This window comes from Acinetobacter sp. SH20PTE14, assembly GCF_021391555.1.
In the GTDB taxonomy this organism is placed as follows: Bacteria; Pseudomonadota; Gammaproteobacteria; order Pseudomonadales; family Moraxellaceae; genus Acinetobacter; species Acinetobacter amyesii.
The window spans coordinates 3,223,500-3,281,170 of the sequence record NZ_CP090067.1; the positions used below are offsets into that span (position 1 = coordinate 3,223,500).

A 57,671-nucleotide genomic window follows, 5' to 3' on the forward strand; every position below is an offset into this window, starting at 1 on the left:
CCTGTAAAAATAGAATTTATTGAGCCAAGTGTAGAACTCTCAATTGAACACTGACATTTCCTCTAAATTCATTTTTATCGAGTTCGTAGACCAAGCGGATTTTATCTTGCATAGGATTAAATTCATATTTTTCTGCCGCATTAAATGCAATTGCGTCCACCATTAAGCCATTATCTAAAGCAAGTTTTAATTTCAGATGCACATCTTTCAACCAACGATAATCTAAAACTTTAAATAGGCCTTCATAGACCGGTGCAGGGAATTTTTGTCCCCATGGACTTAAATTTTGCAAAAGATCGACGGTTTCGACATTAATGGCCGAATCGGGCAATTCGCCATCTGTCCAAATAGTGGCCTGAAATAAATTTTCATCTTGCGCAGCGATGAGTGCTTCAAAAGCGGTTTTAAATTCAGAAAAATGCTGCTTTTGAATGGTTAGTCCTGCCGCAGCAGCATGCCCGCCAAAATGACTCACCAAATGCGGATGTAATTCACCAATACGCTCAATACTGTCTCGAATATGAATACCTTCAATAGAACGCGCAGAGCCTTTAATATGTACGCCATCCTCATCTGCGGCAAAGACGATTGCAGGTCTATGAAATTGTTCTTTCAAACGCCCTGCAACAATCCCAATCACCCCTTGATGCCAATGCTGTTCGAACATGATCAAGGCTGCAGGTAAGTTATCCTGATCAAGCTGAATATGTTCTAACTCAGCCAGAGCTTCCTGTTTAATCTGCCCTTCGACTTGGCGTCTTTCAATATTGAGTTGATTCAACTGCTGCGCAATCGGATAAGCCGTACTTAAATCCGCCGCAATCAAACACTCAATCCCAATATCCATGGTCTCCATCCGCCCAGCTGCATTGAGTCGTGGGCCGACCACAAAGCCCAAGTCCTGTGCTTTTAACTGTGCGGGATCACGGCCGGCGATATCCAATAATGCACTGATCCCTGGACGACATAGCCCTTGCTGAATCCGCTTCAAACCAGCATCGATCAAAATCCGATTATTCAAATCTAGACTTGCAACATCGGCATAAGTGCCTAAGGCCACCAAGTCCAAATATTGGCTGAGGTTGGCTGTGGATTTAGCATTTTTTTTACGCATACTGGCCAAATTTGCCAACACATAAAATGCAACACCTACGCCAGCCAAGGCTTTACTTGGAAATTCACATCCGAACTGATTCGGATTTACCACCGCTTCTGCTAGTGGTGTTTCCTTTGTGGTTAGGTGATGGTCGGTAATGATCACCTGCATACCATGTGCCTGTGCCTGCGCTACACCAGCATGGCTCGAAATACCATTATCGACCGTAATCAGCACATCTGGTGTAAAGCTCACGAAGGCCAAATCGGCAATGGCGGGTGTCAGGCCATAACCATATTTGAAACGATCTGGAACCAGATATTCAACATCCGCGCCCATATCACGCAGTGCCAAGACCATCAATGCAGTACTGGTCGCACCGTCGGCATCATAATCACCAACAATGACGATTTTCTTTTGAGTATCAATTGCTTGATCGATTATTTCAATCGCTTGCTCTAAACCCTTTAAGTTTGGCGCATGTAAGTGCTTAAGCTTCAATTCCAGCTCTTGTGCGGAAGAAACCCCGCGACGTGCCAATAAATCAGCAATAAACGGGGCAACGCCCTGAATATCTTCAGGGCGCGTCAAATAGGGTCTTTGTTGAATTAAAAGTTTAGACATTTATGGCATCAGTCGCTGTAAAACCCATTGACCATCCTGTAGTTTATAACTCAAGCGGTCATGTAAACGATTCGGACGGCCTTGCCAAAATTCATAATAATCCGGAACTAAACGATAGCCACCCCAAAACTCAGGTTTCGCCAATACGTCTTTGCTTTCCACTTGATCATGCAAATTTTGGAATCGCTGTTGTAATTCTTCACGGCTGGCAATAACACCACTTTGTGGGGTGCTAATGTGCGCTGCAATTTGGCTATCACGCGGTCGCTTATGGTAATAATCTGTCGATTCTTCTAGAGATATCTTTTCCACACGACCACTGACCCGAATTTGACGTTCCTGCTCTTGCCAATAAAACAATAATTCTGCATAAGGATTATCGAGCAGATCATTGCCTTTTTGACTGTCATAGTTGGTGTAGAAGTCATAACCTGCATGGGTCGCACCGCGCAACAAGACCGTCCGCACGTGCGGACGACCTTGGGCATTTGCCGTCGCCAAAGACATGGCATAGGGTTCATGCAATTGTGCTTCTAAGGCATGGTTAAACCATAATAAAAACTGCTCATGCGGATCACGGTTCACCTGATCTTCATGCAACTCACCTTTTTGATAAGTTAAACGCAGTTCACTTAAGTCCTTAATCACATCATTCATGCAATTTCCCCTCTTGATTTAAGCTGCATTGGCACGAACAGCATCGGCCAAATGATTTGCCAATGCGGTGACTTCTTCAAGGTCATTACCTTCAACCATGACACGAATGACCGGCTCTGTGCCTGATTTACGAATCAAGATGCGACCACGCCCTTTAAGCTGAGCTTCAGCTTTTTCAAACTCGCTCACCAGTGCAGGTACGGCGTAGGGATCAAACATCGCAGCCAAGCGAACATTCACCAAGACATTTGGTAATAACTCAAACCCTTCCACCAATTCATGCAAAGCTTTACCTTGCTCAACCATCACCGTTAACACCTGAAGTGAAGCAATGATCGCATCACCTGTGGTGCTCTTGTCCAAAGTCAAGATATGACCTGATGGTTCACCGCCCGTTACCCAGCCCTTTTCTTCTAGGCCTTGTAGAACATAGCGGTCACCAACTTTGGCACGAAGCAACGGCACTTTGGCTTGATCTAAAGCAATTTCAAGCGCCATATTGCTCATCACGGTACCCACGATACCCGCAGGTTTTTGACTCGCTTGAGTGGCTAAAATATACAGAATATGGTCACCAGTAATTTGCTGACCGTTTTTATCGACCATAATCACGCGGTCGGCATCACCATCAAAAGCGATCCCTAAATCTGCCTGATGTTCAACCACTGCTTTTTGTAAAAACTCAGGATGTGTCGAACCACAGTCTTTATTGATGTTTAAACCATCCGGTTCGTTAAACAGCGCAATCACTTTTGCACCGAGTTCACGATACACCGAAGGGCCGACGCTATAGGCTGCACCATTGGCACAGTCCACCACAATTTTTAAGCCTGTCAGGTCAAAATGGTACGGGAAGGTTGATTTACAAAACTCGATATAACGACCATTGGCATCTTTTACACGCACACTTTTACCTAAGTTTGCAGGGTCTTCGATCACCAAGTCATTTTCAAGTTCTTTGTTAATGGCTTCTTGAATTTCATCCGGCAATTTTTTACCTTCGCTCGAGAAAAACTTAATGCCATTATCAAAATAAGGGTTATGCGACGCCGAGATCACGATGCCTAAGCTGGCATGTAATGCACGAGTTAAATGGGCAATTGCGGGTGTAGGTAATGGACCCAACAAATGAACATAAACACCTGCTGCGTTTAAACCGGCTTGTAATGCTGACTCTAAAATATAGCCCGATAATCGGGTATCTTTACCTAGTACAACGATGGGCTTTGCTTTTTTACTGTATTGTTTTAATACTTTACCTGCGGCAAATCCTAGTTTTAATGCAAATTCAGGGGTAATAGGCAATTCACCGAATTTGCCACGAATGCCATCTGTACCAAAATAACTCATGTTGTACTCACTTCTTAATGGTGATCTTAATCATCACTTTTTACTGCAAATACTTTACACCAAAAACAAAAAGGCCGTCATATTAATGACGGCCTTTTCGGCTAAAAGCTACTAAATATCAACCAACACGGTAGTTTGGTGCTTCTTTAGTAATAGTCACGTCATGTACGTGAGATTCAGACATACCTGCCGCAGTAATTTTGACAAACTGTGCATTTTTACGTAAGTCATCGATCACCGCAGAACCGGTATACCCCATAGATGAACGTAAACCACCCATCATTTGATGAACGATGTTACCCATTGGACCTTTGTACGGTACGCGACCTTCAATACCTTCTGGTACAAGTTTTTCAGCGCCTGCTTTTGAGTCTTGGAAATAACGGTCAGCAGAACCTGTAGCACCTGCCATCGCACCCAATGAACCCATACCACGATACGCTTTGTAGTAACGACCTTGGAAGAATTCAACTTCGCCCGGTGCTTCTTCTGTACCCGCCATCAATGAACCTACCATGATGGTACTCGCACCGGCACCAATCGCTTTTGCCATATCACCAGAGAAACGGATACCACCGTCTGCAATCAATGGAATTTGATCTTTTAGTGCATTGGCAACGCTGTCAATCGCAGAGATTTGCGGCATACCAATACCAGCCACAATACGTGTAGTACAGATTGAACCTGGGCCAATACCCACTTTCACTGCATCTGCGCCAGCATCTAATAATGCAAGTGCTGCATCACCAGTCGCGATGTTACCGCCAATCACTTGAACTTGTGGATAGTTGGCTTTTACCCAACGTACACGTTCAATTACACCTGCAGAGTGACCATGTGCTGTATCAACAACAATCGCATCAACACCCGCTTCCACCAATGCTTCTACACGGCTTGGTGTTTCTGCACCTGTACCAACTGCAGCACCAACGCGTAAACGACCTAAGTCATCTTTGCAACTGTTTGGATAGTTTTCAGCTTTACGGAAATCAGTAACCGTGATTAAACCTTTCAGTTCGTTGTTGTCATTTACAACAAGGACTTTTTCAATACGGTGCTTTTGAAGTAATGCTTGGATGTTTTCTTTTGATTCGTTTTCACGAACAGTCACCAAACGATCATGGCCTGTCATGATGTTACTAACAGGTTGCTCAAGATTGGTTTCAAAACGAGTGTCACGACCAGTAACAATACCCACCACTTGACCGTCTTTCACCACTGGTACACCGCTGATGTTATTTGCTTGAGTTAAAGCAATCAGCTCACGTACAGTCGTTTCTGGTGTAACGGTAATTGGGTCTTTCACCATACCTGCTTCAAATTTTTTCACGCGGCGAACTTCTGCAGCTTGTGCAGCAATATCCATGTTTTTATGCAGGATACCGATACCACCGTTTTGCGCCATTGCAATCGCCATACGTGATTCAGTCACAGTATCCATCGCAGCAGAAACAAGTGGAATATTCAAATTGATGCCACGTGTGAAACGTGTCTTAAGAGAGACATCTTTTGGGAGAACAGTAGAATAGGCAGGGAGTAATAAGACATCATCAAAGGTTAGGGCTTCTTGAACGATGGTCAACATAACAGTCTCGCTGGTAATTTCCGTGAGCCATTATATACAAATTTCCGTTCAATTTTCATTTTAATTGCGGCAATTCTTTACGGAGTTTTCAATATTTACCATCGAATATACTGTTTTCAGCAAGAATACTCTGGGGGTTGGTCAGCATCCAGTGCAATACAGGCAGAATCCGAAGACTCTACCTCTTAGATTTCAATAAATTTATTCTGGAAATAAAGCCTTAACTGACTTGATCGAAATCTTCGTCATTTTCAGCATCATGCAGTGGAATACTGATCAATGGAATCATTTGATGCGCGATGCGTGCTTTATTACATTGCTCATCGGCGATTTGAACTTCTTTACAAGATGAACTACGTGCCTCATACATGTTACAACTCACCTGTTTGCCTACTTCTCCACCCAAAGCAATACAACGTGGATTTGCCTGATTCGTACCCACCATACATGAATACACCGATGTCACAGGTTCTGTATAATGTTCAGGCATATTTAGCCCTTCTGCCCAATAAAAAGAAACGCGATAGTGAGCACAACATGCTCCACAGGTTAAACATGCATCCTGAGTCGGTATTTGAGACAACATTTTTATCTATTCTCGTCATCTAAAAGCTTATTTTATGGACGAAAAATATTAAAAAATGTTATCTGCAAACTCAATTATTTTTTGAAATTTTCAAGTCATTATACTGGGCAAGTAAAAACTGTCTCATCCATTAAATCGACACCACATTGTAAGGTTTCGATCCAATCTAAGAATTGGTTGATCTGTTCTTTACCAATAAATGGCGTGCCGTGCTGCGGTACGATCATTTCCACATCCATCGTCCGTACCATGTTGACCCACAGACGGATCACTTTGTTTGAACACATATAGCGCTGATGGAAGCCTTTCATTTTAGGAATATGAGCGGCAAAATTTTCTAAAGGTTTAGAGGCATCATCCACCATAGATGCGCCCATATCCCCTGAGAATAAAATTTTGGCAATCGGGTCATAAAATTGGAAGTTACCAACCGAATGTAGGAAGTGTGCAGGAACAGCCACCAAATGACTGTTGCCTAATGGAATCACCTGACCATGATCTGGAAGTTCAATCAGACGATCCAACCAGTTACCTTTCATGCGGTCACTCATAAATGCAGAGTTTAAATGTGGTAAGAAACGCGCCCACAACTTAGATGCCACCACTTTGGCGTCGGTATAAACCAACCAACGTGGCATCGAGGTAATAATGTCTGGGTCCTGATGTGAGGCCATCACATAGTCAAGATTGGTCAAACGGGTATATTTATTCAGTTCCATAGTCAGTGGGACATAGGTCAAGTCACCACCCGGATCGAGCACTGCTGCGCGCTCATTATCCAAAATCAGGAACTGGTTCGCCTGTACGCCCTCGCCTTTTACCAAACTGGTAAAGCTAATACATTTATGCTTTCCATCATCATAAAGTACCTGTGATGTTGTGCGTTCGAAAGCCATTCCCATTCCCCAAATTTTTTATCAAAAAATATATATTCTATAGGTGAATAACATATATTTATTTAGGGAAACTTACAATAAATATTCAGTCAATATTATCTGAAATATCAGTGAATTGGGTCTCATTTATTGGCGAATAATCCTGAGTTTTTAACTCAGGATTTCATGTATTTTTTAATATGGTGGGATTGGTATTTAAAATAAATAGTGTTGTGCCAATGCAACCAAACCAATCACCAAGAATACCAAGGCGCCAATTTTATGAATCAGTGAAATCGGTAGTTTTTCAGCTAGCTTGTTCCCAATAAATACCGCAGGCGCATTAACCAACATGATGCCTAGTGTCGTCCCCAAAGTCACCCAGCCAATACTGTCAAAGCGTGCAGCCAGTGCGACTGTGGCAATTTGGGTTTTATCTCCAATTTCAGCCAAGAAGAACAAAACGAAAGTGGCGCCGAAAACCCCATATTTTTGCCACTTATTGATACTTTCAGATTCATCATCCAATTGATCGGGGATCAACATCCACACCGCCATAGCAATAAAGCCCAGAGAAACGATCCACAATAAAACGGTTGGACTTAAAACAGTGGTAATCCATTGACCCAACACAGCAGAAACCCCGTGGTTCACCACAGTCGCGAGGAAAATTGCAATTAAGATCGGAACGGGTTTACGAAAACGTGCAGCAAGCAGTAAGGCAAGTAGTTGTGTTTTATCGCCCATTTCTGACAGGGCAACAACAGCAAGGGAAATGAAGAAAGCGGTTAACATGGTGCATTTCTCTGGCTAGCAATAACATATACCGATGACTTATCCCTCCTGCTAGCCAATGTGCAGAGTGATAAATCAAAGGTCTTGCCAACAAAAGAAAGCTACGAAGAGCTCATTTGGTTCTTTGCTATGATGACCATGCTCGTTTTAGAGCAAATATGTTGACCATCACCTTTTTACTTTGCGTAAAAAGCGGCTACTCCCCAATGAAGTAATGCTATTCTAGCGAGGAATGCATGTTTTCGCAATTTTAATTTTCGATGACTCAATTTGATATGCAAAACAATAATCAAAAATTTCAAGAATTTATTCAACACTATATGCATGTGCAGGATGTATTAATCATTGCAGGCGGCCCGTCTCAGCTCAGTTTTGACTTAACCACCATTCAGCCCTCAAAAAAACTGCTAATCATTTGCTGTAATCAAAGTTTTCTTCAACTTCCTCAGGCTCAAATTGCCCATCATTCAGATTATGCGTGGTGGTTACACTATCAACCCATGCTCAAAGCCTGCTTTCAAGGTGACATCATTAGCGGATGTGGTTTAGGTCACAACCGTCCATATCCTGAACATGAAGTGATTAACTTTAAAACCGTGCGTATCGATACGCAAGCGGAGTTATTTCATTCACCGTACTTTGTTTATGGTAATAATTGCGGCCTTCAAGCCTATTCACTCGCACATCTCTTTCAACCGCAGCGTATTTGGCTGATGGGCTATGACTTTCAGCACCAACACGGTCAAACACATGCATATCAGCATCAACATGTGCAAGAACTTGAGCATTATGAAAAGTTTTGGGGCTTATTTTTAAAAGACTTCCAACGCTTTGAACATTTACGACATAAGCTTTGGTCGACGGCGCACCCGCATCGTACGCTTCCACTTACCTATAACCTCAACGCAAACTCGGCATTAAAGCTCTACCCTTCACCCATTGAACTTCCTGATTGGCTTTGTCAGTCCACCACCACCACGCCATAAAAAAACCCTGCCAAAGCAGGGTTCATTTTGAAACTTAAACAGGTCAGATTAGATCAATAAAGTTCGGATATCTTTGAGCAGCTTCGTCAGTTTATTGGCAAAACGTGCAGCGTCCGCTCCATTAATCACACGGTGATCGTATGACAATGACAGCGGCAGCATCAAACGTGGATCAAAGCTTTCACCATTCCATACTGGCTGCATGGTTGCAGGTGAAATACCCAAAATCGCCACCTGTGGCCAGTTGACCAACGGTGTAAATGCCGTGCCACCAATTGAACCCAAACTGGTAATGGTAAAATTCGCACCTTGTAGATCTTTTGGCGATAGTTTTTTGTCACGTGCTTTTTGACTCAGTTCACCCAGCTCAATTGCAATCTGCTTAATCGATTTTTGATCTGGATTACGCAGTACAGGCACGGTCAAACCATCAGGCGTGGCAACGGCAATCCCCATATGGATTTCATTACGTAACAATACTGACTTGCCATCATCAGACAAATGACCTGCAAATTCACGCTCTTCTTTCAACAAATAAGCCACTGCTTTGATGATGAAAGCCATAATGGTTAAGCCAATACCTTCTTTCTTAAAGTTAGCTTTTAAATCATTACGCCAAGCTTCAAGATCGGTAATATCCGCAGCATCGAACTGCGTCACTTGCGGGATAAAGTTGTTTAAAGACAATTGCGGGATCGACACTTGTTGTAAACGCGTCAAAACTTTCTCTTCGACACCACCAAAAGCATCAAAACTTGGCAACTTCGGCAAACCTGAAACCTGTGCCACAGCTTGCGCTGCAGGTGCAGCTTGCGGAGTGGTCAAACGGGTTTTCACATAAGCGAATAAATCTTCTTTCATTAAACGCTCATGCGGACCAGATGCTTTGACTTCTGCTAAAACCACACCCAATTCACGTGCAAGCTTACGAACGGCCGGACCTGCATACACTTTGGCATTGGCAGCATTTTGCTCTTTGGTGAGCTTATCTGCGCCTTGTAGTTGCGGTGCTGCTGCTTCAACTTTGCTTTCAGCTTTAGGTGCAACTGTCGCAGGCTGTGCTAAAGCTGGTGCAAGTTTCGCTGCTGGCGCGGGTGCTGCAACAGCTTGACCTTCAGCTTCAATCGTCACTAAAGCGACGCCTTCAGAGACACTTTGCCCTAACTGGACATGAATCGCGGTGATTTTACCAGCTGTAGAGCTTGGCACTTCTACCGTTGCTTTGTCTGATTCCACCACGATGATGCTTTGGTCTTTTTCAACCACATCACCCACAGCGACTAAAATTTCAGCCACTGCTGCTTTATCAACACCTAAGTCAGGCACTGCAATTTCAACAGGTCCAGACGCCGCAGCCGTAGACGGCGCTGGTGCTGCTTCTGCAACAACAGGTGCAGCAACAGGCTGTGCAGTTTCTTGCACAGGAGCCGATTCAACCGCAGCAGATGAAGCCGCCGTTTTCACCGTTAAAATCACTACACCTTCTTTCACTACATCGCCAGCGCTGATCGTGATCGATTCGACACGGCCTGATACAGTACTTGGGACTTCGACTGTCGCTTTATCTGATTCCACCACGATAATACTTTGATCAACATCAATCTCATCACCAACAGAGACCAAAATCTCACTTACCGTAGCTTTTTCTACGCCAATATCAGGGACTTGCACATCGACACTTTGCGACTGAGGAGCATTGGCTGCAACAGGTGCTGCTGCAGCTTGTTCTGCTTCCACAACCGGAGTTGGTTCTGCTGCTTGGTCTTCAGTTGCATTTTGTACTGGCTCAACGGTAGCAGTACTTTGACCTTCTGCTTCCAACTCGATCAGCACAGCACCTTCAGCAACACTGTCACCTAGATTGACTGCAATGCTTTTCACCACGCCTGCCGAAGTGCTTGGCACTTCAACAGAGGCTTTGTCAGACTCTAACAACACAATGCTGTCATCGACGCTAATGCTGTCGCCGACTTTCACTAAAATCTCAGCGACCGTTGCTTTATCTACACCAATATCAGGAGTCGTAATTTGCATGATTAGTTCTCCTCTTTGTAGTCAGCCACAGCATGCAGTTCCGGCGTTTCCTGCGGAGCCCATGCCACTGGACGGTCAGTATCTAGTTCAAAGCTTGAGATAGCATCTTTGACTAAACGCGCATCAACTTCGCCTTCATCCGCGAGTTTTTTCAATGTTGCTACCACAATATGTGCGGCATCGACACCAAAGTAGCTACGTAAGTTGCCACGTGTATCTGAACGACCATAACCATCTGTACCTAATGCAACGAACGGACGATTGTCTGGAAGATAAGCACGGATTTGTTCGCTATAAGCACGCATGTGATCGGTTGCCGATACCACAATACCGTCTTTTTCACGAAGTAATTGAGAGATCCAAGCTTCTTTCGTATCTTCAGCCAATGGATGTAGGCGGTTGTATTCTTCACAGGCCATACCATCACGAGCTAATTCGTTAAAGCTAGTGACGCTCCACACATTTGAATGAATTTGATATTCATCACGAAGGATTTTCGCTGCTTTAATCACTTCACGCAGAATCACACCTGAACCCATCAATTGAACCGTTGCTTTCTCATCTTCTTCGAAGAGATACATACCACGTTTAATGCCTTCTTCAGCACCTTCAGGAATAGCAGGGTGTTCGTAGTTTTCATTCATTACTGTTAAGTAGTAGAACACACGCTCTTGGTTCACGTACATGCGTTTTAAACCATCATGTACGATTACTGCCAACTCATAACCAAAACATGGGTCATAAGAAATACAGTTTGGAATCGTATTTGCCAAGATATGTGAATGACCATCTTGGTGCTGTAAACCTTCACCGTTCAGTGTTGTACGACCCGCAGTTGCACCGAGCAAGAAACCTTGCGCCTGTGCATCACCTGCAGCCCATGCAATATCGCCAATACGCTGGAAACCGAACATCGAGTAGTACATATACATCGGAATCATTGGCAAGTTATTGGTTGAATAACTGGTTCCTAACGCAGCCCAAGCACTCATCGCACCCGCTTCGTTAATCCCTTCTTGTAACATGTGACCATCTTTGGCTTCACGGTAATGCATCAACTGTTCTTGGTCTTCAGGGGTATATTTTTGACCATGCGCAGCATAGATCCCCAACTGACGGAACATACCTTCCAAACCGAAAGTACGCGCTTCATCTGGCACGATTGGTACGACACGATCTTTAATGGCTTTTTCTTTCAATAATGATGAAATCAAACGCACCATCAACATGGTCGTCGATTGCTCTTTACCACCACTGCCTTTGAGTACCGCATCAAACACAGACAATTCAGGAATCGCCAGCTGTTCACTTTCTTTACGACGTGCAGGTAAATAACCACCCAATGCCTCACGACGCGCCTTCATGTATTTCAATTCAGGCGAGTTTTCACTCGGACGATAGAATGGCACTTCTTCAAGCTGTTCATCGGTAAATGGCAGGTTGAAACGGTTACGCACGTATTTCAACGACTCAAGCTGCATTTTCTTGATTTGATGCGTCTTGTTGACTGCTTCAATCTCTTCCGACAAACCATAACCTTTGACTGTTTTTGCCAAGATAACTGTTGGCTGACCTGTTTCCTTCATCGCTTCGGCATAAGCCGCATACACTTTGAATGGGTCATGGCCACCACGGTTCAGGTTATCAATATCTTCATCGCTTAAGTTGCGCACCAACTCTTCAGCTTCAGGATACTTACCAAAGAAATGTGCACGCGTATACGCACCGCCTTTCACTTGATAGCGTTGGAAGTCACCATCAACCGCTTCTTCCATCACCGCTTTTAAGGCACCTGAATCATCTTTTGCCAGTAACGGATCCCAATGACGACCCCATACCACCTTAATCACGCGCCAGCCTGCACCACGGAACAATGATTCAAGTTCTTGAATAATTTTACCATTACCACGAACTGGGCCATCTAGACGCTGTAAGTTACAGTTCACGACCCAAATCAGGTTGTCGAGCTTTTCACGACCTGCAAGTGAAATGGCACCTGTACTTTCAGGCTCATCCATTTCACCATCACCGAGGTAAGCCCAAACTTTACGGTTTTCTTCTTTGATCAGGCCACGATTCATCAAGTACTTTTGGATGTGTGCTTGATAGATCGACATGATTGGACCTAGACCCATCGATACAGTTGGGAACTGCCAATAATCTGGCATCAAATATGGATGTGGGTATGACGGCAAACCTTTACCGCCAACTTCACGACGGAAATTATTTAAGTGCTCTTCAGTCAAACGACCTTCTAAGAACGAACGTGCATAGATACCCGGCGCACAGTGACCTTGATAATAGATCATGTCACCGCCAAAGCTGTCGCTATTGGCACGGAAGAAGTGGTTAAAACCCACGTCATATAAAGTTGCAGATGATGCAAAACTTGCCAAGTGACCACCTAAATCGTCACCGGTTTTATTGGCACGCAGTACCATTGCTAAGGCATTCCAGCGGATCAACGCACGAATACGGCGCTCCATATCCGAATCACCCGGCATAGGCGGTTGTTCTTCAACTGAAATGGTATTTAAGTAAGGAGTATTTAGTCGCTGAATGGGAACGTGCTTAGCAATCGCTTGTTGATAGAGTTTTTCAAGCAAAAATGCAGCGCGGTCAGTTCCCATGTGCTGTAAAACTGAATCAAATGCGTCCTGCCATTCTTGGGTTTCTTGCGCATCTGTATCGCCATAAAACGCCATACTTCACCTATCCTATGTGCTAAATATATGGCTCTATTAGTACCATATTTTGGCTAGGCTGAGTTATCGCCACAGATGAATACGAAATAGCTCTGTTATTTATTTACTAAATACTTATTGATTAACAATTACACAAATTTACATTTTTGGGTCAATTTTCGCCATTTTTCATACAGACAATATTTTTTAGAATGATAATTTTATAGTTATTAGCGATAAATAAAAAAGCCATTGTCTGTAGAGGTTCAGACAATGGCTTCGTATATAGATGTTATATGTGCTTATGGTAACATCGCTAAATACGTTGATGGGTTTTTACGTTGACCATCTTTCACTACTTCGTAATGTAAATGTGGGCCAGTACAACGACCAGTACAACCAACGTTAGCAATATGCTCACCCGCAGCAACACGGTCGCCTACACGTGCAATTAAGCGTGATGCATGTGCATAACGTGTCAGGTAACCATTACCATGGTTAATTTCAACATATTGACCATAACCTGTGCCCCAACCTGACTTTGTTACAATGCCTGGACCCGTTGCATAAATAGGTGTGCCACTAGCCGCAGAAAGATCTAAACCTGAATGATTCTCCGCACGGCCACCCATGGTACGGCCACCATAGTTTGAACTTACACGCTTCATGTCTGGAAGTGGGTGGGCAATTAACCATGAATATGGATTATTTGAACTTGCTGAATAGTTTTTAGAGGAATTGCTTGAACCGTATTTTTTTGCGATTGTCGCATTATTGAGTTCAATTGATTTTTCACGAATTTGAACATTCAACTTTGTTTCTGCTGGAATATCAATATCATTGCTTTCAGAGTAAGCACCTTGAGACAAAGTGCGAGTTAACTGTTCAATACGATCTGATGATGAATCTGCTTGATTTAATTCAACTAAATCTGCATAAGCGACTGAAGCGGCCGAAGCAGCCAATGAAAACGCCAATAAAATACGTCGTAAATGCATAAAAAACCTCTATAAACTGTTCTCTTTTGTTCCTTGTGTGATTTCGTCCTTGATATCAGCCAAAAGGAGCGCATAAGATTAAGACATAAACATGTAGGAAATATGTATGTCAGAACCTGTCAACGTCTTTCAACCAACAAGAAAACACATAAAAACAGGAAACTTTTCGTTTCTCTCAACGCAAGTTGCTGCATGGCAGAAGCTTACGAAAATTGTCCAACCGCTATTACCCCAACCGGATCAATGGCAAGTCGTTTGTTATATAAACGGTGTACTTATATTAACTGGTGAAAATCAGGCACTGATAAGTCAGTTGGCCTATTTACAAAAGCAATATATTGCACAGTTATCACAAATATACGAATTCAAGGATTTACACAAGATTCAAGTTCGTCTGAGAACTCCGTCTCCAACGCCCCATTCCCCTGAAAAAATTTCAAGAACCCTCAGTACAGAAACTCAGGATTTACTCCGTAATGCTGCTGACTTTGTGAGCGACCCTAAGCTTAGCCAAGCAATGCTGCGTTTGGCAAGCAATAAAAAGTAACCACCGAGTTGTAACAGATAAATTTGAATATTCAGAATGTGACAGACTTAACACTTACAAATGATACAATATAACATCACTATTATAAGACAATGACTTATGTCACATTCACATAACTAATTGGGCAATCTTTAATGTCATCAAATGTTACAATTTCATAGCTGTCTGGATCACTTTTGACATTGCGTAATAACTGATTATTTAATGCATGACCTGACTTATAGGCATCATATTTCGCAATAATTTGATGACCGAGCAAGTATAAATCACCCACAGCATCTAATATTTTGTGACGAACAAACTCATCCGAGAAGCGTAAGCCCTCTTCATTGACCACACCATTGTCATCTACACCAATGGCATTTTCGAGACTCGCCCCTAAAGCCAAATTATTAGCTTTGAGGTAGTCCAAATCTTTCATAAAGCCAAAAGTCCGCGCTTCACTAACTTCATAGACAAATGTTTCGGTTGAAAAGTCGATTGTTGCCGACTGAAATTCTTTCTTAAATGCAGGATGGTCAAAATCAATCGTAAAATTTAATTGGAAACCGTCATGGGGTTGGAAGGCAGCACGTTTATCATCGATCAGTGCTTCGACAGGTTTGCGTATTTTTATGAATTTTTTAGGTGCATTTTGTTCTTGTAGTTCACCTTGCATAAGCAAATAAATGAACGGGCCGGCACTCCCATCCATAATGGGCACTTCAGACGCCGACACTTCCACGATCAGGTTATCAATCCCTAAACCAGCAATCGCACTCATAATGTGCTCAATTGTACCCACCTTGGCATTTTCTTGCACCAAGTTAGAACACATGAATGCTTCTTGAATCAGCATAGCATCGGCTGGAATATCAATCGGTGGATTTAAGTCGATACGACGAAACACAATCCCCCCATCGGCATGATGTGGCACAAAGTTAATCATCACTTTTTGCCCACTATGCAGTCCGATGCCACTCGCTTTCACGATGCGTTTCAGGGTACGTTGTTTCAACATGTGTCTTCTATCATCAGTTCACAAAACCGCTATACGTTAGCATATTTAGCCATTGATAAAAAACAAAAAGGTAGCTGATCAGCTACCTTTTGTAATCAACAGACACTTAAGTCATTGAATTTATGTTATTTACGTTGCTGATTTTTCAAATAGTCTTGAATACTCATTGGCGTAGGGCGTGAATTGGATGCTGACGCCGCTGCCGCAGCTGGAGCTGCTGCTTCATTGTGCTGACGTTGAATCGCTGGCACATCATCTTCATCTACAGGTACTTGTGCAGAAGCGACTGTACGCGTTGCTTGTGCGATAGGGCGTTTCACTGGCTCAGCAGAATCGGCAGAATTACGAGTTAAACCCGTTGCGATCACCGTTACGCTAATTTCATCACGTGCATCTGGATCAAATACCGTACCGTAGAACACTTGACCTTCATCAAGATCCACAATTTGGTTCACCACATCAGTGATTTCTTCAATTTCACCGAAGGTTACGTCATCGCCACCTGTAACGTTAATCAAAATGCCTTTTGCATTCATGATGGTCACGTTATCTAATAATGGGCTACGGATCGCTTGTTCAGCAGCTTGACGCGCACGGTTTTCACCACGACCAGAACCTGCACCCATCATTGCATAACCACGTGTACTCATGGCAGTTTTCAAATCGGCGAAGTCAAGGTTGATATGACCCGGACGCACGACAAGATCAAAGATACTACGTACCGCATTTAACAATACATCGTCTGCCTTTTTATAAGCATCTTTCATTGAAATATCGCGGAATACTTTAAGTAGACGTTGGTTCGGAATAATAATCAGAGAATCAACATGTTGCTCAAGTGCTTCAATACCTTTCTCAGCAGATTGCTGACGACGTTTACCTTCAAAGTTAAACGGAGTCGTCACCACACCTACAGTTAAGATACCCATTTCTTTGGCAATTTCAGCAACAACTGGCGCAGCACCGGTACCTGTACCACCACCCATACCTGCAGTCACGAACACCATGTCCGTACCTTCAAGGTGTTGGCGAATCAACTCACGGCTTTCTTCAGCAGCAGTTTGACCCACTTGTGGATTTGCACCTGCACCCAAACCACGCGTACTTTGCTCGCCGAGTTGGATTTTAAATTGTGCATTCATGCGGTCGAGTGCTTGTTTGTCTGTATTGGCACAAACAAATTTTACACCTTCGATATCTGATTCCAACATATGTTGCACAGCGTTGCCGCCAGCACCACCTACACCGAATACTGTGAAACGGGCTTGACCGTTGCTGTCGCTTTGATCATCTTCTAAAAATTCAAATGAGGCCATGCCTAAAAAATTCCTAATCCATAATTGGCAGACACTTCAGCCCGTATACTGCCTTGATCTTAATAAAAATTGTTTTTTAGAATGCTGTCCAAGTTCCAGCTTGTCAAGTACAAGCAATAATCCGTACAACTTCCCAACAATATTCCCAAATATTTCAACTTAAAAGATCGACTTCAAGGTGTCATTGAAGCCCGACCATGCACGTTTTACCCGATTCAATACTGAAAGTTTTTCCGTATCTTCTGGCTCAACGATCGTATCTTGTGTTTCACTTTGACTGAAAATTAACAGACCTGCGGCAGTCGCGTATTGTGAACGACGTAAAGCGGCTTGCTGTTGATCATCAGCATACACTTGCATTGGTGGATTACCTAAATGTGCAGAAACACCTAACATCCGACGCGCAAATGTCACCATCCCTTCAATTTGGCAGGCATCACCTGTGAGTACAACACCATGGTATAACCCATGAATCGCACCATGATCGACCAACTCATTACGCACTTGATTAAAGATTTCTTCATAGCGCGCAATAATGATTTCGGTCAGTTCAATACGGCTAATGGTTTGTGGACCATCAATACCTTGGAACTGAATCATACTTTCAGGTTTAACCACTTTCAGATCAACACAACCATACAACAGCTTAATGCGTTCAGCTTCTTCTGTTGTGGTTTGCAATACAGCAGCAATATCACGTGTTACATGCTCACCGCCACGTTGCAAGGTGTGTGTCATCGCCAAGCGACCATCTAAATACACCGCAATGTTGGTCGTACCAGCACCAATATCAACCAAGCACACACCATATTCTTTTTCATCTTTAAGCAAACTGGCTTCAGCAGTTGCTAATGATGAAATGACCATGCGTTCAACACCAATATTGGCACCTTTTAATGCACGATCCAAATTCTGCATGGTGCTGATGGGCAACATCATCAAATGATAATGTCCTATCATACTCCGTGCTGACATGCGAATCGGGTTTAACACCCATTCAGGTTCATCATCTAGTTCAAAACCTAAAGGTACAGCACTCACCAAATAATGGTCAGACGTTAAATGACTGGCTTTGGCCAGTTCTAAAGCACGCACCACTTCATTGGTGGTAATCGCATGGTCATTATTTTCAATTGGAGTGCGACCAGAGGCATAAAAACTTTTTAGTTCAGCACTTGGAATGGAAATCCACGCAGAATGTACGCGACATTCCGCCATATCTTCCGCTTCCTGCACTGCATTTTTAATTGCGGTAACAACTTTATCGAGACTGACAATTTTCCCTTTATTCATGCCGCGGTTACGAGCGGTCGCCATCCCTACCACTTGGATATTGTCTGGCGCGTGTACCTTACCAATCAAAACTGAAACTTTGTGTGTCCCAATGTCAATCGCAACAACCGAGGGAACAGCTTCATTCATTATTTACTACTACCATTCACATGTTTGTTTAATTTATGGCTCAAAGCCTCTACTTATAAAGCCGATCATTATGGCTTTACAGGCGCTGCATTCGCAATGCCTATGTCATCACTGGTTACAACAAACTGACCATTTACCGACTTTGCTGGCACAGAGTTTTTCCATTGAATCGCTAAACCATTTCGGTAGCGCAAATCGATGGCAGAAATTCGTGGCCAAACAGGTTTTAAGTCACTGTGTGCGAGATAACTTAAACGCTGCAACTTACTCATGGTCTGATCTTGATCGACAATCACGCGTAAGCCTGAATCAAACTGCATAAACCAAGTCATTCGTTCGGTTAAATATAATTCTTTTAAACGAATGCCAACAGGTATAAATAGTTGATTAATTTCATTATAGCGACGCATCATCATTTTGGACTGACTCGTCGGCCCATGCAATAACGGCAAATTCTGATGATTGGTCGGGGTTAATTCGGCAAATACATCACCACTATCGCTTAACAGTCGCCCAGTTCCCCAACGTGCAATCGCTTGACGCGGCATCACCCGTACACGAATTGCATTTGGCCAAGCACGCGATACCACCACGCGATCGACCCAAGAGATTTCTAAAGTACGGTCACGAATGACACGTAAATCAGAGGTAAAATAGTTTTCAGTCATCATCGGTGAAACGTATGATATGACTTGTTGTTTTTCTTGGGCGCTCCGCACACCCACCACATCAAGTTCAGCCACACGTGCATCCGTCATGACTTTATATAGCCCCCAAATTCCGGCAATCAAAACCACACATGCAATAAACAACAACAGCCATCCACCCACATTGGTAAGTTTTTCCTTACGTGTCGGTGGTTTGTCATGTATCGATGTCGTTGCTGCACGTTTACGGCGCATAGACGCAGGAAGTTGAGCCATAATTTAGTGTGCCGCACCTGTCAGGGTTTGTTCCAAAATCGCGACACAAAGATCATCAAAACTATAGCCTACAGCATTGGCAGCTTTTGGCACTAGAGAATGACTAGTCATACCCGGAACAGTATTTACCTCAAGTAACCAGAAGTTTCCTTCTGCATCCTGCATCGCGTCAATACGCCCCCAACCACTCGCACCTACCGCTTGGAAAGCGCGTAAAGATAAAGCTTGTAGACGCTTTTCTTCATCTTCAGTTAAGCCGCATGGAATACCATATTGCACATCGTTACGGTTATATTTCGCTTCGTAATCGTAAAAAGCCACATCTGCAGGCGGTTCTAAACGAATCACCGGTAAAGCCTGACCATTTAAAATCACAATGGTAAATTCACGTCCGGTAATCCATTTTTCAGCCATCACGACCGCATCATGCTGGGTCGCTTTTGCAATTGCGGTTGCAAAGTCTTCAATTTTTTCAACTTTGCTCATACCAATGCTCGAACCTTCATGCACGGGCTTGATGATAAATGGCAAACCAATTGAATCTACAATTTCTTGTAAATCTGAATCTTTACTGACAATACGATATGGTGCTGTCGGTAGTTCTGAACCTTGCCAAACTTGTTTAGTTTTGACTTTATCCATACCAATCGCCGAGCCTTGAACGCCCGTTCCAGTGTACGGAATGTTTAACCATTCCAAAGTACCTTGAATTTGACCATCTTCACCACCACGGCCATGAAGTACGATAAATGCACGGTCATAAGCCACCAACTCAGTCACACTGCGTTGCTGCGGATCGAATGCTTCGGCATTTACACCCGAACGCACCAATGCTTCAAGTACAGCTTTACCACTATCGAGAGAAACCTCACGTTCGGCAGATTTCCCACCTAATAACACGGCAACTTTGCCGAATTTTGAAGCATTTGACACGTTTATATCCTTAAACTTTTATCTACGGTCTAAACAAACTTTGGATCACCAAGCGGTGATCATTTTACATAGAGATTGTTTTGAGCAAGTTCGATTGAGATTGCTCCAACATTACCTGCGCCCTGTGTTAATAACAAGTCATTTGCTTGTAACACTTTTTTCATCACTGCTTGTAAGTTGCCTTCTACTGGATCGATGAGAATCGGTTCAACTTCACCACGTAGACGAATGCTTCGAGCCAATGCACGACTATCTGCACCCACAATTGGTTTTTCACCCGCAGGATAAACTTCTAATAACAACAGTTGATCAACTTGTGACAAGACATCGACGAAGTCATCAAAACAGTCACGCGTACGGCTAAAACGGTGCGGTTGGAACATCATCACTAAACGACGATCTGGATGACTTGCACGTGCCGCTTTAATGGTCGCTTCCACTTCTTTTGGATGGTGACCATAGTCATCGACCAATTTCACCAAGCCATCTTCAACTTCAAATTCGCCTTGTACTTGGAAACGACGACCTACACCACTGAAGCTTTCTAAGGCACGCGCAATCGCAGCATCAGAAACGCCTTCATCCGTTGCAATACCAATCGCTGCCAAGGCGTTTAAGATGTTATGAAGACCTGGCAAGTTAATGGTTAAACGTAACGGCTCACGGTCTTTACGCAAAACGGTAAAGTGTGATTGCATGCCTTCTTGAGCCACATCAACAGCACGAATGTCATTGTCTTCATTGAAACCATAAGTCACGACAGGACGACCAATACGCGGCATAATTTCACGGATGTTGGCATCATCACCACACATCACAGCTAAACCGTAAAATGGAAGGCGCTGTAAGAATTGTACGAAGGTATCTTTCAATACATCGAAACTACCGCCATAGGTATCCATATGGTCAGCATCGATATTGGTGACAATCGTTGCCATCGGCTGTAAATGCAGGAAAGATGCATCCGATTCATCCGCTTCAGCCACGATATAACGGCTTGCACCCAATGCAGCATTCACACCAGTACGATTTAACAAACCACCAATGACATAAGTTGGGTCCAGATTTTCTTCTGCCAACATGCAGGTCACAAGACTGGTAGTCGTGGTTTTACCATGCGTCCCCGCAACGGCAATACCATGACGGTAACGCATTAATTCACCCAACATTTCTGCACGACGCACGACAGGTGTACGGGTTTCAATCGCCGCTTTCACTTCTGGGTTTTCAGAATCAATAGCTGTTGATACCACGATTACATTGGCGCCTTGAATATTTTCAGCAGCATGACCAATGAAAACTTGAATGCCATTTTCTTCAAGCTGAGCCGTGGTTTTCGACGCTTTAATATCTGAACCTGAAACTTTATAGCCTTGGTTTTTCAATACTTCGGCAATACCGCACATGCCCGCACCACCAATCCCAATAAAATGGATATGTTTAATACGGCGCATTTCTGGCACTTTAATGAGCTTTTTCGCTTGATCGGCAGGCGTTGATGGAGACATAGATTACTCGAATTTTACAAATCTTGAATTAAACCAACCACGTGCTGTGTCGCATCGGGTTGTGCCTGTTGTCGAGCCTTAACCGCCATTTCCATAAGTAGTTGACGGTTCATCAGCGGCTTCAACAACGCTGTTAAACTTTCTGCGGTCATGTCCGCTTGTGGGCAAATTTTTGCAGCATTGATATTGGCCAAGAACCCTGCATTTGCAGTTTGATGGTCATCCACTGCACTTGGCAGAGGAACAAAGACGGCTGCTACACCCGCTGTCGCAATTTCAGTGACGGTTAGTGCACCAGCACGGCAGATAATCAAATCCGCTGCAGAATAGGCTGCTGCCATATCTTCAATAAACGGCTGAACTTCAACTTGTATATGTTCAGGTGCGTTTGCATAACGAGCCAATGTGCTTTCAGCATTATTTTGACCACACTGATGATATACACTCAGGGGCTGTTCTAATTGTTGCAAAGCAGCCGGCACACATTCATTTAAGGCACGTGCCCCCAGTGAGCCCCCTACAATTAAAACCCGTAATGGCAACCCAGCTTTTTCACGCTCTTGGTAACGCCATGACGGATTTAAAATTTCTGTAATTTCTTTACGTACAGGATTACCTGTGGTCACGATTTTATCTTGTACAGGAAAGGTATTTGGAAATGCCTGACAGACAATTTTAGCCACACGTGACAACTGCGTATTGGTAAAACCTGCTACAGCATTTTGTTCATGGATAATGACTGGTATGCCCAATGCACGAGCTGCCAAGCCACCTGGCCCAGCCACGTAACCCCCAAAGCCTGCAACAGCATCGACTTTGAGTTGTTTCATATAACGCATGGCACTCAAAGTAGCTTTGAGAATTTTAAACGGTGCCATCAGCTTACGCACGACTCCATTGCCGCGTACGCCCTGGATATCGATTTGATAAATTGGAATATTATGATTTTTAAGCAGGCGATTTTCCATGCCTGTTGGCGTTGCAAGCCAAGAAACTTCACAGCCTTGTTGTTGCAACTCTTTGGCAACAGCGAGCGCTGGAAAGACGTGACCACCGGTTCCGGCAGCCATCATCATGACATGTTTCGGCTTTACTTGCGTTACTTCGGTCACTGTCTAATTCTTCATTTCTAAAAAGAGGCTAATGATATTCGATTTTAAGCAAACAATTGTAATCACAAACGCATGACCGTGAAAGGTAATTTACTTTTTTTCAACAGGCGTATGATTGTTTTTTTCTACTATTTTAAAAGTTTAAACTAGTTTTATTATTAATCTATGAGAATTGAAAAAAAATCAGACAATTTTTCACTTTAATTGCATTCACTTACAGTTTTTTGCTTTTTAAGCTTCCCTCCCCTGAGGGCAGGACAAAAAAAGAGCCCGTGGAGGACTCTTTTAAATCTAGTGCAAAATTAAGCTTTTAAACCTGCCTCAAGGACATCAAATAAATCATCGGCAATCGAGGTGCCAAATTGTGCATCAATTTCACGTACGCAAGTTGGACTGGTGACATTGATTTCAGTCACGTAATTACCAATCACATCCAAACCAACAAAGACTAAACCTTTTTCACGAAGGAATGGCCCGACTTTGGCTGCAATGGCTTTATCATTTTCGGTCAATGGACGCGCCTCGCCCAAACCACCTGCCGCCAAATTGCCACGCACTTCACCATTTTGCGGAATACGCGCCAAACAATACGGCACGGGTTCGCCATTGATCATCAAAATGCGCTTATCGCCATCCACAATTTCTGGGATATAACGCTGCGCCATAATCGGCTGTGTGCCGTTATTGGTCAGGATTTCAATGGTTGAACCAATATTAACGCCATCTTGGTATAAACGGAAAATGCCCATACCGCCCATGCCGTCTAATGGCTTCACAATCACATCACCATGTTCTTGTAAAAATTCACGAATCAGACTTTGCTGTGAAGTCACCAAGGTCGGTACTTGAAGTTCAGGGAATTGCGTCGCAAACAATTTTTCATTGCAGTCACGTAGGCTTTGTGGCTTGTTAATAATCCATGCGCCTTCGCGTTCAGCCTGTTCCAAAATATAGGTGGTGTAGACAAAGTTCATATCAAACGGCGGATCTTTACGCATCAAAACCACGTCATAAGCAGCAATTGATTCTTTTTGTTTTTCGCCGAGTTCAAAATAGTGGTTGTAGTCTTCAAAAACTTTTAGCGGTGAAATCAAACCAAAGGCTTTGCCGTGATCAATATATAAATCTTGCTGTAATGCATAGCCTAGCTCATGTCCACGACGTGCTGCTGCCCATAACATCGCCATTGAGGTATCTTTTTTTAGGTTTACATTTTCGATGGGATCCATCACAACAAGTACACGCATTATTCAGTGCTCTGTTCATTATCAATTTATGAACGAGTATAGCCGAGATTTTTCTTTTGTTTATTCTGATTTTGCATGTGTATGTATGGATTCGTGTGATGCATGCAATATTTCAAAACATTTCTATCATCCACCTTATCTCAATAATGGAAATAAGCTTTAATAACATTACGTGATAGGTCTGTGTAAATAAATACCAAAGCATTGCTACCTGTCTAATTACTTCCAAATAAACTTAGCCCTATTTTTGGTTAAAAAATACGTGATTTTTTATTTTTTAGCTATTTTGTTAATTATTGTAAATAAAAAATAGAATTCATTGATGATCAACATTGAGCAGATGGCTATCATTCTTGATGCTTTACCAGACCCTGCATTTGTCATATCGCGTAGTGGAAAATACGTTGTGGTTTTTGGTGGGCGCGATAATCGCTATTACCACGATGGTTCCGGTCTTGTGGGTACCTATATTTCAGATGTGATCAAGACAGATAAAGCCAACTTTTTTATGCAACTGATCGATCAAGCTCTAGCGTCAGGAAATCTACTCATCGAAGAGTATGAACTGAGCAATAGGGATGTAAAAGGTCTGCCCGACTATGGTCCTGAAGAGCCCATTTGGTTTGAGGTGCGCATCCAATCCCTCAGTTTTTCGGTAGATGAAGAAGACGTTGTACTTTGGGTCGCAAGTAATATTTCAGCGCGTCACAACTTGGAAATCAAGCTGAAGGAACTCAGCCATACAGATCAGTTAACCGGTCTTTTCAACCGAAGAAAATTAGAGCATGACTTAGCATTACATTATGAGTCATACCTACGGCATTCCATACAGACCTCGATCTTGATGTTAGATCTTGATAACCTCAAAAAAATCAACGACAGCAAAGGTCATCATGTTGGTGATGAAGCAATCCGAGCAGTCGCAGATATTCTTCGTTTAACGCTGCGCAAGACCGATTGCGCCTGCCGCTTAGGTGGAGATGAGTTTGTGGTCGCCTTGCCCAACACGGGCTGCGATCAGGCCATTCAGTTTGCCAAACGGATTCATGAACATTCCAGAAAAGAATTAAGTCGGTTTTCAATAGATAACGCGCATGTCACCGTGAGCATAGGAGTGACGACCATCATGCCTGAAGATTGTACCTACGAAGATACAATTAAACGTGCTGATCTAGCGCTGTATAAAGCCAAACATGGCGGGAAAAATAGAATTGTCGCGGCCTAAGCGTGCGGCAGAAATAAACCAAATTTCACAGTCTATTTTGCAATTCGATATTCAAGCCGTTGTGATTGCTCAACATGAACTCTCGTCTCTTTTTCAGCATCATTTTAATTTAGATAGGTGTCCGATATGCAGCAAGCCATTGTTGATTTTGCCTTGGATGATGAAAATCATTGGTATGCCATTTTAGCTTGTGGCCATACACAGCATGTCCGACATGATCCTCCATGGCAAAACCGCCCTTGGGTTTTGACGGAGCAAGGACGGAATGAAAAGTTAGGGGTGATGTTGGAATGTAAGAAGTGTGATGAAGAGAGTTTCGTATAAGCTCTATTATGTTAAATAGGATTAAATTTAGATGAAATTTCACTAAACTCTAAAGCTGTAGTTTGAGTATTGGGAATATGGCCAAACACGTATTCATCTTTGCTTTGAAAGAAAATATCGAAACTCTGACTCATCAAGGAATCTTGTAGGCTTTGCTTTTGATAGATTGGGGCTAAATGGTTGATATAGTAATTGATCCATTCAGCTTGGCTGTTAAAAAAGTCGTAGTCTCTTAAGTTTACATATAAGTTTTTTAAATCGTCTGTAATCGTTTCAACAATATTTATGCCTCTATAAAAATAGGATTTAAGAATGAAAGAATTTTTCCTAAGTACACGTATTTTCAAAAAACTTGGGTCATCCGAAAATGAAATTAATGCTCAATTAAAAGATTTAGAGATTTTCATTAAAGATATTGCTGAAATTGATCCTATTTTTTCTAATTGGTATGTGAATAAGGCTAGTGAATCTAGTTTTAAAGCACCTTTGGATTATCCATTTCCTTCAGATATTGCCAAAAACTATCTATTTAATCTGAAAAAAAATGATGATCTAGAAAGCTACTTATTATGGAATGGTTTAGAAGAAAAAAAATCATATGCTAGCTTTAATTTTGATAGTTTTGGTTTAATGGTGACGTTTAAAAAAGTTTTAGAAACAGAACAAATTATTGAACTTTTTAAAGCATTTTTAAAGGTATTAAAATTTGAATACATTTATCTAAATAGCTACTTCTTTGGAGATATCAATGTTTTTCCACATCGGTTAGAAACTACTTCTATTTGCTATGTACCCATTAAAGTAGATGAAAAATTAATGCCTCACCTTTACAAAATTGTCGATGTTAATAACGATCTAAATGAAGGCACTATTCTAGTTTTCGATGAGGATTGGTCAGATGAATCTAATGAAATGAAGAAAAAAGTACAAGAAAACTCTTTAGCCTTAGTTGAATTAAACGTTGTTCCTGAAGCTGAGTTGCCTGAAAATTTTTTTGAATCATAAAGATTATCTAAAATTAACATAATACACGTTATAAGAAATTAAAAAATGGAGCCTAAAGCTCCATTTTTTAATAACTTTTTTAAATTACTAAGCGCAAATTTAGTGCTTTTACAACTTTAATCACCGTATCAAAACTAGGGTTCACATCACCAGAAAGTGCTTTGTAAAGACTTTCTCGGCCTAGACCTGTATCTCGTGATAATTGAGCCATTCCTTTAGCTTTAGCAATGTTACCTAAAGCTTTAGCAATGAATGCGGCATCACCATTAGATTCTTCGATACATGCTTGTAAGTAAGCCTGCATATCTTCTTCTGTTTTAAGATGCTCAGCACTGTCCCATTTGCGAAGTTTAATAGCCATTTATAGCTCCTCCTCTAAATCTTGTGCCAATTGCAGGGCAAGTTTTATATCTTTACTTTGCGTAGACTTATCTCCGCCTGCTAAAAGAATAACAACCCTTTTCCCTTGTTTGCAGTAGTAAATCCTATAGCCTGGTCCAAAGAAGAAACGTAATTCAGAGACACCTTCACCAACTGGTTCAGTATCTCCAAAGTTTCCATCTTCAACCCGATCAATTCGGACTTGTATGCGTCTTTTTGCCTGTTGGTCTTTTAACTTGGTGAACCAGTCATCAAAGACTTCAGTGGTATATATTGAGTACATAAACAAAATGTATCCCATAGGATACATTCATGCAAGAAATAAACTTGGTTTTGGGGAGCCTGAAACGCTGAATTTCGCATAACCGCCATTATGTTAAATAGGAACCTTAGAACAATAGAAAATTATAATTTCATTGCCATAAGGAAGAATATACTTACAATCCTACGTTCGTTTGTAAAGCAATTTGCTGTGAAGCTAATTCAAGTGCTTTAGATTTCCCTAATGGTTTAATATCAGTGCCTTCAGCATATATAAAATCTACCTTATCAATACCAATTAATCCTAATACTGCTATTAAATATGCTGTAACAGCATCTGTTGGAAGATCTTGATGAAAACCACCACGTGAACTAAAGATAATTGATTTAACACCTTTAATTAATCCTACGGGTGCGGTTTCTGTATATTGAAAAGTTACTCGTGCTCGTGCAATTAAGTCGAACCAGTTTTTTAATTGGGTTGGTACATTTAAGTTATACATTGGTGCTGCAATCAATAATAGATCACAATCTTTCAGCTCTTGAATAAATTGATCAGAGAGAGCTACTGCTGCTTTTACCTCAGGTTTTTCATTCGCCTCTCCACGTAAGGCATTAAATATCTCTAAGTTTAATACTGGTAAGTTCATAGCTCCTAGATCATGTTCAATTATTTGGTCAACATAACCACTTTGCTTACGTCTATATAAATATTTATTAATGAGCTGATTACTTAGAGATTTTTCCTGCATAAAACTAGATTTGATAACTAAAATTCTGTTCATAGTAAGGTTCCTAATATGAATTTTAATTAGATTATCATTGATAAATTGGATACAAAAGTGATAATAAATCAACTCATTGATTCCCAATTGGAACTAATATGCGTGTTAATGATCTGAAAAGTTTGATGGCATTTATTAGTGTTGTTGAACAAGGAAGTTTTACTAAAGCATCAGAAAAATTACATCTGACTCGTTCCGCTGTCAGTAAGATGATTTCAAAGCTTGAGGTACAGCTCGGAGTAGTACTTTTTAACAGAGATACACGTCATTTAGCTCTCACAGAAGAAGGTAGTATTTTCTATGAACATAGCCAGCGGGCTGTACAAGAATTATTAATAGCTGAGACATTATTTGAAAGTAATAATCAAAATATTCAGGGAATGATACGTATCTCTATGCCTGTATTATTTGGACAAAAGTTCATAGTTCCGATATTAAGAGACTTAGCAGATGAACATCAAAATTTGAATATGGTTCTTTCTTTTAATGATCGTTATATTGATTTAATTGAAGATAATTATGACCTAGTGATAAGAATTGGTAATTTAGAAGATAATAGTCAATTAATGGTTAAAAAGATTTCTGAGCATACAATGTGGCTCTGTGCCACACCTGAATATTTAAAAAGATACCAGGTTCCTGAGAGCATCAAAGATTTAGATAACCATCAGACTATTGGATATTTGAAAAATGGGCAGCTTGAAAAGTGGATATTTCAAAGTTCTCATCATAAAACTATGAAATATTTGCCAAAAAATAAAGTTCAAATGGATGACATAAAAAGCATATTAGATTATGTACTAATGCATGGAGGAATTGGTTGGTTACCTTCCTGGTTGATTCAAGAATATATACAAAGTGGTCAATTAATACACCTACTTACTAACTATTCAAGTACTAACTATCCTATTCAAATTGTATGGAAAAGATCAAATTTCTTACCAATACGTGTTCGTACTACCATTGATAAAATAGCTTCATCAATACAAAAAGATAGCGTCATTAAATAAGATTTATAAGAGAGGAATTCTAAATTGATAGTAATACAAAATCTTTCTAGTTTAATTTTTAAACACGGATTTATTAAGCTTTCCTAAAATTAACATAATACGCGCTATACGAAATGCTTTTTTATTCCTTAAAAATCATAGTGTTATATGATAGAGAAAAACCCAATCATCTCGGGTTGGCTTTTTTAATGATTTTTCACGTTTCATGAATACCAACCAATCAATTTTTCCACATTTTTGATTAGCTAAATTCAACAATCCTAATCTCAAAACTACACAAAAAAAGGAAGCTTCCGCTTCCTTTTTTATAACCTTAAAATCTAAAAAATCTTAGATCCCATACTTCACACGGTACGCTTCCATTTTCGCTAAAGCTTCAGTTTCGCCTTTTGCATCTAAGAAAGTCATTAAATCTTTCATAGTGATTAAAGCATGTACAGGAATTTCTAACTCTTTTTGTACTTCTTGAATCGCAGACAAATCGCCCTGACCTTTTTCTTGACGGTCTAGCGCCACCAATACGCCCGCAATTTGTGCACCGGCATTTTTCAGAATAGTCACTACTTCACGAATCGCTGTACCCGCAGTGATCACATCATCAATAATCCAGACTTTTTTACCTTCAACAGACGCACCAACCAATACACCGCCTTCGCCATGGTCTTTCGCTTCTTTACGGTTAAAGCCCCAAGGTACGCTCACACCATGGTTCTGTGACAGTGCGACAGCCGTTGCTGCTACAAATGGAATACCTTTATAAGCTGGACCAAAGACCACTTCCACATTATCGCATTCTGTTAATTTAGCTGCATAGCCAGAAGCCAATAATGATAAGGCCTCGCCATCGTTTAGTAGACCTGCATTAAAAAAATAAGGACTCACACGACCCGATTTTAAAGTAAACTCACCAAATTTAAGCACACCACGTGATAATGCGAGTTCGATAAAAGCTTGTGGATTAAATGCCGCTTGCGCTGTCATGAGGTGCTCCATTTTTTTAAGTTTGAGGTTAAACCTGAGCATGATACCAAAGAGTAGCTATCCAAGTGATCAAAAAATTTTACGTGTCGTTTCAATTAATGTGAATGGTCTGCGTTCCGCTGAAAAAAAAGGTATTTTTGACTGGATGGCAACTTCAGATGCCGATGTCATCTGCATGCAAGAAAGCCGCATTACCCATGAACAATGGACCGATAAATTTAAACCCGAAGGTTGGTTTACACACCTTTTCCCGGCAGAACGCCCAGGCTATGCCGGTACTGCGATTTATAGCCGCCTACCTTTTGTTTCAGTGACAGATGGTTTAGGTTTTGAATTGGCAGACACTCAAGGCCGCTTTATTTCTGCTGAGTTCGATTTAGGACTTGGACAAACTGCACATATTTGCTCGCTCTACCTGCCTTCTGGTTCATCGGGCGAAGAAGCTCAGGCGCGCAAAGACCTATTTTTAGGCGAATATCAACAAATTTTGAAGCAATGGCGTGCTGAAAATAAGTCAGTGATTGTTTGCGGTGACTACAACATCGTGCATAAACGTATTGATATTAAAAATTGGTCTGGGAACCAAAAGGCTTCAGGCTGCTTACCACATGAACGTGCATGGCTCGATCATATTTATGATGAGCTTGGCTATGTCGACACCTTCCGTGAGGTACGTAAAGAAGCCGAGCTTTACTCTTGGTGGTCCAACCGAGGACAAGCGCGTGCCAAAAATGTGGGTTGGCGTATCGACTACCATGCATGTTCACCAGACTGGAAAGAACGTACAGTCAATGCTTGGATATTTAAAGATGAATGGTTTAGCGACCACGCCCCTGTGATTATTGATTATAAAATTTAAGCTGCCAACAATTAATTGAGTGAACGATTGTTTACTCAATTAGAGCTTATTTCTCACATTACATGACGAATTTGTGGATTTATCTCATAACTTGAACATAGCATTATGGTCGCACGGCAAAGGGACATGTCAGGATGACATAAAAGGATTGGACGCCGAAGGAAGTATAAAAACAAACTAAATGATTTAGCTTGTTTTCAAGGATGTGACAATGGACGTTGGATTGAGACCCGCATGATCAGGATGATTAAATGCGGGTTTTCTCTTATCTAGTCCCCACATCTATAGACTCAAACATCCCCCAAATAAAACAGCTAAAAATTCGATCTGCACAGCAAATTCTTATTCTCGCTTTCTTTCTACTTTTGACTATGCAACCTTAAGCTGAATTTTCTAGTTATCGCAGCGCTTTCTTTTCTGAGCATCATTTTGTTCTGTAGGCTATTCTAAAAGACCAAAATGTCGTTTTGATGACAATACCCAATATTTATTACATGCGACTTTTACAGCAAAATATTTATTTCTCAATCCACATCACGATCAAGCTTTGAGCATTAATGAATTAGCCTGTAGGATAATGCTGAAGTGTATTTTTATCTTATTGTTTGAATAATTGAGGACACCTGTTCATGCTTAAAATTTATGGCATCAAAAACTGTAATACCATGAAAAAAGCTTTCGACTTGCTCAACGAATTAGGCCTAAGCTACGAATTTCATGACTATAAAAAACAAGCGATTGATGCTAAAACCGTAAAAAAATGGCTTAATGCCAAAGGCGCTGATGTGATTCTCAACAAAAAAGGCACCACATGGAAAAAACTCAGTGAAGAAGAGCAACAGACAGCGTTAGCCAGTGAAGAAAATTTGATTCAGTGTTTAACAGCGCATAGCAGCATGATTAAACGTCCTGTACTCGATACAGGTAGCGATTTATTGGTTGGCTTTGATGAAAGCGCTTACCGTGCATTGAAATAAATTTTTTTATCACACTCATGCACGGCTCTAGTTCAATTGTGGCTGAAAATAGGCTATAAAAAAGCCTGACATTGTCAGGCTTTTTTTGTTTGAATCATGTCAAATTAGTTGGCACGAATCCATGTTTGATTACGACCTAAAGCAGCAACGCCAATAAAGCCGCGAAGCTCTAGTTTTTTGCCACCATCAGCCAATTGACCTTTTAACTTGTAAGTTTTACCTGATTGAGGATCCAAAATTGAACCATCTTCATAGCTTGTACCACCTACATTTTTAAGACCTGTCACAATACGTAAGCCTTTTAATGATTTATTGTGATATGGGCCTTCACATTTTTTACAAGCGTTCTCTTCACCTGGTGTCAAAACTGACTGAATGCTCGCAGAAAGCGTACCATTTTTTTGTTCAGTGAATTTTACAATCGCTTTTGGCTGCTTGGTTTTATCATCAATGGTTTTCCAAGTTGTACCATTTAGCGGATCTGCAGCATTTGCAAATGCGGCTAAACTCATCAATCCTAATGCTAGTGCAATTTTTTTCATTTTTGTTTATTTCCCTGGTCTGATATAGACGACATTAGTATCCAAAAGTCACAACAATTTATCAATTTTTGTATGTGACCGTTTAGTGTAACCTTGTAATTTGTGTTGGTAAATATGCTCACACGATTCCAAAAATAGAAAAACATGGAAAGACAATGAAGATATCGCCACTGACGAAACAACTGATTACAGAAAGCATTTTAAAAACCACAATTCGTGGGCCGAGCCAATTCAATTTACCGCCCAATACTTTAAGGTTTGCTTTGGAACAAATGTGTCGTGCATTTCCCCAAAACCCCGATGTACAAATTCGTCCTATTCGCTTAGCTGGCTTAAAAGCCGAAGAAATCAAGCCGCAACAGGCATCGACCCAACTCATTTTTCATATTCATGGGGGCGCATTTTTCTTGGGTTCGATGAACACGCATCGGGCGTTTCTGACCCAAGTTGCCGCACGCACGCAAATGCAAGTGTTACATTTGGATTATCCTTTATCCCCAGAAGCGCAGTTTCCTGAAGCACTCGATGCCCTTTTTGATGTGTATGCGGTGTTATTAGATCAAGGGGTTCAAGCCAAAGATATTATTTTGTCAGGCGACTCTTGTGGTGCAAACTTGGCGCTCGCCTTAGCCCTTAAAATTCAACAGGACCAACTTCCACAAGTCAGTGGTTTGGTGTTAATGTCACCGTTTTTAGACTTGACGCTGAGTAGTGAGTCTTTGCGTTATAACCGTAAGCACGATGCGCTGTTAAGCATAGAAGCTCTCGAAACAGGCATTGATTATTATGTACCACGCTCGGTCGATCGAGCTGATCCATTGGTCTCGCCTTTTTTTGCAGAGCTCAAAGGACTACCTCCGATTCATATTCAAGTGGGTTCTAAAGAAATTTTATTGGATGATGCGCAGCGTTTTAAAGTCAAAGCAGAAGAAGCCGGCCTAGATGTCGAATTCAAGTTGTACACTGGCATGTGGCATAACTTCCAAATGTTTAGCCCATGGTTTGAAGAAGGACAGCGTGCGCTGAGTGATTTAGCCGATTTTGCACACCGACTAGATCAGGACTAATCCCTGAAAACTAATTCCCTAAGAACCGATCAAAGTCACCACAAAAAAAGGTCAGCAGATGCTGACCTAAGAGGGAAATGTCAATCCATTAAATGGCTTGAATTTGAGCCTGAGCTGTCGCCATTGCCTGTGCTTTCATATCAGGTCCCATATTAACTCCTTCGGCACGAATCACATCAATATCGCTGACACCTGTAAAATTAAACACGGCTTTTAATAAACCTTCTTGATAATCTACAGGGCTGTTATCGCCATACACACCACCACGACTGCTGGCAATATAGACTTTTTTGTCACCTGCCAAACCCACTGGACCTTGTTCTGTATATTTAAAGGTACGACCTGCAACACTGATACGGTCAATCCATGCTTTCAAAGTTGATGGCAAACCGAAGTTATACATAGCAGCACCAACCACAACCACATCGGCATCTAAATACTGTTGTAACAGTTGCTCGCCTAAAGCCGATTGTTCTGCATTTTGACCCATCAAAATTTCACTGCTGAGATGTGGAATCTGCTGTACAGATAAATCGAGATGTTGAACCTGTGCCGCATCCCCATGTTTTTGCTGTAGCTGTTGTACAATTTCAGCGCTGAGTTGACGCGAAACTGAAGCGTCGCCCATGATGCTTGAATCAATATGCAAAATTTTCATGACTAAAACCTAAAGCTGTTGTTATTAACTTGAGCCTAGTGTAATCACTTTTCATAAATAGAATAATCCTGATCCTTATGACACTATGTTTTATTTTTAGAACAATCTTTTTAAACTCGTAAAAAATTTAAAATTACTGAGCGGTTCTTGACCGTTATCAAGTGTAAATTTTCATGCTAATGTAAGCCTATAAAATGATATCTATATAAACTTTAAGAAAAAAACTGATAACTCGAACAGGGCAATGACACAGGATGACGGTGAAATCAAGCATACGTGACATGATCCTTCGCAATAGAATCGCCCAGTATTTACTGGAAGATGAAGTGGTCATGAATTGGAGCATCCTGAAAAAGTGTATGCTCATGCTGATGCTTGGCTCAGCCATTCATCTGCTTTGGATCATTTGGAAATTTTATGTTTATGTCACGCCAGAACTTTGGCAGTGGGTTAACCTTGATCTAATCCATTCTCAATTATGGACTAATATCGTCTTTTTTAGCTTAATGGTGCTATTGATTTGGCCTTGCTATGCTGGAAAAGAAAACCCAAAAATTCAGCTTGTTTTACCTTATCTTTCAGTCGGTTTATTCGTCATTTCTTTATGTCGTGATGGTTATTTAATTGGTGTCATGAGCCCAGCCACCATGATCTCCTACGTGAGCCTAGTGACCGTTGGATTGGTGCTATTTACACGAAAAATCGTCTATAGCATGCTGATTCCAGCCACGATTTTTTTATCTATTTGCATGTATTTAAGTATTCGCGGCATTATTCCCTATGCCCCGATTTTTCAACCTCATGCCTATGGCTATCAAAATAGTTTTTGGCTCTTCTCAATGATCTTTTTCATTGTTCCTATTTTATTAACCTGTCTGGCTTTATTTGAAATCTTACTGAGCCAATGGCGTCACCGTGAGCATTTGATTCAAAAACTCAGTCAAGTCGACCCACTGACCAATTTATTTAATCGACGCAGTATCAATCAGTGTTTGGAACAGCTCGATAGTGCTAAAACAGATACATATGCACTGGTCTTATTGGACTTAGACCATTTTAAACGTATCAATGATGAATATGGACACGATAAAGGCGATGAAACCTTGATTCTCGTCAGCCAAGTATTAAACCAACATTTACGCGGTAGTGATGTAGTTGGGCGTTTTGGCGGGGAAGAGTTTATTTTGGTGTTAAAAAATTCTAACTTAGAACAAGCGATTTTCATTGCAGAGCGCTGTCGAAAAGCCATTGAACAGCTTGAAATTTGGGGGCATGACGGTCAGTCAATTCATGTGACAGCTAGTTTTGGCATTGCAATTTCTACGCCTGAATTGGTACCGCAACAATTGCTGACCCATGCTGATCAGGCGCTATATGCAGCTAAAGCTGGTGGTCGTAACATGGTCATGGCCTACACCGAACAACAAAGCTTTAGCCATTTGGTTTAAAACTTTTATATAGCTCAGATGCGGCATTAAGCTTTTAACGTGGATACTGTTCCATACGACGGACTGGCTGTTCCAGTTGAGCAGCCGTGATCCATGCCACCACAGAAGGATGCTGCAAAATCTTTTGCATATAACGCTGTGTGTTGTCACTCACAGGTAGCTGGAAGGTCTGTAAACGTGTCACCACGGGTGCAAAAAATGCATCGGCAATACTAAATTCACCGCATAGAAAGCCATCCACCGCAGGACGACTCGACCAAATCTGCTCGATTCGAGTCACTTCAGCACGCAATTCGGCATGTTCAGACCATAATCTCTGACCATGACGACCATAATCCGCCTGCAGATTCATACTACATAAGCTACGCAATTGCATAAAACTACTGTGCATTTCCGCGCAAATACTACGTGCCCATGCGCGTTGCGCGGGATCTTTAGGCCACAGTGGAAGATCTTGAAACTGCTCTGCCAAATATTCACAAATTGCCAATGAGTCCCAAATCATCACACCGTCATGTTGCAGTAGGGGCACTTTACCATTGGCATGTAGGGCTAACATTTGCTGCTTGAATGCTCCGCCATCTGCTTCTTCAGAAAAAGGAATCAAGATCTCTTGAAAGGGTAAATTAAACGCGTGTAACACCAACCACGGTCGCATAGACCACGTCGAATAGTTTTTATTGGCAATATATAATTGCATCATTTTTATTCTCCACGCGATTTAAATTTTTCCAATTGCGCTAGCAATTCTTTCTCGCTAAAAGCGCCCGTCAAGCGTAGTCCACGTATCTCTTGATGCGCTGTATCTAAAAATAAATAGGTCGGTGGCCCTAAAATATCCCATTGATTGAGCAGAACTTGATGGGTTGCATCATACTGACTCAAATCCAACTTAATTAAGTAATACGGTGCCAAAGCCTGTTGCACTGCTGCCGATTTTAAAACTTTATGTTCAATCGGCTGGCAGGCCACACACCAATCGGCATAGACATCAATAATTGCGGATTGACCTTGGGGAATTTCACTTAATAAACGTTGAAACTCTTCCGCTGTATGTGCCACATGCCAAGCACTTTGTTTTTGATTTTCTTCGACTAAAAAACGTTGGCTGTGTTGATATTGACTGTACACAATATAAGGTACAGCTGCACAGAACACCAAGATATACAACCATTTGAGCTGAGTACTGCGCCATAAAATGCGCCAAAGCACATAAGCGCTAAACACCAGCCCCAGAGCAAGCGATAACCACTGTAACCAAGCTTCACTGATCAATGGTCGAATAAAATACAAAGCCAATGCCAACATGATGAAAGCAAAAAGCACCTTGATTTGATTCATCCACAATCCCGCTTTAGGCAATACCCGTGAGCCAAGGACACTGGCCAACAATAGTGGGGTCCCCATGCCAAAGCCGAGGGTGAATAACAATAACGCACCTTGCCACTGACTTTGGGTTTGGGAAATGAATAATAATGCGCCTGCCAACGGTGCTGTCATACAAGGACCGACTAGCAATGCTGAAATCATCCCCATGACTCCAGCGCCAACGAGACTACCGCCCTTTTGCATCGACTGCGCTTGGTCTAAGCGATTGACCCAACTGCGTGGCAATTTCAGTTCAAATAAACCAAATAAATTCAGGGCAAAAACTACAAAGAGCACGCTAAAGGCAATTAAAGTCGAGGGTTGTTGCAACCAACGCTGGAAATTCAAACCTGCAGACGATGCCACCAAGCCGAGAATGGCATACACCATCGCCATACTGGTGACAAAAGTCAGTGCAATCATCCATGCTTTTAAACCTCGGCTGTCGCGGACAATCAGTGAGGTTAAAATCGGCAGCATTGGCAATGAACATGGGGTAAAAGCCAGCAAAAAACCCAGTCCAAAAAACAGTAAAAGTCCATAAAATATAGAGCTTTGTGCTAATTTTTCAGACCACATTTGGTCACTTGCGGTATAGCGTTCAGAAGCCAATGCAGCATTCTCTGCCCGCTGCTGATCTAAACGATTCGCCATAGGCTGTTCGGCAGTATTTTCTGCTGCAAAGTCGAGTAAACGTTTGCTTGGAGTGGCTAGATTTTGCTGTGTGACTAAACCAGAAGCATCCGTTTTAAAGCTGATACTCTGTGGTGGATAACACACTCGATCCTTGGCACAGCCTTGCCAACTGACTTTATAGGTCTGCAGTTTTTGAGTCGGAATTTTAAAACTCAACTGTTGGTAATACACCTGCGTATGACCATAGTTATCATCTTTCAAATCCTCAGCAGCAGGCAAATCCAAAGCTAAAACTTGATTGCCCTGCTTCACCTCTATTTTGTGCTGATACAGATAATAATGCGCTGGAATATCCCAACTCAGCTCCGCCTGATCTGCACGCTCAGAGACGACCGAGAAAGGAAAAGCATCTTCAGCTGAAAGTAATGCATCCTGAGCAGAGACGCCCATACTGAACGACAGCACAGCCGCTGCCGCAACATAAGTCCATTGTTTCATTCAGCTGAATTCATCCTCAGTCTGTATTTATACGTTTTAAAATTTAGGGTTCTTTTAGAATAGGTAAGATACGCCTAAACCTGACTGATAATTTTTATGACCGCCAGTGAGTTCTAGACCAACGCTCGCATCCAACTGCATACGATCCGAAACGGCATATGTCAGGCCTGAAGCCAAAGACACTTCCTGATCGGTACTCTCTGCTTTGCGATAAACCAGCTCAGAAAAACCCGATAAATTACCCGCTATTTGATATTCCAATCCAGGAATAGCACTCACAGCCCAATCACCATCTTGAACTTCATAACGCATGGTCATTGAAGTCGCAATTGTATCGCTATAATCATAAGCCACAGCGGAAGTCAGACTATAAATGTCATCTTCAGCACTAAAGCCTTCATTGCCTGTTGCAATAATGGCTTCTGCAAGAATGGCCATCGACAATTTCTCATCATTCAAATCAATGGCTTTTTTCAGGCCAATGCTGACATCACCCAAACCATCTTCTTCAACTGAGCGACCCGCAACTTTGGTTTTAGACCATGCAGGACCTTGCCAACCCAATTGCAATTCCAAATCTTTTGCCAAACCAGTACGGAATAACATGTCTGCATTTAAAGTGGTATTTTTTACTTTTTCACCATTTTCATCACGACTTTCACTATAGCTCGCTGCTGGCAAACTTTGTTCCCATGCCAAACGACCTACAGGGGTAATGCCTGTGCCCATACCCGCGCCCGGACGGTCAAATGAAAAATCCGCCGCAAATGCAGACAGGCTCAAACTGGATAATGTTGCAATGCTTAAAACTTTAAATACAGTCATGTTTTTACTCACAATTATGCTAATTCTTTGGTCATTTTTGCGCCATGGCTACGCAAAAGCTCCAAGGTTTGTTTTTCTTCTTCCAATGCTTCTGACCAATTTACCGCGTCAAAATCACAGTCAAAAAATAATTCACTAATCGACGATAAAATGGTTAAACCATCGCTATCAATCATATTTGGATTCACTTTTTCATCCAATAAGCGCTGTACCGCAGGGACACATGCTGCACTCGCGGCGTCCCATAATGGACCATAAATTTCTTCAGCATCCCATAAATGCACATTGGCTTTGGCTTGAATCAGCGCTTCCAAGATTTGCATATGTACGTCTAAATGTTGTGTTTTCTGTTCAGCTGTTAAGGGTTGACCTGCTTCATATGCTTCGCAAACCATTTCCCACCATTTAAACAAACCATCAGACCATACAGAAACCGCAGGTCCTTTTTCAAAATCGATAAAATTTGGATTTAGACCATCTGCCAACAGGCGTTGCACCTGTGCAAGATCTTGTTCTTCTAACGCTTGCACAAAAAGCTGTTGTTGCGCTGTTAACATCTGGAAAGCTCACTTCAATTTATTTTGATCTATTATGCCGAATAAAGCTGCGTTTGTTTGAATTTCATGTAAAACAAAATACAAAACACACAAAAAAAGCCCCGCAGGGCTTTTTTAAATTTTGAGACTTATTCGTCGTCTACGCTGTCATCTGCTTCAGCAAAAGCAGGTTGTGTACTGCGTGGGTTCTCTTTCTTTTCGAACACATGTTCAAGACTACGTTTAAGTCGATCAATTGCACCGTGAATAGCTGTATCTACATTATGACCACGATGGTTGACCACGACAGGCTTCAAACCAGCAGGACGCGCTTCAATCATACATTTAATGTCGTCGCTACCACCCTTGTCCCCATTTTCATCACTTAAATGCACCGAAAAGTGAGTAATGCGTTCACTATGGCGCTGAAATTCTTCATTAAGTTCTGCACGAACGTATGTAATTAATCGATCACTGTTTATAATGTTTTTATCTGTACGGATTTCTATGTTCATAATATCATCCTCATATCTATCTGTAATATCTATAAATATTTGTGCAAAACTTATTATCTTGGCACGTTACATTTGCTGTAAATGTTACAGCAATGACCATCTTCAACTTTGTATGGAACGTCATCCTCCACATTGAATGATGAACACTTTAGAGTCTGCAGATCCGTGTCCTTATACTTCGAATATCGGTCTTAAGTTAGAATTTTGCAAGTGCTATTTTGATATTTTTTTAATATCCATATAAAAAGTAAGACTTTATTGTAGATTTGCATTGTTTTAATTGATTTGGGTCATATTTTTGTGCATTTCCTCAACGCCCACCTTCTATTTGTACAATTCCACTCCAACTCAAAATCTCGCTTTTACCGTCATTGATCATTCACGGCATATTTCCCCTTCAAATTACAAAACAATTTCCCGTTGAGTAAAATTTGGCTTTATTTTTGCTTAATAATCTGTATGCTTTCAGTGCTTCTCGGGGGGAGATATTTTTTAATGAAACTTACACAAATCGTTGCATCATGTGCATTAGCATCTGCTGCTGCTTTCACTCAAGCTTCACCTATCGTATGGCAAGATTTCAGCTTAACTGGCTTATATGGTGAAAACTATGAAGTTGGTACTGAAGACCGTACAACGATCACAGCCGAATATGCAGCTAAACTGAAATATTCAGATGTATTCTTCTTCGTTGACCAACAATTGGATGGTAACGATGATCAATCAACTTATGCAGAATTAGCGCCACGTTTAAGCTTAGGTGAAGTTTCTGGTAAAGACCTTTCTATGGGTCCAATCAAAGACGTTCTTATTGCAACGACTTGGGAACATAATGCCGGTTACGATCACCACAACTCTGAATTTAACAACTTCTTGTACGGTGTAGGTTTCTCTCTCGATATTCCATATACACAATATGCGAATGTGAACTTCTATAAAGCGGCAAACGACAAAACTAAAGATGATTATCAAATGACAATCACTTATGCCGTGCCGTTCAAATTAGGTTCAGAAGAGTTTTTAGCAGATGCCTTCCTAGACTGGTCTACTGCTGAAGCAGACCATGCAAGTGAATTAAACTGGACATCTCAGTACAAATGGAATGTGGGTAAACACATTTCACCAAAAACTAAATTATATGTTGGTATCGAACATTCAGTTTGGAACAACAAATTTGGTATTAAAGGCGTAGACCAAAACGATGTCAGCGCGTTGGTGAAATACCACTTCTAAGTTCGACTCAGAACGCTATGAAGAAAAAGCAAGGTTCATCACCTTGCTTTTTTTATGCCTAAGTTTTTAAATTGACTTTATTTTTATCAGAAATTTGCGCATGTCTTTTCTCATTCGACCTGCAATTCCACAAGACTTAGCGGCCATTCTCGCAATCTATAATCATGAAGTTCTCAACGGCTTTGCGACATGGAATGATCAAGCCTACAGCCTCGACTCTTTTCAACAGAAATTGCTGGAATTCCAAAAGCAAAATTTTCCATTTGTGGTGATTGAAGATCAGGATCAACAGCAAATCGCCGGTTATGCTGACTATGGTTCTTTCCGTCATTTTGCTGGCTATCGACATACTGTTGAGCATTCTGTCTATATTGACCCAAACTATGCTCGACTGGGTCTCGGTCAGCAATTATTAGAGCACCTAATTCAGCATGCCAAAAGCCAAAATATGCATGTCATGATTGCAGGCATTGATCACGGCAATAGCGCCTCGATTGCCCTGCACAAAAAATTAGGCTTTAAGCAAACAGGTTATGTGCCTGAAGTGGGACAAAAGTTTGGTGAATGGCGTGATCTGGTCCTGATGCAACTTCAGTTATAACCCGTGTTGAGTTGTGTTTATGGTAATTTATCCAAACGAATACCATCTTGAATTACACTCAGCACCGATAAGTTATGACGCACCGCATCACGATAAAGGTCTTGTAACTGTAAAAAAAGCAGTTTTAATTCGGCCAATTTGAGCTCTTGCTCAGGTGCGTTTTCAGCAATCGTGACCAAATAACGTTTTTTGATTTCATCCACGCTTAACTGTTGTAATGCCTGATGGATTTCTGCAACGCGAACTACAGTATTGTAATGCACTGCAAGGCTCAGTCCCGGTCGTCGCTCTGACAATGGATGTTCTGCCTGAATGGCATAATTCAGTGCCGCAGCTGAATCCCTGTTCACGCTTAATAATGGATTCAACTCTTGCCATGCCTCCCCTAAAAAAAAGGAGTGTTGTACAAAGGGTGAATCCAAGACATCTTGAGGGGTTTCTGCTTCTAAAATCAGTGTTTCCAAATCATTCGGTGGGATCAAATATAATATCGCGTCCATATTTTTATCTTCTTGTTATGTATTTAGTTAAGATTAACTTTTATTGAGCAATAATTATACAATTTTTTGTATATCAGCTGACTTATTCAATTCATGCATAGCCCAATCTATTCTTACTGAAATCATAAGTAACTCACTATTACTATGCTTACCGCCAATTCAATTAGACCACTTGCTTTCAAAAAACAAATGCATGTCTAAAGTTTAAAAGCGAATTATTTCAAAGTATGAATTTTATGCGCTAAAATTTAAAATTATCAAAAATAATCAGGGGGATAAATGGCAAAATTCTTAAATACCAGTGGCACTAACTTCTTTCTTGAAGAGTTAATCAAAAATGCCAAAGAACGTTTGATTTTAATCAGCCCCTATTTACGTTTAAATGACCGTATTAAGGAGCTTCTTGAAGATAAAGACCGTATGAAAATTGATATTCGTATTGTCTACGGTAAGAGTGACTTACATCCAGATGAAATAAAATGGATGCAAAAACTGGATTATGTCCGCGTGAGCTTTTGTAAAAATTTGCATGCAAAGTGCTATTTAAATGAAGGTGAATGCATTATTTCAAGTTTAAATCTTTATGAATTTAGCCAAGTAAATAACAATGAAATGGGGATTTTAGTTCGTAAATACGAAGATGATGAAGTCTTTAAAGATGCCTATGAAGAAGCCCAACGTATTATTCGCATCAGCGATGAAGTACGCATTACTTTAGATGAGGTGAAAGCAGAAAAACCTAATATTGAAAAAATTGAAGAAGAATCACTTTTACAATCTAAATTAACCAGTTCAAAACTCGCCGCAAAGCACAAATTAAAAACCCCTGAATTATTAGAACTATTGGTGAGTAAAGGGTTACTTGAAGAAAAAGCAGAAGGTAAGCATACGCTTACAGATTCAGGTAAATTCATTGGAGGAGAATTCAAGCCCAATCAATATGGTGGCTATTTTCTTTGGCCTGAAAACATTGAACTTTAATCCACATAAAAATTTCCTCCCTTTAAGCATTACAGCCGTGAGTAAAATACCTCCCCCCTCTCTTGCCCCAAAATATGGAGCAAAAGAGGGTATTAAACAACCTAAATCGCCACCAGTTCCCGAATGCCTTTTTCGGGCATTTCACTACCGACACCTTGTGCAATCACTTGCCCCCGCGCCATCACGGTATATTCATCTGCCAGTTCTTCTGCAAAATCATAAAACTGTTCAACCAAGACAATCGCCATTTCTCCGCCATCGGCTAACTGACGAATCACACGACCAATATCTTTAATAATCGAGGGCTGAATGCCTTCGGTCGGCTCATCTAAAATCAATACCCGTGGTTCGGAAGCAAGCGCACGGGCAATCGCCAATTGTTGTTGCTGACCACCTGATAAATCTCCACCTCGTCGATGTTTCATTTCATCCAATACGGGGAAAATCTCATAGAGATGTTCTGGCACTTTTCGGGTCTTAGCGCTTTTAAATTTCGCCATGCCAATCAAAATGTTTTCTTCAACGGTCAAGGTCGAGAAAATATCCCGTCCTTGCGGTACATAAGCCAATCCTTCGCGTACACGTTGCTCTGGACTCAGTTTAGAAATATCTTTGCCATCCAGTAAGATCTGCCCAGACTTGATCGGTAACATACCCATTAAACATTTTAATAAGGTGGTTTTACCCACACCATTTCGCCCGAGCACCACCGAACATGCGCCCACAGGAGTGGCAAATGTCACATCTCTTAAAATATGACTGCCGCCATAAAACTGATTGACGTCTTTGACTTCTAACATGGTCTGCTCCTTATCGTCCGAGATATTTTTCAATGACATCTTCATTGGCTTGGACTTCGGCCAATGTACCCTCGGCCAAAATCGCACCTTGCGCCAATACGGTGACTTTTTCACTGATGGTGTCAATAAAGCTCATGTCATGTTCAACCACAACAAGGGTATGGTTCTTTTTCAACTCTAAACACAGCTCTGCAGTGCGCTCTGTTTCAGCATCGGTCATCCCTGCTACAGGTTCATCTAGCAGAATCAACTTTGGACGCTGCATCAGTAGCATGCCTATTTCTAACCACTGCTTTTGACCATGTGACAACAGCCCTGCCGGTTTATGGATCAATTCTTCTAAGCGGATTTGTGCTAAAGATTCGTCCAAGGCATTTTGCGCATCTGGATCAAGCTTGCTGAAAAAACTCTTTTTCACCCGTTTATCTTTCGGTGCTGCCAATAACAGGTTTTCCATCACAGTAAAATTTTCAAATACAGTAGGCTTTTGAAACTTACGACCGATCCCGGCTTCTGCAATTTGCTCCGTGCTCATATTTGCCAAATCATAGGTTTGCCCAAAAAAAGCCGAACCTTCTGTCGGACGAGTTTTCCCTGTAATCACATCCATCAGCGTGGTTTTGCCTGCACCATTAGGACCAATGATGCAGCGCAGCTCACCTTCTTTGATATATAACGACAAATCATTTAATGCACGGAAAGAATCAAACCAAACGCTGACTTTTTCTAAATACAAGGCAATCCCGTGACTGAAATCCGCACCCTGCTCCTTTGGTCGTCCATAACCTTCAGCAGCATGACCGCCATGCGGTTGAACCCATTGATCATTCATTCGCTGCGCTCCTTTTTAAACCGCTCTAATAACCCAATCACACCTTTTGGCAAGAATATCGTTACCACAATAAACAGCGCACCTAAAATCAATAGCCATGCCTCTGGATAAGCCACCGTGAAATAGGTCTTCACCCCATTGATTAAACCTGCACCCAGTATCGGGCCAATCAGCGTACCGCGACCACCTGCAGCCACCCACACCGCCATTTCAATCGAATTGACAGGGTTCATCTCACTCGGGTTAATAATGCCAACTTGGGGTACATACAGAGCGCCTGCAATCCCTGCGATCACGGCAGACAACACCCATGCAGAGAGCTTGTACCATAAGGTGCGGTAACCTAAATATTGCAAACGGTTTTCACTGTCACGAATTGCACCGAGTATACGACCATAGGGTTTATTCATCAGGTGGCGTAAGCCGACAAAACAGACCAGCAAAGTCAGTGCCGTGAGGAAACACAAGGTTGCACGCATTGGTGCAGAGGTAATATCCATACCCAAAATGGTTTTAAAACCGGTAAAGCCGTTGTTACCGCCAAAGCCGGTTTCATTGCGGAAAAATAGTAGCGCAGCGGCAAAGGTCATGGCTTGGGTGATAATTGAAAAATACACGCCTTTAATTTTGGAGCGGAAGGCAAAGAAGCCAAAAATGAAGGCAATCAGTCCTGGGACTAAAACCACCAAAGCCAATGCCCACACGATATGTTCAGTACCCATCCAGTACCACGGTAGCTCGGTCCAACTCAAAAAGCGCATAAAATCGGGTAAGCCATCGCCTGCCGCTTCGCGCATGAGATACATACCGAAGGCATAGCCGCCCAAGGCAAAGTACAGACCATGCCCTAAGCTTAAAATGCCGGCATAGCCCCAAACCAAATCTAAGGCCAATGCCACCAAGGCGAGACACATAATTTTGCCAATGAGCGTGACCCAATACGCTGATAAATGCAGTGCTGAATCGGCGGGCAATACATGTAACCAAGGTAAAATCAGCAAAATGGCAAAGCACACGGCAATCGCCATACCGCTATAGGGTTTATCCGATAATAACGAAGTGATTTTCATGCGCTTACTCCACAAAACGGCCTTTGATGGCAAACAAACCTTGTGGACGTTTTTGAATAAACAAAATCACAAGAACCAGTAGAATAATTTTCGCTAAGACCGCACCCATGCCGATTTCCAGCACTGTGCCACTGACACCTAGACCTAAGGCCGCCAGTACTGCACCCCATACTTGACCAACACCGCCCACCACAACCACCAAAAACGCATCAATAATATAGTTTTGTCCTAAATCAGGACCGACATTGCCGACTTGTGCTAAGGCACAACCTGCCAGACCTGCAAGCCCTGAACCTAAACCAAAAGCCATCATGTCAATGCGGCTAGAACGGATACCCACGGCCTGTGCCATTTGACGGTTTTGCGTCACGGCACGAACAAATAAACCAAAGCGGGTTTTATTCAGCAAGTAAACCAGTAATAGGAGTATCGCAACGGTAAAGCCAATAATGGCAATGCGGTTATAAGGCAGCATCAGGCTCGGTGTCACAGCGATCCCTCCTGACAGCCATGAAATATTCGACACCTCAACGTTCTGCGCACCAAAAACCATGCGCACCAATTGCATCAAAATTAAGCTCACACCAAAGGTGGCTAATAGTGTTTCCAATTGACGGCCATACAAGGGACGAATAACGGCACGTTCAATCAACATGCCAATCAAAGCACTAACAAAAAACGCAGCAGGAATCGCGGCAATCAAGTACCAATCGACATAGCTACTGAGATAACTCTTAAACAGGCTTTGCACCACATAAGTGGTGTAGGCCCCGATCATGATCAGTTCACCATGCGCCATATTAATCACGCCTAGCAGGCCATACGTAATGGCTAAGCCCAACGCCGCCAGCAGTAAAATACTGGCCGTGCTCAGTCCGGAAAAGACATGTCCAGTCCATTCACTGGCCTGAATACGGGTTTTAATATTGCTCTTGGCTTCTGTCAGTGCGGCTTTTAACTCAGGATGCAGATTGGCTTGTTGTAATTCCTGTTCCACCATCGCCAACACATCGGGACGGTTAGAATCTTGCAGCACTTTGGCCGCCTGTATTTTTTGTAATACATCAGGGTTTTGATAATCCAAGCGTGCTTTGAGCTGCGCTAAACGGGCTTTAACTTTGTTATTTTTTTCATTTAAATACAATTGATTAATATTTTTAACATCCAACTCAGCCAAGTTATTTTCTAAAATATCAATTGCATCCAAACGTTGGTTTAAATCATTCGATTGCAGCTTTTCTTTCGCTTGCGCAAAAGTTAAGGCTTTACGAAGGGTATTCACCAAGGTGACTTGAGATAAATCGGCAGGCCAATCCGTCACGATTTGCAAATCTGGATAGCTCAATAATTTTTCTTCAGTTTCTAAAATATAGGTTTGACCGCTTTGACCACTATATAACTGGTCTTTTTCGACCAATGCGGCCAACTGATCTAAGGATTCAATATCGCCCGGCCATTGATTCAGTAAACTACGTCGCTCGGTAAAACTCCCGCGAACAAATTGCTGAATGGCGTCACCTTGCTGCACAGATTGCACCGTAGACACCACATCCGCTGCAGTTTCTGCATGCACGATTTGCAGACAGAATAATTGGCTTAGGAATAGAAAAAGGATCGGGAAATTGCGTAATTTTTTCATCTTATAAGCATCCCTATTGAGTAATAGAACAACCCCATACAGGGATCACATCAAAAAAGGCCTGCTACACAATAGCAACAGGCATTCGAATTGAATTATTTAGGGATGTACGGGCTCCATGGCTCTGCAGCAATGGTTTTTGCGGTTTTGTGCACCACATCAAACTGACCATCGGCACGGATCTGACCAATCATGACTGGTTTATGCAAATGATGGTTCGACGCATCCATTTGCAAGGTATAGCCCGATGGCGCTTTAAATTCTTGGCCGGCCATAGCTTCACGCACTTTATCGACATCTGTGCTTCCTGCTTTTTCTACCGCTTGTTTCCACATATTGATACCGACATAGGTAGCTTCCATCGGGTCATTGGTCACAAATTTATCGGCATTCGGCAGTTTGTACTCCACGGCATACTGCTTCATTTTATTGGTGAATTCAGTATTCACTGGATTTTTCACTGACATGAAGTAGTTCCACGATGCCAAGTGTCCGACCAGCGGCTTGGTGTCGATACCGCGTAATTCCTCTTCACCTACAGAGAACGCCATCACAGGAATATCCGCAGCTTTGATGCCTTGGTTGCCCAATTCACGATAGAACGGCACATTTGAATCGCCGTTAATGGTCGAGATCACAGCAGTCTTTTTCCCTGCTGCAAACTTCTTCACATTGCCCACAATGGTTTGATAGTTGCTATGACCAAATGGCGTGTATTCTTCCATGATGTCTGCATCGGCAATGCCTTTCGACTTCAAGAATGCACGTAAGATTTTGTTGGTAGTGCGTGGGTAAACATAGTCTGTGCCCAACAGTACAAAGCGTTCTGCCTTACCGCCCTCTTCACTCATCAGGTATTCAACAGCAGGAATCGCTTGCTGATTCGGTGCAGCGCCTGTGTAGAAAATATTTTTAGACTGTTCCTGACCTTCATACTGAACAGGGTAGAACAATAAGCCATTTAATTCTTCAACCACGGGTAAAACCGACTTACGAGATACCGACGTCCAGCAACCAAAAATCACGGCTACTTTGTCTTGGGTAATCAACTGACGGGTTTTTTCCGCAAATAGTGGCCAGTCCGATGCAGGGTCAACCACCACAGGTTCTAGTTTTTTACCCAATACCCCGCCATTGGCATTAATTTCATTAATCGCCATCAAGGCCGTATCTTTAAGAGAAGTTTCTGAAATCGCCATCGTGCCTGACAGCGAATGTAAGATCCCAACTTTAATGGTGTCACCACTTGCTGCAGCGGCTTTTGGTTCAGATGCAGCGCTTTCTGTTTTTTCTTCTGCAGGTTTTGAACAGCCCGTTAAAGCAATCGCCCCAGTCATCGTTGCCGCTAAAATACTTTTAGCAAATACATTGCGTTGAAACATTATTCACACTCCCAACCTAAGCTTGTAAGTCACATTTTTAAAATGCATTTGTTGTCTTTCATCACAACAGAGCAATTCAATAACTGTGCCAAGCCTTATTTTTTATTTTGATTGAGTGCTTTTATTTATTTTTAAATATTATTTTTCATATAGTTATAACAAAAAACTTTGCTTGTAATTTTTTATGGTTCGATCCAAACACCGTAAAATCACCGCAAAGATGCATACAAACTTGTATCCAACATTTGACCTATAATTGAACAATTTTGCGACGTTTTTCAAAAAACACGGTGTTTTAGCACACAAATCATGCAGCTTTTCCTACATTTGAAGCAAAAAAAAACCACTTGCGTGGTTTTTTCTTATTGCACTTTTAAACCGCCAAATCGGCCAAATTACCCTTCTGCTCTAACCAATGTTTACGGTCTGAAGAGCGTTTTTTCGCCAATAATTTGTCGAGTAAACCTGAAGTAAACTGTACGTCATCCAAGTCCAGTTGCACTAAACGACGTGTATCGGGATCCATGGTGGTTTCACGCAGCTGACTCGCGTTCATCTCGCCCAATCCTTTGAATCGAGTAATTTGTGGATTTTTGGTTTTGCATTTTTTCAAAATGCTATTTAATTCTTCCTCATCCAGCGCGTAATGAACGTCTTTATTATCATCAATACGGAACAGTGGTGGCATTGCCACAAACAAATGCCCTTCTTCCACCAAAGTTGGGAAGTGTTTAACGAACAAAGCACAAAGCAACGTCGCAATATGTAGACCGTCTGAATCGGCATCGGCCAAAATACAAATTTTGCCATAACGTAGTTCTGACAAGTCGTCACTGCCCGGATCAACGCCAATGGCAATCGCAATATCGTGTACTTCTTGCGATGCTAAAACTTCATCAGAAGACACTTCCCAAGTATTTAAAATCTTACCGCGGATCGGCATGATCGCTTGGAAGTTCTTATCACGTGCTTGCTTGGCAGAACCACCTGCAGAATCCCCTTCCACAATAAACAGTTCAGATTCTTCTAAGGTATGGCCTACACAGTCCGCCAATTTACCTGGTAAAGCTGGACCTGAAACAATCTTTTTACGTTCAACTTTTTTCGCAGCTTTTAAACGGCGACCGGCCTTGGCAATCACCATTTCTGCCAGTTGCATAGCAATATCGGAGTTTTGATTCAGCCACAGTGCAAAGGCATCTTTGGCAATATTTAACACCACACTAGAGGCTTCACGGCTTGAAAGTCGTTCTTTAGTTTGACCCGAAAATTGTGGCTCTTGGAATTTTAAAGACAGAATAAAGTTGACACCATCCCACACATCTTCGGCAGACAGCTTCATATTACGCGGCAACAAGTTACGTAATTCACAGAACTCACGAATCGCATCTGTCACACCCGAACGTAAACCGTTGACATGTGTACCGCCTTGCGCAGTTGGAATCAAATTGACATAACTTTCTTGAATCTGTTCGCCGCCTTCAACGTTCCAGCAAATGGCAAATTCAGCACTAGCACGTTCAGCTTCACCAGTCGCAACAAATGCAGGAACAGGAACGATGTCACGGTCTTGTAGCTCATCCATCAAATAGTCGACTAGACCATTTTCAAATTGCCATTCGATCTTTTCGTTGTTGATTTGATCGATATAAATAATCTGCAAGCCTGCCGCCAAAACAGCCTTGGCTTTTAAGTTGTGTTTTAAGGCTTTCAGCGCAAATTTAGGCGAATCAAAATATTTGGCTTCAGGCCAAAAATGCACGGTAGTACCCGTTGCACGTTTAGCGCATTTGCCTTCCAACACCTCAAGCGGTGCCACAGGAACGCCATGTTCAAAGGCCATTTTATATAGATTGCCTTGACGCTGAACTTCCACTTCAACACGATCTGACAGTGCGTTCACCACCGAAATACCCACACCGTGTAAACCACCTGAAAATTGGTAGTTATCGGTACTGAACTTACCACCGGCATGTAATTTGGTCAGAATAATTTCAATCCCGCTTTGACCATACTCAGGATGAATATCAACAGGCATACCGCGTCCATTGTCTTCTACCGACAAAGAACCATCTTTATAAACCGTCACAGTAATTTTGTTGGCATGACCTGCAAGCGCTTCATCGACGGAGTTATCTATCACTTCCTGCGCCAAATGGTTTGGTCGTGTAGTGTCTGTATACATACCCGGACGACGACGTACCGGATCTAGGCCAGATAAAACTTCAAGTGATTGAGCCGTATATTGCGTCACGTTGCAAAATTCCCTGCTTTTTGGTTAAAACATTTCTTCAAGCGCTACAGTATATGCTTTTTTATTAAAATGCATATCTCTTGCGATCAGCCGCCATTTTCTTAAACAATTTAAACGTCAAATGATGTCGTAACTGCCTATTTTTGTATGTTGAATCTAGCTTTTCAGCATTTGTATTGGATCATTTTATTTAGGCATATTTTTGACAGCATCAGATAAAAACTGCAAGAGCATCGGTATTTTTTCTGCAAAATCATCCATGTCATGCGTTCCACCCACCTCAGTGATCAGCATAGCCGTGCCGGCTTGAACCGCACTATAAAAACTAGTGGCATCACGATAATCCAAGGTTTCATCACCTTGTTGGAGCAAGACCAACAATTGATCTGCATTTTCAACCTTAGATACAGCCAAAGCCTGCATTTGATTGAGCTGTGCATCATCCAAGCACCACGTTTCAGTCACCTGATAAGGCAATGCCGTGTCGCCAAATAAATCACGAAATAATTGCCATGGATAGACCGCAGGATTGATGAGCACCGCAGGAATTTGATGGCGTGCCATCAACTGCGTCGCATAAAAGCCACCTAAACTGCTACCGACCAAAACCACATTATCCAAACCTTCAATCAGCTCTGACATCTGCTGCATTACCTGTAGCGGTGGCATATTCAAATCTGGCAAATGCACGTGCACACCATTTAAGTCTGCGCAATGGCGCCGCAGTATCTGTCCTTTCACTGAATTTGAGTTACTTTGAAAACCATGCAAATACACAATATTCATCATTTTGATTCCAAATTGATCTTTAAATTGCTTTAAAAGTGGCATATAAGTGCTAACTGCGTCACATTTTCTAAATTTGAATTTTTAGTAAAATTGTCAGACAAAAGGCATTCACCGACAGGTCTGTTATCGGTATTGTAAAAGCTGTTCGTGAGAATTTTATAAAATAAACAATGAAACTTCAGGCTATTCCAGTAATAAATACAATCGAGGGATAGCATTGAATGTAAGGATAGGAACATTATGCCTAGCTTAACACCATTGCATGAAACCTATTGTAAATGGGACCGCACGCCACCCAGTCAAGCAGATGTGCTGGAAGGTTTGGCACAACTCGTGACAATGCGTTTTAGTGATGTCGTGCATGACTTGATCAAAAACATTCAACGTGAAATTTTAATCAGTATTTTTGGAATGAGCGAACAAGGCTCGAAAGCCTTTCATAAGCAGCCGACCATTGCACGGATTTACGAATTTTCTTACAACACTTTTTTCAATTATGGCAATTATTTACTTGCGCCAACGCTGCGTAGCATTATTGAAAAATTCCCACGCTTACACGACAAACCCCTCACGCCGTCTTTACATTTTTTAGTGGGCGCACTGAATGGGGTCTTGGGCGACTATTTACTGAAATATCACAACCCGATGGCCTTACCAATGGTGGTTTACGACCATTATGGTGCGGTACAAAAAGGCGAATTAACCGGACGTATCACCCTGTTGATTCATGGGCTCTGCATGAATCATCTGTCATGGTCGACAGCCAAATATGGCGGCATTGGTGAAAAATTACTTTCTCAACGTGACCATAACACCATGCTGTATTTAAATTACAATACGGGTCGTCGTATCTCGACCAATGGTCGCAGCCTAGCCAATACATTAGAAGATTTGGTCCGTCGCAACCCCGGCATTACCAGTATCGACTTAATTGGTCATAGTATGGGAGGCTTAGTGTCCCGTAGTGCCATTTTTTATGGCAAACAAAATATGTATCAATGGATTCATCAAGTCGAAAATCTAGTCTGCTTGGGCTCACCACATCATGGTGCTGTGCTTGAACGTGTCGGATTTCATCTGCAAGATCAATTGGGGCGCTTCCCTTTGGTCAAAATCGTGGGGCATGTGGTGAATATTCGCAGTAACGGCATTTTAGATTTGCGCTATGGCAGCGTGCGTGATGATGATTGGGAACATAATGATGTCCGTATTGGACTCATGGACGACAACCGTAAACCAGCCCCGATTCCATCGCATATCAATACCTACCTCGTGGCAGGGACCATTGAATATGAACATCGTCGCAATAAAACGCGACATGTGATTGGAGATTATTTGGTCAGTGTGAAAAGTGCGTTAGGAGAACACCCAAATGCACGGTATCAACTGAAAGTGCCAGATTCACATAAAGCAATTTTTTATGGCTTGAACCATTTTGAAATTCAGCATCATCCGCAAGTGGCTGAGCAAATCGTGCATTGGTTCTATCCAAATAATGACGATAAAGCTTGTGATCATATCTATGAATTTATGATGGACTTGGAAAGTGTGGAAGGCATTGCCCTAACCTAACGTACCCCCCATTGAGACTCATAAAAAAAAGCCCTCAACTGAGGGCTTTTTTTTATGTATCACTAAATTAAAATTTATCACGTAAACGTGGCACTGGTTTGCTTGTATATTTACGCAATAACTGCCAAAGACTGAGCAAGGTTAATACCGCAAAAAACACCAATGACCAAACCGGTAATGATTGTCCCAAGAAGGTCCAATCCACTTTGGCACATTCACCAGAGCCGGTCAGTACTTGCTCAAAGACTGATTTTAACGGCAGCGTTTCTACCCAATAATCCAGTCCTGGGCCACAGCTCGGTACTTTGTCTGGCGGTAAATTTTGCAGCCAAATATGACGCGCAGCCACCCCAGCAGACCAAAGAATTGATAGTGTCCCCAACAATGCGTAAATGCGTTTACCCCAATTCGATGCTGGATTGTGAATCAATGCAATCAATGAAATGATGCCGAGTCCAATCAAACCAATACGTTGGAATACGCACAACGGACATGGTTCTAAGCCTTGTACATGTTCTAAAAACAGCGCAAAAGACATACCGATCACGCTGGCTAAAAACAACAAACCACTCACGAAGCGGAAACTCCATTTCATGGTAAATCCTCTTAAAATTTTTTATCTAAAGTTTTTCAAATATTCTTCAAAACTCAAGGTACAGTCTTGCTCAAGTTGAGCCTGTTTTTCTAAAGACTGCTCAGCAGCTTGTGCAAAATATGCTGCAATTTCTGGGCTCAAGACATGCTGCTCATACACTTCAGCATGTTGTAAGGCCATAAAGCTACCAAAGCCCCAAGTTCCACCTTGTTCTAAAGTATCGCTAATCATACGTGCCGACAATGTTTCATCGACTTCATCGATGCGTGATTGCATCACAGCCATTGCCTGAGTGTAAATATCTGTATTGTAAGAATCATCTAGCAATTCAGCCAACGGTTGCATCGCAGCAACATGTGTACGACACCATGTTTCAATTGGAATCGCTTGCCCTTGCTGTAAAATCACTGCATTTGGGGCACGACCACGGTTCACTACTTCCGCCTGATTTTTCTCAATTTCATTTTGTTCGGCATCTAACAACGCTGGACTGTTTTGCAATAAACAGTACAAAGCCACCACTTCGAGCAAGCCTGCCGTGTCTTCATTGATCCCAATCGGGCTATAAGGATTGACATCTACCGCGCGTAATTCAACATAACCTACGCCACGATTTTGCAGGGCTTCAGACGGTGTTTCACCATCCTGCGGCACTTGTTTCGGACGAACCAAACTGTAGTACTCATTTTCAATTTGCAACACATGGTCATTAATTTGAATCGGTTCACCGTGTTCATCATTTAAACCTAAATGACTAAATGCGGCATATGGGGTATGCACCGCTTTTTGCAAACCTTCCAAATACGCCTGAATGTCGTTGTAGTGAATCCCTAACTGTTTTTGTGCTGAATTTTGATAGCCAAAATTTCCCATACGCAGTGCCGTCGCATAAGGTAAAAATAGCGTGCCTTTTAAGAGCGGTAACAGCTGATGTTCACGTCCAGTCATAAAACATTTACACACCGACGGGCTCGCTCCAACCAAAAACATCACCAATGGCGTTAAACGAATAAAATTACGGATCAGGCCAAAATAACGATGACTGCGATAATCCTGTAAGCTCAATGCTTTGAGAGCATCGTCAGTTTCGTGTTGTTGTAGTGCTTCAAAGAAATGATCTGGGAAGGATAAATTATAATGCACCCCTGAAATGGTCTGCATCCGGCGACCATAGCGCACCCCTAAACCACGACGGTACAAGGTTTTAAAACGTCCTATATTCGAGCTGCCATATTGCGCTAAACGAATACTGTCTTCGTCTTTATCCAACATGCATGGCATCGACAACGGCCAAAGTTTTTCACCATGTTCCAAATGCGTATGCGCAACAGCATGTATATCTTGCAGATAGTTCAACGCCTCTGTAATGGTTTCTTTTGGCGGCGTGATAAATTCCATCAAAGCTTCAGAATAGTCTGTCGTGATATGCGGATGAGTCAAAGCCGCACCCAAAGCTTGGGGATGGTCGGCCTGAGACAAGAAACCGTTGCTTTGCATACGCAAGCTTTCACGCTCAATACCGCGCAACATTCCTTTAATCAGCGAAGAATCTACCCAAGTCGGTAAAATGTCTTGAGAGGTCGATTCGGGTTGACTCATTGCTATCTCGCTTAAATGGAAGAAACTACTAAAATAAAATCATCAGTTTATATCAGTATAACGCGATTTGAAGTGGGCAAATGACCCACTGTATAGTTTTGAGACAAACCGTGATTTTATTTTGGCAATTTTTTATCACAAACTTACTCTATATGACATTTGAAATTTGTGATTTTATAAACAAATATATGCTAATAATGCTTAAAACTTATGAATTATCAAGATATTCTCGAATTTTGGTTTAACCCAGAAAATCAGCCCAATTGGTTCGCTAAAAGCAATAATTTTGATGTTTTAATCGAAAAAAAGTTTAAAGACATCCATCAAGCGGCCAGTCAAGCAGAACTGTGGCAATGGCGTACTACTGCCGAAGGTCGATTGGCTGAAATTATTGTTTTAGATCAATTTTCTAGAAATTTATTCCGTGACTCTGGCTTGGCTTTTGCCCAAGATGCACTGGCTTTGGCGCTTGCACAAGAAGCCATCGCGCAGGGTTTAGATCTACAATTAAGCCCTGAACAGCGCTCATTTTTATATATGCCCTTTATGCATAGCGAATCGACAAAAATCCATCAAAGCGCGTTAAAATTATTTGAGCAACTGGGCAATCCGATCAACTTAGAATTTGAAAAAAAGCATAAAGTGATTATCGATCGATTTGGACGTTACCCGCATCGCAATGCGGTATTGGGCAGAACATCTACAGCAGAGGAATTGGAATTTTTAACCCAGCCCAATTCTAGCTTTTAATTGACGGCTTTTGGCCAGTATCTCCCCTTGCCATGAACCGACTAAACAGGAGTATGCGCATGAACAAACTCATTATCGCAGCAGCCATGACCGCAGCACTCGGTTTGACTGGCTGTGCCACAACCCCATCAAAACCTTTGACCTTTGAACAACTCGGTCAATATTCTGCGACACCATTAAATGCGCAAAGCTACCGTATTAGCTTTCAAGCTCGCCCCAATATGAGCTATGGTACTGCCGAAGAAATTACCTTGGTTAAAGCCGCTCAAACCACCCTACACAATGGCTTTCAATATTTTAAAGTCATGGATGATCCGAGTAATCGGAGTCAAAAACCACCGCGTCAAGCGGTGATTTACCCAGACCCTATGCCTTATCCATATGGCTATTATCGTCGCCATCCCGGATTTTGGCCAGGCCCGTTTTATGACGTTCCACAGGTGGTCACACTCGATCCGACTCAAGTTTCCTACAGTATTACTTGCTATAAAGATCGTGCCAAAGCCCCTCAGGATGCCTTTGATGCTCGCTTGATTTTGCAGTCACTCGGAGCTAAATATGGTTTAGACAGCCAAGGAAATCCTTTGCCTGTAGCCGCTGAGCCCACCTCTAAATAAGTCAACCCATAGAGACCCGATCATTGATGAGCCCAACTGAACAGCCCGCTGTTTCACCTAGTCTGCAACGCAGTAAACGCTTCGCCACCATTGCTTTGGTGGTGGCGGTGCTGGCGTGGATTGCATTGATGATCGCAGCTAAATTGCTGCCTGAATACGTCTGGCTCATTCATATTTTAATGCTTTCAGCAGAAGCTGGAGTGGTTGGTGGTTTGGCAGACTGGTATGCGATAACCGTTTTATTTCGCAATCCCTTTGGTCGTATTCCGATTCCTAAA

Annotated in this window: 56 protein-coding genes, 1 pseudogene and 1 riboswitch (1 of these 58 only partly in view); of the genes and pseudogenes, 17 read left to right on the forward strand and 40 right to left on the reverse strand. The window is 41.9% G+C overall.

Translation table 11 applies throughout. The annotated features are described in order from the left end of the window. Nucleotides 1–16 precede the first annotated feature (16 nt). From recJ to LXF01_RS15740, 7 genes are all read right to left on the reverse strand, one after another. The gene (gene recJ, locus LXF01_RS15710) at nt 17–1,720 is read right to left on the reverse strand and encodes a single-stranded-DNA-specific exonuclease RecJ (protein ID WP_233944691.1); all 1,704 of its coding nucleotides are present in this window, start codon (nt 1,718–1,720) and stop codon (nt 17–19) included. Next, nucleotides 1,721–2,377: a pyridoxamine 5'-phosphate oxidase gene (pdxH, locus tag LXF01_RS15715; protein ID WP_180002691.1), complete on the reverse strand. Its 657-nt coding sequence runs from the start codon at nt 2,375–2,377 to the stop codon at nt 1,721–1,723. A gap of 18 nt (nt 2,378–2,395) precedes the next feature. After that, nucleotides 2,396–3,727: a phosphoglucosamine mutase gene (glmM, locus tag LXF01_RS15720; protein ID WP_111884469.1), complete on the reverse strand. Its 1,332-nt coding sequence runs from the start codon at nt 3,725–3,727 to the stop codon at nt 2,396–2,398. A gap of 118 nt (nt 3,728–3,845) precedes the next feature. After that, nucleotides 3,846–5,312: an IMP dehydrogenase gene (gene guaB, locus LXF01_RS15725; protein WP_078190562.1), complete on the reverse strand. Its 1,467-nt coding sequence runs from the start codon at nt 5,310–5,312 to the stop codon at nt 3,846–3,848. Nucleotides 5,313–5,532: 220 nt separating this feature from the next. Next, entirely contained in the window at nt 5,533–5,898 is a 366-nt protein-coding gene (locus LXF01_RS15730) for a YkgJ family cysteine cluster protein (RefSeq protein WP_078193208.1), read from the reverse strand. Nucleotides 5,899–5,996: 98 nt separating this feature from the next. Then, nucleotides 5,997–6,794 (reverse strand): MBL fold metallo-hydrolase, encoded by a 798-nt coding sequence (locus LXF01_RS15735; RefSeq protein ID WP_078190564.1) that lies wholly within the window; start codon nt 6,792–6,794, stop codon nt 5,997–5,999. Between the two features lie 195 nt (nt 6,795–6,989). Beyond that, nucleotides 6,990–7,568 (reverse strand): TMEM165/GDT1 family protein, encoded by a 579-nt coding sequence (locus LXF01_RS15740; protein WP_233944692.1) that lies wholly within the window; start codon nt 7,566–7,568, stop codon nt 6,990–6,992. Nucleotides 7,569–7,641: 73 nt separating this feature from the next. Further along, nucleotides 7,642–7,785: riboswitch (yybP-ykoY riboswitch) on the reverse strand. A gap of 58 nt (nt 7,786–7,843) precedes the next feature. On the opposite strand from LXF01_RS15740, the gene LXF01_RS15745 reads away from it, so the two are divergent. Then, the gene (locus LXF01_RS15745; RefSeq protein WP_233944693.1) at nt 7,844–8,554 is read left to right on the forward strand and encodes a methyltransferase type 11; all 711 of its coding nucleotides are present in this window, start codon (nt 7,844–7,846) and stop codon (nt 8,552–8,554) included. Between the two features lie 48 nt (nt 8,555–8,602). On the opposite strand, the gene LXF01_RS15750 is transcribed toward LXF01_RS15745, so the two are convergent. From LXF01_RS15750 to LXF01_RS15760, 3 genes are all read right to left on the reverse strand, one after another. Then, on the reverse strand, nt 8,603–10,588 hold the full coding sequence (locus tag LXF01_RS15750) for a 2-oxo acid dehydrogenase subunit E2 (protein ID WP_233944694.1): 1,986 nt from the start codon (nt 10,586–10,588) through the stop codon (nt 8,603–8,605). A gap of 2 nt (nt 10,589–10,590) precedes the next feature. Further along, nucleotides 10,591–13,293, reverse strand: a complete 2,703-nt coding sequence (gene aceE, locus LXF01_RS15755) for a pyruvate dehydrogenase (acetyl-transferring), homodimeric type (protein WP_078193212.1) — start codon at nt 13,291–13,293, stop codon at nt 10,591–10,593. A gap of 281 nt (nt 13,294–13,574) precedes the next feature. After that, on the reverse strand, nt 13,575–14,270 hold the full coding sequence (locus LXF01_RS15760; protein ID WP_233944695.1) for a M23 family metallopeptidase: 696 nt from the start codon (nt 14,268–14,270) through the stop codon (nt 13,575–13,577). A gap of 106 nt (nt 14,271–14,376) precedes the next feature. Here LXF01_RS15760 and LXF01_RS15765 point away from each other — a divergent pair, with 106 nt between their 5' ends. Beyond that, a complete protein-coding gene (locus LXF01_RS15765) occupies nt 14,377–14,817 on the forward strand; it encodes a DciA family protein (protein ID WP_111884464.1) in 441 nt (146 codons plus the stop codon). 97 nt (nt 14,818–14,914) lie between these two features. On the opposite strand, the gene lpxC is transcribed toward LXF01_RS15765, so the two are convergent. From lpxC to gshB, 8 genes are all read right to left on the reverse strand, one after another. After that, on the reverse strand, nt 14,915–15,817 hold the full coding sequence (gene lpxC / locus LXF01_RS15770) for a UDP-3-O-acyl-N-acetylglucosamine deacetylase (protein WP_078193215.1): 903 nt from the start codon (nt 15,815–15,817) through the stop codon (nt 14,915–14,917). A gap of 125 nt (nt 15,818–15,942) precedes the next feature. Further along, nucleotides 15,943–17,133 (reverse strand): cell division protein FtsZ, encoded by a 1,191-nt coding sequence (gene ftsZ, locus LXF01_RS15775; protein WP_180116148.1) that lies wholly within the window; start codon nt 17,131–17,133, stop codon nt 15,943–15,945. Nucleotides 17,134–17,292: 159 nt separating this feature from the next. Continuing rightward, the gene (gene ftsA / locus LXF01_RS15780) at nt 17,293–18,555 is read right to left on the reverse strand and encodes a cell division protein FtsA (RefSeq protein WP_180084436.1); all 1,263 of its coding nucleotides are present in this window, start codon (nt 18,553–18,555) and stop codon (nt 17,293–17,295) included. 68 nt (nt 18,556–18,623) lie between these two features. Beyond that, nucleotides 18,624–19,478: a cell division protein FtsQ/DivIB gene (locus LXF01_RS15785; RefSeq protein WP_078193218.1), complete on the reverse strand. Its 855-nt coding sequence runs from the start codon at nt 19,476–19,478 to the stop codon at nt 18,624–18,626. Between the two features lie 3 nt (nt 19,479–19,481). Beyond that, on the reverse strand, nt 19,482–20,411 hold the full coding sequence (locus LXF01_RS15790) for a D-alanine--D-alanine ligase (protein WP_078193219.1): 930 nt from the start codon (nt 20,409–20,411) through the stop codon (nt 19,482–19,484). A 59-nt stretch (nt 20,412–20,470) separates the two neighbouring features. Further along, nucleotides 20,471–21,919 carry a UDP-N-acetylmuramate--L-alanine ligase gene (gene murC / locus LXF01_RS15795; RefSeq protein ID WP_078190576.1) on the reverse strand — a complete coding sequence of 483 codons (1,449 nt, stop codon included), beginning with the start codon at nt 21,917–21,919 and terminating at the stop codon, nt 20,471–20,473. Between the two features lie 14 nt (nt 21,920–21,933). Continuing rightward, nucleotides 21,934–23,031, reverse strand: a complete 1,098-nt coding sequence (gene murG, locus LXF01_RS15800; protein WP_233944696.1) for an undecaprenyldiphospho-muramoylpentapeptide beta-N-acetylglucosaminyltransferase — start codon at nt 23,029–23,031, stop codon at nt 21,934–21,936. A gap of 302 nt (nt 23,032–23,333) precedes the next feature. Continuing rightward, the gene (gshB, locus tag LXF01_RS15805; RefSeq protein ID WP_180131198.1) at nt 23,334–24,278 is read right to left on the reverse strand and encodes a glutathione synthase; all 945 of its coding nucleotides are present in this window, start codon (nt 24,276–24,278) and stop codon (nt 23,334–23,336) included. Between the two features lie 322 nt (nt 24,279–24,600). Here gshB and LXF01_RS15810 point away from each other — a divergent pair, with 322 nt between their 5' ends. Then, nucleotides 24,601–25,503: a GGDEF domain-containing protein gene (locus LXF01_RS15810; protein WP_233944697.1), complete on the forward strand. Its 903-nt coding sequence runs from the start codon at nt 24,601–24,603 to the stop codon at nt 25,501–25,503. 126 nt (nt 25,504–25,629) lie between these two features. Beyond that, nucleotides 25,630–25,827 carry a DUF3565 domain-containing protein gene (locus LXF01_RS15815; protein ID WP_180101671.1) on the forward strand — a complete coding sequence of 66 codons (198 nt, stop codon included), beginning with the start codon at nt 25,630–25,632 and terminating at the stop codon, nt 25,825–25,827. An 11-nt stretch (nt 25,828–25,838) separates the two neighbouring features. On the opposite strand, the pseudogene LXF01_RS17580 reads toward LXF01_RS15815, so the two are convergent. After that, nucleotides 25,839–26,105: pseudogene (locus LXF01_RS17580) on the reverse strand (hypothetical protein); the annotation flags it as partial. 34 nt (nt 26,106–26,139) lie between these two features. On the opposite strand from LXF01_RS17580, the gene LXF01_RS15820 reads away from it, so the two are divergent. Further along, nucleotides 26,140–26,832, forward strand: a complete 693-nt coding sequence (locus LXF01_RS15820; protein WP_233944698.1) for a hypothetical protein — start codon at nt 26,140–26,142, stop codon at nt 26,830–26,832. A gap of 79 nt (nt 26,833–26,911) precedes the next feature. Here LXF01_RS15820 and LXF01_RS15825 read toward each other — a convergent pair whose 3' ends face one another. The 3 genes from LXF01_RS15825 to LXF01_RS15835 all read right to left on the reverse strand — a co-directional run bounded on the left by LXF01_RS15825 (nt 26,912) and on the right by LXF01_RS15835 (nt 28,259). After that, on the reverse strand, nt 26,912–27,193 hold the full coding sequence (locus LXF01_RS15825; protein WP_233944699.1) for an addiction module antidote protein: 282 nt from the start codon (nt 27,191–27,193) through the stop codon (nt 26,912–26,914). Next, nucleotides 27,194–27,496 carry a type II toxin-antitoxin system RelE/ParE family toxin gene (locus tag LXF01_RS15830; RefSeq protein WP_233944700.1) on the reverse strand — a complete coding sequence of 101 codons (303 nt, stop codon included), beginning with the start codon at nt 27,494–27,496 and terminating at the stop codon, nt 27,194–27,196. Between the two features lie 154 nt (nt 27,497–27,650). After that, nucleotides 27,651–28,259: an FMN-dependent NADH-azoreductase gene (locus tag LXF01_RS15835; RefSeq protein ID WP_078194113.1), complete on the reverse strand. Its 609-nt coding sequence runs from the start codon at nt 28,257–28,259 to the stop codon at nt 27,651–27,653. A 98-nt stretch (nt 28,260–28,357) separates the two neighbouring features. Between LXF01_RS15835 and LXF01_RS15840 the strand changes: the two genes are divergently transcribed. After that, a complete protein-coding gene (locus LXF01_RS15840; RefSeq protein WP_180161303.1) occupies nt 28,358–29,269 on the forward strand; it encodes a LysR family transcriptional regulator in 912 nt (303 codons plus the stop codon). Between the two features lie 330 nt (nt 29,270–29,599). Here LXF01_RS15840 and pyrE read toward each other — a convergent pair whose 3' ends face one another. Continuing rightward, entirely contained in the window at nt 29,600–30,250 is a 651-nt protein-coding gene (gene pyrE / locus LXF01_RS15845; RefSeq protein ID WP_078193224.1) for an orotate phosphoribosyltransferase, read from the reverse strand. A 40-nt stretch (nt 30,251–30,290) separates the two neighbouring features. On the opposite strand from pyrE, the gene LXF01_RS15850 reads away from it, so the two are divergent. Both LXF01_RS15850 and LXF01_RS15855 read left to right on the forward strand, forming a co-directional pair. Beyond that, nucleotides 30,291–31,109 (forward strand): exodeoxyribonuclease III, encoded by an 819-nt coding sequence (locus LXF01_RS15850; RefSeq protein ID WP_078193225.1) that lies wholly within the window; start codon nt 30,291–30,293, stop codon nt 31,107–31,109. Nucleotides 31,110–31,738: 629 nt separating this feature from the next. Then, entirely contained in the window at nt 31,739–32,086 is a 348-nt protein-coding gene (locus LXF01_RS15855) for a Spx/MgsR family RNA polymerase-binding regulatory protein (RefSeq protein WP_078193226.1), read from the forward strand. 104 nt (nt 32,087–32,190) lie between these two features. Here LXF01_RS15855 and LXF01_RS15860 read toward each other — a convergent pair whose 3' ends face one another. Next, a complete protein-coding gene (locus LXF01_RS15860) occupies nt 32,191–32,628 on the reverse strand; it encodes a DUF2147 domain-containing protein (protein WP_078193227.1) in 438 nt (145 codons plus the stop codon). Nucleotides 32,629–32,783: 155 nt separating this feature from the next. Between LXF01_RS15860 and LXF01_RS15865 the strand changes: the two genes are divergently transcribed. Next, nucleotides 32,784–33,695, forward strand: a complete 912-nt coding sequence (locus LXF01_RS15865) for an alpha/beta hydrolase (protein WP_078193228.1) — start codon at nt 32,784–32,786, stop codon at nt 33,693–33,695. Nucleotides 33,696–33,783: 88 nt separating this feature from the next. Here the strand turns inward: LXF01_RS15865 and LXF01_RS15870 are convergent, their stop codons facing one another. After that, the gene (locus LXF01_RS15870) at nt 33,784–34,353 is read right to left on the reverse strand and encodes an FMN-dependent NADH-azoreductase (protein WP_233944701.1); all 570 of its coding nucleotides are present in this window, start codon (nt 34,351–34,353) and stop codon (nt 33,784–33,786) included. A gap of 281 nt (nt 34,354–34,634) precedes the next feature. On the opposite strand from LXF01_RS15870, the gene LXF01_RS15875 reads away from it, so the two are divergent. Beyond that, nucleotides 34,635–35,801, forward strand: coding sequence for a GGDEF domain-containing protein (locus LXF01_RS15875; RefSeq protein WP_249748642.1), 1,167 nt, complete (start codon nt 34,635–34,637; stop codon nt 35,799–35,801). A gap of 34 nt (nt 35,802–35,835) precedes the next feature. Here the strand turns inward: LXF01_RS15875 and LXF01_RS15880 are convergent, their stop codons facing one another. The 5 genes from LXF01_RS15880 to LXF01_RS15900 all read right to left on the reverse strand — a co-directional run bounded on the left by LXF01_RS15880 (nt 35,836) and on the right by LXF01_RS15900 (nt 40,179). Further along, entirely contained in the window at nt 35,836–36,504 is a 669-nt protein-coding gene (locus LXF01_RS15880) for a glutathione S-transferase family protein (protein WP_233944702.1), read from the reverse strand. Nucleotides 36,505–36,506: 2 nt separating this feature from the next. Beyond that, nucleotides 36,507–38,303, reverse strand: a complete 1,797-nt coding sequence (gene dsbD / locus LXF01_RS15885) for a protein-disulfide reductase DsbD (protein ID WP_233944703.1) — start codon at nt 38,301–38,303, stop codon at nt 36,507–36,509. Nucleotides 38,304–38,357: 54 nt separating this feature from the next. Continuing rightward, nucleotides 38,358–39,128, reverse strand: coding sequence for a transporter (locus LXF01_RS15890; protein WP_233944704.1), 771 nt, complete (start codon nt 39,126–39,128; stop codon nt 38,358–38,360). 14 nt (nt 39,129–39,142) lie between these two features. After that, nucleotides 39,143–39,685, reverse strand: coding sequence for an ankyrin repeat domain-containing protein (locus LXF01_RS15895; protein WP_078190592.1), 543 nt, complete (start codon nt 39,683–39,685; stop codon nt 39,143–39,145). A gap of 128 nt (nt 39,686–39,813) precedes the next feature. Beyond that, on the reverse strand, nt 39,814–40,179 hold the full coding sequence (locus tag LXF01_RS15900; RefSeq protein WP_078190593.1) for an HPF/RaiA family ribosome-associated protein: 366 nt from the start codon (nt 40,177–40,179) through the stop codon (nt 39,814–39,816). 495 nt (nt 40,180–40,674) lie between these two features. Here LXF01_RS15900 and LXF01_RS15905 point away from each other — a divergent pair, with 495 nt between their 5' ends. Both LXF01_RS15905 and LXF01_RS15910 read left to right on the forward strand, forming a co-directional pair. Then, complete coding sequence (locus LXF01_RS15905) at nt 40,675–41,412, forward strand: outer membrane protein OmpK (protein WP_078190594.1); 738 nt, start codon at nt 40,675–40,677, stop codon at nt 41,410–41,412. Nucleotides 41,413–41,512: 100 nt separating this feature from the next. Next, on the forward strand, nt 41,513–42,013 hold the full coding sequence (locus LXF01_RS15910; RefSeq protein ID WP_233944705.1) for a GNAT family N-acetyltransferase: 501 nt from the start codon (nt 41,513–41,515) through the stop codon (nt 42,011–42,013). Between the two features lie 17 nt (nt 42,014–42,030). On the opposite strand, the gene LXF01_RS15915 is transcribed toward LXF01_RS15910, so the two are convergent. Next, on the reverse strand, nt 42,031–42,513 hold the full coding sequence (locus LXF01_RS15915; RefSeq protein ID WP_180084449.1) for a DUF1877 family protein: 483 nt from the start codon (nt 42,511–42,513) through the stop codon (nt 42,031–42,033). 279 nt (nt 42,514–42,792) lie between these two features. Here LXF01_RS15915 and LXF01_RS15920 point away from each other — a divergent pair, with 279 nt between their 5' ends. Continuing rightward, nucleotides 42,793–43,494: a phospholipase D family protein gene (locus LXF01_RS15920; protein ID WP_180041422.1), complete on the forward strand. Its 702-nt coding sequence runs from the start codon at nt 42,793–42,795 to the stop codon at nt 43,492–43,494. Between the two features lie 101 nt (nt 43,495–43,595). On the opposite strand, the gene urtE is transcribed toward LXF01_RS15920, so the two are convergent. From urtE to LXF01_RS15955, 7 genes are all read right to left on the reverse strand, one after another. Further along, nucleotides 43,596–44,294 carry an urea ABC transporter ATP-binding subunit UrtE gene (gene urtE, locus LXF01_RS15925; RefSeq protein WP_233944706.1) on the reverse strand — a complete coding sequence of 233 codons (699 nt, stop codon included), beginning with the start codon at nt 44,292–44,294 and terminating at the stop codon, nt 43,596–43,598. 10 nt (nt 44,295–44,304) lie between these two features. Then, entirely contained in the window at nt 44,305–45,126 is an 822-nt protein-coding gene (gene urtD / locus LXF01_RS15930) for an urea ABC transporter ATP-binding protein UrtD (RefSeq protein WP_233944707.1), read from the reverse strand. Continuing rightward, nucleotides 45,123–46,196, reverse strand: coding sequence for an urea ABC transporter permease subunit UrtC (gene urtC / locus LXF01_RS15935; protein WP_233944708.1), 1,074 nt, complete (start codon nt 46,194–46,196; stop codon nt 45,123–45,125). Before urtC ends, urtD begins: the two co-directional genes overlap by 4 nt. Before the next feature lie 4 nt (nt 46,197–46,200). Next, entirely contained in the window at nt 46,201–47,835 is a 1,635-nt protein-coding gene (urtB, locus tag LXF01_RS15940; RefSeq protein WP_233944709.1) for an urea ABC transporter permease subunit UrtB, read from the reverse strand. 95 nt (nt 47,836–47,930) lie between these two features. After that, nucleotides 47,931–49,217 (reverse strand): urea ABC transporter substrate-binding protein, encoded by a 1,287-nt coding sequence (gene urtA, locus LXF01_RS15945; RefSeq protein ID WP_180078537.1) that lies wholly within the window; start codon nt 49,215–49,217, stop codon nt 47,931–47,933. Nucleotides 49,218–49,590: 373 nt separating this feature from the next. Beyond that, entirely contained in the window at nt 49,591–51,471 is a 1,881-nt protein-coding gene (gene parE, locus LXF01_RS15950) for a DNA topoisomerase IV subunit B (RefSeq protein WP_180084453.1), read from the reverse strand. Between the two features lie 186 nt (nt 51,472–51,657). Then, a complete protein-coding gene (locus LXF01_RS15955) occupies nt 51,658–52,257 on the reverse strand; it encodes a YqiA/YcfP family alpha/beta fold hydrolase (protein ID WP_233945496.1) in 600 nt (199 codons plus the stop codon). 243 nt (nt 52,258–52,500) lie between these two features. On the opposite strand from LXF01_RS15955, the gene LXF01_RS15960 reads away from it, so the two are divergent. After that, complete coding sequence (locus tag LXF01_RS15960; protein ID WP_180110689.1) at nt 52,501–53,832, forward strand: PGAP1-like alpha/beta domain-containing protein; 1,332 nt, start codon at nt 52,501–52,503, stop codon at nt 53,830–53,832. A gap of 67 nt (nt 53,833–53,899) precedes the next feature. On the opposite strand, the gene LXF01_RS15965 is transcribed toward LXF01_RS15960, so the two are convergent. Next, the gene (locus tag LXF01_RS15965; RefSeq protein WP_233944710.1) at nt 53,900–54,427 is read right to left on the reverse strand and encodes a disulfide bond formation protein B; all 528 of its coding nucleotides are present in this window, start codon (nt 54,425–54,427) and stop codon (nt 53,900–53,902) included. 21 nt (nt 54,428–54,448) lie between these two features. Next, nucleotides 54,449–56,026, reverse strand: coding sequence for a glutamate--cysteine ligase (gene gshA / locus LXF01_RS15970; RefSeq protein ID WP_180173040.1), 1,578 nt, complete (start codon nt 56,024–56,026; stop codon nt 54,449–54,451). 210 nt (nt 56,027–56,236) lie between these two features. Between gshA and LXF01_RS15975 the strand changes: the two genes are divergently transcribed. The 3 genes in view from LXF01_RS15975 to LXF01_RS15985 are tightly spaced (at most 59 nt apart) and all read left to right on the forward strand, a layout consistent with a single transcriptional unit that may run on beyond the window. After that, on the forward strand, nt 56,237–56,776 hold the full coding sequence (locus LXF01_RS15975; protein WP_078190604.1) for a DUF924 family protein: 540 nt from the start codon (nt 56,237–56,239) through the stop codon (nt 56,774–56,776). Nucleotides 56,777–56,835: 59 nt separating this feature from the next. After that, nucleotides 56,836–57,393 (forward strand): CC0125/CC1285 family lipoprotein, encoded by a 558-nt coding sequence (locus LXF01_RS15980; RefSeq protein ID WP_180156459.1) that lies wholly within the window; start codon nt 56,836–56,838, stop codon nt 57,391–57,393. Between the two features lie 26 nt (nt 57,394–57,419). Continuing rightward, on the forward strand, nt 57,420–57,671 hold the 5' end (the start) of the coding sequence (locus tag LXF01_RS15985) for a DUF445 domain-containing protein (protein WP_180156457.1). 1,059 nt of this gene lie beyond the right edge of the window; 252 of the gene's 1,311 nt are visible here — the first part of the coding sequence; its start codon is at nt 57,420–57,422; the stop codon falls past the right edge of the window.

Coding starts and splice junctions, on each gene's coding strand:
- gshB (WP_180131198.1), bottom strand. CDS start 24,278: ATGCGTGTACTTGTTGTGATGGATCCCATCGAAAATGTAAACCTAAAA.
- LXF01_RS15825 (WP_233944699.1), bottom strand. CDS start 27,193: ATGGCTATTAAACTTCGCAAATGGGACAGTGCTGAGCATCTTAAAACA.
- LXF01_RS15965 (WP_233944710.1), bottom strand. CDS start 54,427: ATGAAATGGAGTTTCCGCTTCGTGAGTGGTTTGTTGTTTTTAGCCAGC.
- LXF01_RS15980 (WP_180156459.1), top strand. CDS start 56,836: ATGAACAAACTCATTATCGCAGCAGCCATGACCGCAGCACTCGGTTTG.
- LXF01_RS15750 (WP_233944694.1), bottom strand. CDS start 10,588: ATGCAAATTACGACTCCTGATATTGGTGTAGATAAAGCAACGGTCGCT.
- lpxC (WP_078193215.1), bottom strand. CDS start 15,817: ATGTTGAAACAACGTACCCTGAAACGCATCGTGAAAGCGAGTGGCATC.
- LXF01_RS15785 (WP_078193218.1), bottom strand. CDS start 19,478: ATGGCTCAACTTCCTGCGTCTATGCGCCGTAAACGTGCAGCAACGACA.
- LXF01_RS15975 (WP_078190604.1), top strand. CDS start 56,237: ATGAATTATCAAGATATTCTCGAATTTTGGTTTAACCCAGAAAATCAG.
- LXF01_RS15860 (WP_078193227.1), bottom strand. CDS start 32,628: ATGAAAAAAATTGCACTAGCATTAGGATTGATGAGTTTAGCCGCATTT.
- LXF01_RS15815 (WP_180101671.1), top strand. CDS start 25,630: ATGCAGCAAGCCATTGTTGATTTTGCCTTGGATGATGAAAATCATTGG.
- LXF01_RS15745 (WP_233944693.1), top strand. CDS start 7,844: ATGCAAAACAATAATCAAAAATTTCAAGAATTTATTCAACACTATATG.
- LXF01_RS15735 (WP_078190564.1), bottom strand. CDS start 6,794: ATGGCTTTCGAACGCACAACATCACAGGTACTTTATGATGATGGAAAG.
- LXF01_RS15895 (WP_078190592.1), bottom strand. CDS start 39,685: ATGTTAACAGCGCAACAACAGCTTTTTGTGCAAGCGTTAGAAGAACAA.
- LXF01_RS15810 (WP_233944697.1), top strand. CDS start 24,601: ATGATCAACATTGAGCAGATGGCTATCATTCTTGATGCTTTACCAGAC.
- ftsA (WP_180084436.1), bottom strand. CDS start 18,555: ATGAATGAAGCTGTTCCCTCGGTTGTTGCGATTGACATTGGGACACAC.
- LXF01_RS15890 (WP_233944704.1), bottom strand. CDS start 39,128: ATGACTGTATTTAAAGTTTTAAGCATTGCAACATTATCCAGTTTGAGC.
- LXF01_RS15880 (WP_233944702.1), bottom strand. CDS start 36,504: ATGATGCAATTATATATTGCCAATAAAAACTATTCGACGTGGTCTATG.
- LXF01_RS15920 (WP_180041422.1), top strand. CDS start 42,793: ATGGCAAAATTCTTAAATACCAGTGGCACTAACTTCTTTCTTGAAGAG.
- recJ (WP_233944691.1), bottom strand. CDS start 1,720: ATGTCTAAACTTTTAATTCAACAAAGACCCTATTTGACGCGCCCTGAA.
- guaB (WP_078190562.1), bottom strand. CDS start 5,312: ATGTTGACCATCGTTCAAGAAGCCCTAACCTTTGATGATGTCTTATTA.
- LXF01_RS15875 (WP_249748642.1), top strand. CDS start 34,635: ATGATCCTTCGCAATAGAATCGCCCAGTATTTACTGGAAGATGAAGTG.
- LXF01_RS15855 (WP_078193226.1), top strand. CDS start 31,739: ATGCTTAAAATTTATGGCATCAAAAACTGTAATACCATGAAAAAAGCT.
- LXF01_RS15760 (WP_233944695.1), bottom strand. CDS start 14,270: ATGCATTTACGACGTATTTTATTGGCGTTTTCATTGGCTGCTTCGGCC.
- urtA (WP_180078537.1), bottom strand. CDS start 49,217: ATGTTTCAACGCAATGTATTTGCTAAAAGTATTTTAGCGGCAACGATG.
- dsbD (WP_233944703.1), bottom strand. CDS start 38,303: ATGAAACAATGGACTTATGTTGCGGCAGCGGCTGTGCTGTCGTTCAGT.
- LXF01_RS15765 (WP_111884464.1), top strand. CDS start 14,377: ATGTCAGAACCTGTCAACGTCTTTCAACCAACAAGAAAACACATAAAA.
- LXF01_RS15730 (WP_078193208.1), bottom strand. CDS start 5,898: ATGTTGTCTCAAATACCGACTCAGGATGCATGTTTAACCTGTGGAGCA.
- aceE (WP_078193212.1), bottom strand. CDS start 13,293: ATGGCGTTTTATGGCGATACAGATGCGCAAGAAACCCAAGAATGGCAG.
- urtB (WP_233944709.1), bottom strand. CDS start 47,835: ATGAAAAAATTACGCAATTTCCCGATCCTTTTTCTATTCCTAAGCCAA.
- LXF01_RS15955 (WP_233945496.1), bottom strand. CDS start 52,257: ATGAATATTGTGTATTTGCATGGTTTTCAAAGTAACTCAAATTCAGTG.
- glmM (WP_111884469.1), bottom strand. CDS start 3,727: ATGAGTTATTTTGGTACAGATGGCATTCGTGGCAAATTCGGTGAATTG.
- LXF01_RS15830 (WP_233944700.1), bottom strand. CDS start 27,496: ATGTACTCAATATATACCACTGAAGTCTTTGATGACTGGTTCACCAAG.
- pyrE (WP_078193224.1), bottom strand. CDS start 30,250: ATGACAGCGCAAGCGGCATTTAATCCACAAGCTTTTATCGAACTCGCA.
- LXF01_RS15905 (WP_078190594.1), top strand. CDS start 40,675: ATGAAACTTACACAAATCGTTGCATCATGTGCATTAGCATCTGCTGCT.
- urtD (WP_233944707.1), bottom strand. CDS start 45,126: ATGAATGATCAATGGGTTCAACCGCATGGCGGTCATGCTGCTGAAGGT.
- LXF01_RS15960 (WP_180110689.1), top strand. CDS start 52,501: ATGCCTAGCTTAACACCATTGCATGAAACCTATTGTAAATGGGACCGC.
- LXF01_RS15915 (WP_180084449.1), bottom strand. CDS start 42,513: ATGGACGCGATATTATATTTGATCCCACCGAATGATTTGGAAACACTG.
- LXF01_RS15820 (WP_233944698.1), top strand. CDS start 26,140: ATGAAAGAATTTTTCCTAAGTACACGTATTTTCAAAAAACTTGGGTCA.
- LXF01_RS15865 (WP_078193228.1), top strand. CDS start 32,784: ATGAAGATATCGCCACTGACGAAACAACTGATTACAGAAAGCATTTTA.
- pdxH (WP_180002691.1), bottom strand. CDS start 2,377: ATGAATGATGTGATTAAGGACTTAAGTGAACTGCGTTTAACTTATCAA.
- murC (WP_078190576.1), bottom strand. CDS start 21,919: ATGTCTCCATCAACGCCTGCCGATCAAGCGAAAAAGCTCATTAAAGTG.
- LXF01_RS15740 (WP_233944692.1), bottom strand. CDS start 7,568: ATGTTAACCGCTTTCTTCATTTCCCTTGCTGTTGTTGCCCTGTCAGAA.
- LXF01_RS15910 (WP_233944705.1), top strand. CDS start 41,513: ATGTCTTTTCTCATTCGACCTGCAATTCCACAAGACTTAGCGGCCATT.
- LXF01_RS15835 (WP_078194113.1), bottom strand. CDS start 28,259: ATGAACAGAATTTTAGTTATCAAATCTAGTTTTATGCAGGAAAAATCT.
- urtE (WP_233944706.1), bottom strand. CDS start 44,294: ATGTTAGAAGTCAAAGACGTCAATCAGTTTTATGGCGGCAGTCATATT.
- urtC (WP_233944708.1), bottom strand. CDS start 46,196: ATGAAAATCACTTCGTTATTATCGGATAAACCCTATAGCGGTATGGCG.
- LXF01_RS15870 (WP_233944701.1), bottom strand. CDS start 34,353: ATGAAAATTTTGCATATTGATTCAAGCATCATGGGCGACGCTTCAGTT.
- ftsZ (WP_180116148.1), bottom strand. CDS start 17,133: ATGGCCTCATTTGAATTTTTAGAAGATGATCAAAGCGACAGCAACGGT.
- LXF01_RS15900 (WP_078190593.1), bottom strand. CDS start 40,179: ATGAACATAGAAATCCGTACAGATAAAAACATTATAAACAGTGATCGA.
- LXF01_RS15840 (WP_180161303.1), top strand. CDS start 28,358: ATGCGTGTTAATGATCTGAAAAGTTTGATGGCATTTATTAGTGTTGTT.
- LXF01_RS15850 (WP_078193225.1), top strand. CDS start 30,291: ATGATACCAAAGAGTAGCTATCCAAGTGATCAAAAAATTTTACGTGTC.
- gshA (WP_180173040.1), bottom strand. CDS start 56,026: ATGAGTCAACCCGAATCGACCTCTCAAGACATTTTACCGACTTGGGTA.